The sequence below is a fragment of the Prolixibacter sp. NT017 genome (genome assembly GCF_009617875.1).
In the GTDB taxonomy this organism is placed as follows: domain Bacteria; phylum Bacteroidota; class Bacteroidia; order Bacteroidales; family Prolixibacteraceae; genus Prolixibacter.
The window spans coordinates 4,440,707-4,498,377 of record NZ_BLAV01000001.1 but is presented as its reverse complement, the minus strand read 5'-3'; the positions used below and the strand labels follow the sequence as shown (position 1 = coordinate 4,498,377).

Here is a 57,671-nt window from a genome sequence, read left to right as displayed (position 1 = left end):
GGACGAAAAACACGTCCTTCGACAATATAAAACTGCGAAATATCGGATTGCTTGAACGGATTCACTTTGTCGGGTTGGCGGGGAGCACACAAAGCTCCTTTCTTGTGGAAATGGTTTGGACGAATCTCATCGTCGACCGTGAACGCCGGATCTCCATAGCCAATGCGCTTCCCCGGAGGCGCATTTCGCGAATCAGCAGCTCCTCCCTGAATCAAAAAATTATGAATCACCCTGTAGAACAAGGTTCCGTTGTAATATCCCTTCCTGACCTCCTGCAGAAATTTGTCGCGGTGCTTCGGTGTGTCGTTATACAATTTGCACTTCATATCACCGAAGTTCGTTGAGATAACCACAACATGTTCGGGCTGCTGAGCTTTAGCAGCAATTACTGCAAAAAATAATACCAACAAGAAAACGATCTTCTTCACAATCCGGTCTGTTTTTGAATGTTTTCCGTGAATAAAATGAAAATTGAAGAAACAGGCAAATAGCCTGACTTCTTCGCTAATCCTTCAATATTTTCATGCTCATCTTCACATCTTTCACGGGCCTGTCGTGCTCATCCGTTTTTACGTGAGCAATGGAATCGATTACATTCAGGCCTTCAATCACCTCACCAAATACGGTGTAGTTGCCATCGAGATGCGGAACGCCGCCAATGGTGGTATAAGTTTCCCGTTGCTGTCTCGTAAAGTGGAACGGATGCAAAGCGGCACTATCCTGAGCCTGCTTTTCCAGTCGATCGAGCATGTCCGCATACTCAATCTGCTTCCCTTGCTCCTGCAATATGCGTACCGAATCGGCCTTTTTCATAAACAACTGATGATAAATTGTCTGAGCTTCATGCTGCGTACGCAATGCTTCCAGCGAATCCAGGGCTTTCGGTGTAAATACTTTCCCTTCGACGATGTAAAACTGAGAACCGGACGAGCGTTTTTCGGGATTGGCCTGATCGCCCAGGCGCGCCGCTGCCAGGGCACCTTTCTTATGAATCAAATCGGGCCGGAATTCTGCCGGAAGGGTGTAACCCGGGCCACCGTTTCCCAACATCTGACCGGGCTCCGCATCCCGCGACTTCGGATCGCCGCCCTGAATCATAAACTCAGGAATTACGCGGTGGAAAAGCAGTCCGTTGTAAAATCCCTGCTTGACCAGTTTCAGGAAATTATCGCGGTGTTGTGGTGTTTCGTTGTACAACAACACTTTCATGTTGCCATATTCTGTTTTTATCAGTACGACCGGTCCTTTTTGTTTTCCGGTTTTACCGGAATGAGAACAGGACGCGAGGAACAGGATGGCCAGCGCCAGGAAAAGATGGATTTTTCGTTGCATAATTTTCAGATTTGATGCCTAAGGTATAAAAATCAGCCAGATCAGATGACAGGCAAAACAACAAAGGCCTCCTTTTGAGGAAGCCTCTTATTGTAATAAATATTTTGTGATTACTTTTTCTCTTCCGCCAGATTCACATCTGCAACAAACTGCCTGATTTGCTGCTCATCATCCTTTTTGCAAATCAACAGGGTATTGTCTGTTTCCACGACAATGTATCCTTCCAGCCCCTGGACCACCGCGGTTTTCTCACCTTGCATATTGATGATGCTATCTCTGGTTTCATACAGAAAAACCTTGTCTCCCCAAACGGCATTCTGATTTTCATCGACATGATGATTTTCGTGAAGGGAGCCCCAGGTTCCCAGATCGGACCAGCCAAAATCGGAACATAGAACATAAACGTTATCCGCTTTTTCCATAATCCCGTAATCGATGGAAATATTCGGACATTCAGAATACGCTTTATTGATGAAATGGACTTCATCCTCTGTATGGTAATATTTGTAGCCCTTCTCGAAAATGGTATTTACATCCGGAAGGTACTTCGACAATGCTTCGTGAATGGCTTGCACAGACCAGATAAAGATACCCGAATTCCAAAAGAACTCGCCCGTCTCCATAAACAGTTGAGCCATTTTCCGATCGGGCTTTTCGGTAAATGTTTTTACATGATACAGGTTATCGTAATCAGCGTACTCACAACTGTCTGCTACCTGGATATATCCGTACCCCGTTTCGGGCCTGCTTGGTTTAATACCAAGCGTTAAAAGTGCGTTATTCTTCTCGGTGAAATCCATGCCTTTACGAATCTCCTCCAGGAATGCATCTTCTTTCAAAATCAGATGGTCGGATGGAGCCACAACGATGTTGGCATCTTTACAGCGGCTAAGAATTTTATGGGTCGCATAAGCCATACAAGGCGCTGTATTTCGTCTGAGTGGCTCACACAGCACCTGGTCAGAATCCAGCTGAGGCAGCTGCTCCAACACCATTTCGCGGTAGCGCTCACTGGTTACTATCAGTATATTTTCAGCAGGGAATATCTTGTTGAAGCGTTCAAAAGTGAGTTGAAGTAAAGACTTTCCTACTCCCAGAATATCAATAAATTGTTTCGGTCTGTCTTGTGTACTGAGCGGCCAGAATCGACTTCCGATACCACCAGCCATAATGACGCAGTAATTATTGCAATTGTCCATATGAACGGTTTTGTACCAAATTTATCCAAATTTTTGCAAAGGTAAAGTCAAAATCCTTCAGGATGATCAAATAGCTAAGAAAAGGCAGATATAAGAGCATTCCTTAATAATTTTGTACTTTTAGATCAATGTATCAAAAAGGTTATCCATCCGATTCGGGTGGTTAGGAAAGAAATGTTCGGAGAAAATAACTACTGATATTCAACCTGTTATTTTATCCGTAAAACAAAGACACGCGCATATTTGTACAATAACAGGTTAAAGTGCCGGACTGAAAATCAGACCAGAAATTCAACAGAGCCTGAGCAAAGAATGCACGACAGAAAGCATTACAAAGAATCAGAAAAACCAGATATATGAAATTCTTCTTCCACCTGGGCCAGTATATGTTACTGATGAAGAAAGTATTCAGCAAGCCGGAAAAAGGCCGGATTTACTGGCGTCAGTTACTGGTTGAGATCGAAAAACTTGGAATCGATTCCATTGGTATCGTGGTAATCATATCGGTTTTCATGGGAGGAATTATCACCCTTCAGTTAACCTATAACCTGACCAATCCGTTTATGCCAAGCTACTTGATTGGGCTTGGCAACCGCGATACACTCATACTCGAATTCTCTTCGACGGTTCTTAGCCTGATGTTGGCCGGGAAAGTAGGTGCCAACATTGCTACCGAAATAGGAAGTATGCGAATCACCGAGCAGATAGATTCGATGGAGATTATGGGGGTCAATTCGGCTTCGTTTCTCATTCTTCCCAAAATTATTGCGGTAGTTTTTGTGAGTCCTATGCTTTTCATCCTGAGCATTGCGACGGGACTGGTTGGTGGTTTAATCGCAGGTCCAATGGCCGGAGTTGTCACAACCGCTCAGTATCTAAATGGTGTGACTTATGCATTCGTGCCTTACTATGTCACCTTTTCGGGATTGAAAACGCTGGTATTCGGTTTCCTCATTGCATCGGTGCCGGCATACAAAGGTTATTATGTCGATGGAGGTGCGCTCGAGGTAGGAAAAGTAAGTACGCAGTCGGTGGTAACAACCAGTATTTTAATTCTCTTTTTTGATTTAATTCTGACGCAAATCTTCTTCAAATGATCGAGATAAAAAACCTGTGCAAATCCTTCGAAGAACGCCCGGTTCTGAAAGATATATCCACCAAATTCGAGAAAGGAAAAACCAATCTGATTATCGGACAAAGCGGTTCGGGTAAGACCGTTTTGCTGAAATCCATTGTTGGCTTACTCGAGATTGATGAGGGAGAAATTCTGTACAACGGAGAAGATGTGGCCCACTTCTCAAATAAAGAACGGAAAAGTTTGCGGCAGGATATCGGCATGGTTTTCCAGGGCGGTGCGTTGTTCGATTCCCTTACGGTAGAAGAAAATGTGCGCTTTCCGCTCGACATGTTCAGCAAGCAAACAGAAAAGGAAAAGCTTGAACGGGTTAACTTCTGCCTCGAACGGGTTGACATCAAAGGTGCCAACGAATTATATCCGGCGGAGATTTCGGGAGGGATGCGCAAACGTGTAGCAATTGCCCGGGCTATCGTGCTCAATCCGAAATACCTGTTTTGTGACGAGCCCAACTCGGGTCTCGACCCGATGACCTCCATTCTGATTGACAACCTGATCAATCAGATTACGCGCGACCTGGACATCACGACCATTATCAACACACACGATATGAACTCGGTAATGGAAATTGGTGACAACATTCTGTTCATTTCGCATGGAGAAAAATGGTGGGAAGGGAATAAAAACGAAATTCTTTACACGTCGAATGAGAAGCTGAACGACTTTGTTTTTGCTTCACCGCTTTACCGCGAGATGCGGACGCTGAAAAAGCAGGAATTAAAAGACGAACAATCATAGAATAAAAAAAACGGTAGCCGCCAGACTACCGTTTTCCAGCTATTCCACACGTATTTACAGACCTTCAACGGACAACCGGAAATTCGAACCATCCGCTGTCGGTCGCTCACACTCTCTCGTATTCTGCCGGCCGGCATTTCATCGACTATTATGTCGTCGACGAATCCTACTCGTAATTTACCCGGCCAACTCTTACCTCACTATTTTAATTGAACTTCTTCGAAACCAATGTCAAAAATATATTTTTCGCTGCCCCTAAAGACTGACGTTTGTTACCCTTTTGCGATAATATGACATAAAACAGCAATTGCGAGGATAAAAATCGCCCCGTCATAACCCAAAACAGACTCTTTAATACGGTGGTCCCCCAATTTTCAGCAACTTTAACATTTGTCTTTCATGCAATGGGTAAGTATCTTTGGTCACATTAAAACAGAATCATGCGGACAAAAATTTTCATACTCATATCGACGCTATGGCTGCTGGCTTCGTGCTCCGACAGTAATAAAATTCCGAAAGGAATTCTCCCTCAAAAACAGATGGTGGATCTGCTGGTCGATATGCACCTCTCGGAGGCCATCAACGGTCAACGATTCCGACTCGATCAAACCACCAAAAATTTTTCCAACGACCTTTATTTTTCCATTTGCAAGAAACACGACGTCGACCCGGATGTATTTGCCAAATCGGTGCTCTACTATGGCAAACATCCCGAAAAATATGATGCCATTTACGACCAGGTTCTGAACCGGCTTAACGAGATGGAAGAACAGGCAAAGAAAGAAGAACCCAAACTCAAGCCCGACGATGGCAAAAAATAAGTTCGCAGCTCATTACATATTCACCGGTAACGGAAAAGTTTACAAAAACGGGATCGTTGTAACCGAAAAGGATGGCACCATTAAAGAAATCATCGACACCGGTGGTCAACTGCCGGAAAAAGCCAACGTAAAATTTTACAGCGGAGTTATCGTTCCGGGATTCGTGAATGCGCACTGCCACCTCGAGTTATCGCATCTGAGAAATACGTTTCCGGAAAAAACCGGCATGGCCGAATTTCTTTCGCGCATTGTCAAACAACGCGAAATACAGGAAGACCTCATCAAAGAAGCGGCCCGGATTGCCGACGCTGAAATGCAGCGAAACGGAATTGTGGCGGTGGGAGATATTGCCAACAATCCACTGGCTTTCGACACGAAAAAATCGTCGCCTATTCAGTATCACACCTTCATCGAAGCATTAGGATTTTCTCCCGCAAGAGCCGATGCAGCTTTTGAATACACCTCACTCTTGCAGAAGAAAGCGTTCGCCCTTGGAATAAATGCTTCGGTTGTTCCCCACGCACCTTATTCCATTTCGGAGCAACTTTTCCATAAAATAGGTGAACTGGCGTTAGAACAGAACGCGATTCTCACCATGCATAACCAGGAGAGCAAAGAGGAAAACGAACTCTACCAAACGGGAAAAGGCAAGATCGCCAAGCACATCAGGAAAAATCTCGGCATCGATCTAAAATCGTTTCATCCTACCGGGAAGAATTCGCTGGAAAGCGTATTGCCGTTTTTGCCGGCCTCGAGCCAGTTACTCCTCGTACACAATACGTTTACCGGAAAAGAAGAACTCGATTGGCTCCATGCTAACCGCGACGAGGGGAAAACATCGCTGGTGTTGTGCCCCAATTCCAATTTATTTATCGAAGATCGTCTCCCGGATGTGGAACTACTCCGCTCCAACGGACTGAGTATCTGCCTTGGCACCGATAGTCTGTCGTCCAATCATTCGCTGTCGGTACTCGACGAAATGATTACCCTTCACCAGTATTTCCCCGACATACCATTCGGTGAACTGGTGCAATGGGCTACCGGAAACGGCGCGAAAGCCCTTCGGATGGACGAGCAACTCGGTACGATTGCACCCGGGAAAAAACCCGGTCTGAATCTCATCACCGGCATGGATTTGCAACAACTGAAATTACTGTCGGGATCGCGGGTAAAACGGCTAATCTAAATTGACGAAGAATTTCCCATCTTTGTAGCAAATTATTGCCATGTCCACATTTCTTTTCGACCAAACTATTTTCGGCCCCGTCAAAAGTCGCCGACTAGGGGTTTCGCTAGGCATCAACCTGCTCCCCAACGACACCAAAGTCTGCTCGTTCGACTGCATCTATTGCGAGTGTGGCTGGACTCCACACAAACGGGAAAAGAAAGCCGAACTACCTTCACGGGAAACCGTTGCCCGACTGCTGCGCGAAAAACTGGCGGAGATGAAAAACGCGGGGGAAGCTCCCGATGTGTTGACCTTTGCAGGAAACGGAGAGCCGACACTTCATCCCGATTTTGCTGATATTATCGATGACACCATCTCCATCCGGAACGAATACTTTCCTGATGCCCGAATAGCAGTCCTTTCTAATTCGACCATGTTGCACAAACCGAAGGTGGTAGAAGCACTGAAAAAAGTGGATGACAACATCCTGAAACTCGACTCGGCTATCCCCGAAACCATCCAGTTGCTCGATTGCCCGCTGGGGCGTTTTCACTTAGTGGAAGTGGTAAATAACATGAAGAAATTCGAAGGGAAGCTGACCGTTCAAACCATGTTTATCCGGGGAGAGTTTTCGGGCCACCAGATTGACAATACTACCGAAGAAGAGCTTTCGGCCTGGTTGAAACTGTTGGCAGAAATTAGCCCTGAACGAGTGATGATATACACCATTGCCCGTGATACGCCCACACAGAATCTTTCGAAAGTGACGACTGACGATCTGGAAAAAATTGCCACCCGCGTGAAGGATAAATTGGGTATTGATGTGCAGGTAAGCGGGTAAAAAGTCTCCCGCATCCATTCGAGCTGTTCCCTTTGAACCTCTATACAGTATTTTTTCATCCCGATTGGGCAATTTATCGTTTCCATTCCCAAAATCACGGAAGTACATCGTTAGTGTACCCCTTGTATCCTGAAAAATAGAGCATCACTTCGTTGATCCGGAGGATCGATGCGATAGATTAGCGTTTCGAAGCTCAATATTTAAACATCCACGTGATAAATTAGTACATCGACGCTCAATTTTACCCTCTCGATTACGCAATTTAGCTCTTCGATTGGGCCGATTACTCAAATTTTTGGCAAAAAGACCGAAATGAATAGGTTCATCAGCCAATCGTTTGGCAAGCAGACCTAAAAATTTGGCAAAAAGACCGAATCGTTTAGGTCCCGAACCCAATCGAAAAGGTAAAAGACCTAATGGATTACGTTAAACAGAACGGTGATAGCACAAAAAAACCTGCCGGGAATCGACAGGTTAGGTTCTTTTATCTTTCCGGGAAATCAATCCCTTTTCATGATACCATAGTTGATGATACGGACAATCGCATCCACACTTTTCTCCAGATCGGTTGATTTGTAAGGACCGGCCGAAAGCGGCATTTCCAGTCCGCGAATCGCGGTCGTAATCCCGATGGCCACCAGCGTAAAATCACGTACGGAAAATTTCCCACGACGGGCGCCTTCCAGCAAAATACGCTTCATCATCCGAATTTCTTCCTGGTCGTATTGCGACTTGATTTTATCCACAAACTCCACCGCAGCCAAATCGTTTTCAATGGCGTTGTAGAAATTCGCCAGCTGACGGTAGGTGGTAATTTTCGTCATAATATAGTCCTTCAGCTTCTCTTCAGGACTAATATTCTTCAAGAGCACCTTCGATAATTCAGCCCGGAGTATGTCGGCTTCCTTCTGCACCACTTCCTGGAACAAATCCTCTTTACTGCTGAAATAATAATACAGCGAGCTTTTACCTTTCCTGACGGCATTGGCTATGTCGTCAAGCGTGGTTTTTTTGTAACCATATTTACTAAAAATCTCCTGTGCAATGGTCAGAATGTTTTCCCGAACGGCATCGCGCTTTGAACTTCCGTTTTCAGTACTCATTTCTATTTTACTTACTATTTGGCCAAATATAGATGATTTTTTCGAACTTTCGCCCCGACTGTTCAGCACAAGATAACGAAAACACCTGTAAACCAACCCAAACCACTGGGAATTTTATGGAATTATGAAAAAAATATGTTATTCACCATCTTCTACCAACCGAAAATCCATCTGTTTCTTCTGCAGGTTGGTACGAACAATTTCCACATTGACTTCATCACCCAGTTGGTAGCGTTTGTGCGTATGACTTCCGATAATGCAATAGTTTTTCTCGTCAAACTCGTAAAAATCGTCGGTCAGATCGCGTAAAGGAACCATACCCTCGCATTTGTTTTCTTCCAATTCAACGTAAATCCCCCAGTCAGTTACACCGGAAATAACGCCTTTGAATTCCTCTCCGACGTGATCGCTCATAAACTCAACCTGCTTGTATTTCACCGACGACCGCTCGGCATTACTGGCCCGCACTTCCATATCCGACGAATGTTTACACATCTCTTCCCATTTCTGGGCCACTACCGAACGACCACCATCGAGATAACGGGCCAGGAGGCGATGTACCATCATATCGGGGTAACGCCGAATAGGCGAGGTAAAATGCGTGTAGTACTCGAAAGATAAACCGTAGTGACCAATATTCCGGGTTGAATATTCGGCCCGGGCCATGGTACGAATGGCCAATGTTTCGATCACATTCTGCTCTTTCTTCCCTTCGACATTCGTCAGAAGTTTGTTCATCGAATCGGAAACAGCTTTCGGGTTGTTGGTTTGAATACCATAGCCAAAACGTTTGATGAAATGGTTGAACGAATCGAGCTTATCCGGATCAGGCTTATCGTGGATACGGTAGACGAACGTTTTCGCTTTTTTGTTCGGCGTCGGCTTTCCAATGAATTCCGCGACATATTTGTTGGCCAGCAACATGAACTCTTCGATGAGTTTGTTGGCATCTTTTGATACTTTGAAAATAATGCCCAGCGGTTTTCCATCCTCGTCGATATCGAATTTCACCTCGATGCGATCGAACGAAATGGAACCATTCTGGAACCGCTGATTTCGCAACTCTTTCGCCAACCTATCGAGCGTCAGGATTTCCTCCTTCATGTCGCCATCGCCCGTTTCGATCACTTCCTGCGCCTCTTCGTAAGCAAAGCGCCGGTCGGAGTGAATGACCGTGCGACCTAACCACCGGTGATGTACGTTCGCCTTGTCATCCAACTGAAAAACGGCCGAAAAGCAAAGCTTATCCTCGTTGGGCCGCAGTGAACAAACGCCATTCGAGAGCCTTTCCGGCAACATGGGCACCACGCGATCGACCAGGTAGACCGAAGTCGCCCGGTTATACGCTTCTTCCTCGAGAATCGAATTCGGCTGCACATAATGCGTCACATCGGCAATGTGCACCCCGACCTCCCAAAAACCGTTGTCAAGCTTTTGAACAGAGAGCGCATCGTCGAAATCCTTGGCGTCAGCCGGGTCGATGGTAAAAGTTGGAACCTTGCGGAAATCGCGCCGGTTGGCATATTCCTCTTTCGGGATTTCCAATGGAATTTGTTCAGCCGCTTTCTCCACCTTACCGGGAAATTTATAAGGCAAGTCAAACTCCGCAAGGATAGCGTGCATTTCCGTTTCATTTTCGCCCACATCTCCCAGCACCTCAACAATTTCGGCATAAGGATTTTTAGCGCGTTCGGGCCACTCCAAAATTTTCGCGATAGCTTTTTGCCCGTTTTTGGCACCGTTTAGTTTTTCTTTCGGAATAAAAAGATCGAACGGCGTCTTTTGTGTCGGAATCAGGAAAGCATGAAATTTCGAAACTTCGACCGTTCCCACGAAAGTGGTTTTGGCCCGTTCCAAAATCTCGACCACTTCGCCTTCCGGATTGTGTTTCTTTCGTCGGGCATAAAGGTAAACCTTCACCTTGTCGCCATGCATTGCCCTTTTCAGGTTGGCTGCCGAAACGAATACATCCTGATCGATTTCGTCGGAAATTACAAAGCCAAAGCCTTGCTGCGTCAGTTCGACCACGCCGGTAATGTAACCGCCTTTCGAGCGCAGCTTGTACTTTCCGCGGCTGATTTCCTCGAGGTTTTCATTATCTCTCAACTCCTCCAGCACGACATGAATCAACTTTTTGGTTGGCATATCACGAATAAAGAGTTCAGCGGAAAGCTGTTTGTAGTTGAAAGTCTTTTTCGGGTCGGCGTAAAAAATATCGAGCACCGCCTTTTTCAGGCCGGCTTTATTGAATCTTAGTTTCTTCTTTTTTTTCTTCTTAACCATATGGATTGTGATTTTAACGAATGAAGTTAACGGAAATTTCCCAATTCTGTTATCATAAAATGAAAAAGGAAAGGCAAACCTTCATTCTCCATTTTCAACAGTTTTTTTTGAGGTTCGCGGTTTTCCCCGGAAACAGAATCACGGTAATAGAAAAACGCGGTTTTCATGACCTTCCGGATACTTCTCAAACACTAAAGTTCTTCGTTGAGTTTTCAATTGGATATTAACAAAACCATAAATCGCTCAGCAGACGATCATTTTTCAGGCAACAGATACTACCTTCATCACGGTAATTATCCGTAACAATGAATATAACAACATCTATTGATCTTCGTGCCATGACACAGGAAGATTGGCCGGACGTTGCCCGCATTTACGCCGAAGGCCTCGAAACCGGAAACGCCACCTTTCAGCAAACCGTTCCAACCTGGGAAGAATGGAATAGCGGACACATTCAATCCTGTCGGCTTGTTGCCTCTGTTGGAAAAACAGTCGCCGGATGGGCTGCGTTATCGTCTGTTTCGTCGAGGCCGGTTTATGCTGGTGTAGCCGAAGTAAGTGTTTACATCAGGAAAAATTTCCGTGGCCGGGGAATTGGAAACCGACTCATGCAAAACCTCATCGAATCAAGTGAGAAAGCAGGATTCTGGACGCTACAATCGAGCATTTTTCGGGAAAACGAAGCCAGTATCAAACTTCACGAAATGTATGGCTTTCGCACGTTGGGCTACCGCGAGAAAGTGGGCAAGATGAATGGAATTTGGCGCGATACGGTGATTATGGAACGACGCAGCAAAGTAGTTGGAGCAGATTGAAAAATAACCTGCCTCCGAACAAAAGACAGGCTACCTGTTCGACTATTTTTTAGTTATCAGAATACCGCTTTGGCAATTTGCCGTGTATTATCAGAGATTCCGTATGTGTACACATGCAAGCATGGCGCGTTGTGCGCAATCAAATCCTTTGCCTGGTGAATGGCCCATTCGGTTCCCACTTCACGGGCTTCATCATTATTTTTACACTTCCTCACTTCTTTGGCGAACTCTTCCGGAATATCGATACTGAAGATTCCCGGCAACACCGAAACCTGGTTCTTCCTTGAAAGAGGTTTTATGCCCGGAATAATCGGAACCGTAATACCTGCTGCCCGGCACTTATCCACAAAATCGTAATATTTCTGGTTATCGAAAAACATTTGGGTAACAATGTAATCGGCACCGGCCTCTACCTTCCTTTTCAGGTTCAGCAAATCCACATCTGGGTTGGTTGCTTCTGCATGTTTTTCGGGGTAACCCGCCACACCAATACAGAAATCCATGGGAGTGTTATTTTTCAATTCCGGGTCAAGATATTTTCCATGCCGCAAATCGACAATCTGCTTCACCAAGTCGCTGGCATAAGCGTGACCTTTCGGCTCCGGCTTAAATATATTCTCCGATTTCAGTTTATCTCCCCGGAGAGCCAACACATTTTTAACGCCCATGAAATTAAGATCGATGAGCATGTTCTCTGTCTCTTCCTTCGTGAACCCCCCACAAACCACATGAGGAACAACCGGCACACCATATTTGTACTGAATGGAAGCTGCAATAGCTACCGTTCCCGGTCTTTTCCGAATGGTCCGCCTTTCATGCAATCCGTTGGGCAATGTGCGGTATTCCATCTCATCACGATGGGTGGTGATGTTGATATATTTGGGATCAAACTCCAGCAAATCTTCGATAGTTCGATAAAGTTTATCGGCATTCTGTCCTTTCAGCGGCGGCAAAAGTTCAAAAGAAAAAACCGTTTTATCAGACTGGGTGATAATGTCGCTTACTTTCATTCAAAAATTATTTTTTCGTCCACACAAAAACCATCTTAATCTGATGATCTCCTTCTTTCAGTTCTTCATTAGTATCTCCTTACAAAATTACAAATTGCAATGAAGCGAAGCGACTTAACAGGATAACAAATGCATAAGTTAGTATTATAATAACATTTTGTTTGACTGGAATTTTCTATATTTAAACGTTCTATGATGTAACTGACATTTTGTATATGAGGTACCTTTTTTCCCTTGCCTTTACCATGCTTTTTACCTCATATTCTTACTCACAATCCCTGACGATGTCCGTATCAGGCGGAGAAAAGCATCAGGGGAGCACTGTTATGCATTGGAGAATCGGTGGTTTTTCCGGAAGCAATGCAAACGGTTTTCAGCTGTTGGGATATCCAATCCCGGCAATGAAAACACAAGCAAATTTCGTTGACGAACAAGCAAAATCAGAAAACCGGTTCTACCCCAATCCGTTTAGCGAAGCGCTGAACATCAAGCTCGTCAACAACCTAGCCCCCGTCGACATTACCATTTACGACATAACCGGCATGGCCATTTCAACTATTTCCAACGTAACCAATAGCCGGGAATTAAATCTCTCGGGGTTAGCCAACGGAATATACCTTCTTCGATGCGTCGACAGACAAACACATCAGGTTGTTGATACGCGAAAACTCATAAAGAAACATTAATCCCTATCCTTTTCCTCATGTTGAAATCAAAGCTCACATTATTGCTTTTCTTGTTAGTGATAGCACTATCGCAGGCACAGGAAAATCCCGGATTTCTTTACCAGACGCAGCTAACCGATGAGAACAATCAACCGGTGACCGATCAAGTTATTGATTGCCAAATTGAATTAACGCAAGGCGAAAATTCTTCCACTCCAATTTATTCCGAATCTCAAGGTGTAACGACGTCGCCAACCGGGATGCTTGAACTGGTTGTCGGAAATGATACAGATGCGAGTGGCCGTCTTGATGACATTGACTGGACACAGGGGACAGTATTCATACAAATCTCCATCGATATGAAAGATGGTAACGGATTCCGTGTTTTTAAGAAAGAACCCATCCATGCGGTTCCTTTTGCACTTGCTGCGGGCAGCTCCAATCCCGGCTGGAAGTTGCAAAACAACCAGCTTTCCTATACCGCCGGAAATGTAGGAATCGGTATAGACAAACCAGAAGAGGCTCTCGATTTTGGTGTAAACAAAGCGGTTCGTTTTAAAACAACCCTAACTCGTTTGAATGAGAGCGCCATGATAAAACTCAAATGGAAATCCGACTCGGCCAAACCCGCCATTATGTGGGTGGATAAGAACGACAATCCACAGGCAGCGCTTTATACTTACCGTTTGGGCATCAATAGAGAACCCGACAGCGTATTTTGTATCGCAACCTCTGATTCGAAAGGAAACCTGGTTCCCCGTTTTAACATTCCATGGGGGCGCGATAAAGTACAACTCTCCACCACTAACAGTGAATTCAAGGTCAGCGGCAGTAAAAAGTTCATCGTCGGAACGAGTGGTAGTCCCGGCCAAACCGCATTTTACGGCGACGTATACATTGGTGCGGGGAAAAAGCTGGGAATTGGCGACAAGGATTGGGAGAATACGGGAATAGAGCAATATGCAGAAATGGAAATATACCAGGAATCGAAAAATGCGCAACTGCTCCTCAACCAGGCAACCGGAAATGCACCAGCTGCTATTCTACTGAAGAAAGGAGACAATACATGGACAATTGAGAATAACGATGACCTGCATATTTCCTACAATAACCAGGATGTAATAACCATGGCACAAAATGGCAACCTGGGAATTGGCACCGCCACGCCGGGTGAAAAAGTAGATGTAGCAGGAAACGTTAAAGTATCTGTTGGAAACAGTTTTATTTCGGGCACCAGAGGTACTGCCTCCTATATGACATTGTCTGGAAGTTGTCCGGCCGGAGACCTGGTTGGACTAAATCCAGCCACCGGAGAACTGAGAGACTACCAGGCAGGAGATGAGTTCATCGGTGTGGCTACCGAAAATGCCGCCTTTGTTGCCAACCGTCAAAACTCCACCGGAGACATTCTGGTAGGCACGCATGGTCAATTTACAGTCAACTCAGGCGCCATTCAAACGGACGGACACAAGGCGCTCACCCCCGACGGGAAACTCATTGGCTATATTCTCAGTAACGGAAACCTATTCATCCGCTAAGCTATGCAGAAGACAATCGTTATTTTCACCATGTTCCTGCTACCATTCTTTGCAATGGCACAGTCACCCTACTATCTGCCGTTTGAGGGAATAATACAAAATGATGATGGTACAGTTCCTGCCAATCAATCACTGGAAATGGATTTCCAACTTGTTTCCGCCGTTGACCATTCGCTAGTTGTGTACGAAGAACAACAAACCATAACGACTAATCAAGCAGGATATTTCTACGCATCTATCGGAGCAGGCACACCCGTTACCGGGAGTTTCGAAAATATCGACTGGAGTCATTCCCCAAATTATGTTTTCCACATAACAGCCCATTCGGTGAGCGACGGAAATACTTTTGACCTGGGTTATGCAAATCTCCATCCGGTTCCAATTGCTCTACATGCGAAAACCGTTATTGATAGTTCCAACTGGCAGGTTTCAGGAAACAATCTTTATACACAAAGAAAAGTATCGATTGGCTCGGCAGATTCGACCTTTGCATTGGAGATGAGAGATAATGGAAGAATGCGTTTACAGACCGACCAAGCGCATTTGCCGGAATCGGCGCTTATTAAAATGAAATGGCCGGCCGATACAGCAAAAACAGCGGTGGTGTGGTACAACAAACATGATGATGGCAAAATAGCCATGGTCGCACACTATTATCTACATTACCCAACCCGTTTGCATCAACATTTTTCCATTGAAAGTGAAGATTATTCAGGCTTCATTCAAACCCGTTTTGAATTTCCGTGGGGGAACGATACTGCCCGCATCGAAACGCACAGTGCTGACCTGCTTATCAACGGCAAATTCTCTACAGGCTCTCCTTCTGCTCCGTCAGAAAATGACATCTATGCCGACACCTGGATCCACGGTAAAACCTCGGAATTGAACATGGGGACAGCTCAGTTGCATACCGGAAATTATCCGGTTACCATTCAGTCTGACAATGGTCCTGCCAACATTCTCATACACTCTGTTGCCTCCGACAAACGTTCTGTTTTAATGTTGAAGAAGGGCGATAATGAATGGGATGTGGATAATAACAACAATCTATTCCGCATCACCAATACGAATTCAGGCGACTTTCTGCATCTGACAACCTCTGGAAAGTTCACATTCGATGCTGAGTCTGACACCTCTGAAATTTTCAATATCAACGGAAATATCACGGTTAACCAACATGCATTTATCAGTGCCGGACCGGATTCTTACGCTGAATACATGCCCGCTGAAGGAACCCTGTCAGTTGGCGATATTGCCGGAATCGATCCATCAACAGGTAAAATCAGAACATATCAGGCAGGAGATTTTCTGGCCGGTGTTGTTAGTTCCACCGCTGCAAGAATTGGGAATGCTAAGCCAGACTATGTTGGAAGCCCCGATTATGCTTTGGTTGTCATAACCGGGACGGCATACTACAACAGCAATCAGGTGACAACTTCGGGAAGAGTAGTGTACACCACCGACAATCAGAAAATCGGTGTTGAAATTACAGTAGGGAAAGTATTGTTGAAATAAGAGGGAACCTTTCTTGATTCCCTCTATTCATCTCAATATTATTTGTAATTCAAATTCACCGGAAGGAACTTCTCGATGAATTCAACCGATTCATTTTTCCGTCGCGCGTAATCTTCCACCTGCTCTTTACCTACTTTATCCACACCAAAATAGATGGAGTCGGGATGTGCAAAATATTGTCCGCTAACCGAGGCTGTCGGGTACATGGCAAAATGCTCGGTGAGCTTAATACCGGTATTTTTCTCGGCATCCAACAGATTGAACAGATTCTCTTTCTCCGAGTGTTCCGGACAGGCCGGATAACCCAATGCCGGACGGATTCCCTGGTACTTGACCCGAATCAATTCTTCTTTTGTTAAATTTTCATCCGGAACATACGCCCAAAACTCTTTACGAACTCTTTCGTGCAGTCTTTCGGCGAAAGCCTCGGCCAGACGATCAGCCAGCGCTTCCAACATGATGGCCTTATAATCGTTGTGATCAGCTTTGTACTCCTCCACCCATTTCTCCAAACCGATTCCGGCAGTCACGGCAAATCCTCCGCAGTAATCTTTCACGCCGCTATCCTTGGGCGCTACAAAATCGCTCAGACAAAAGTTGGGTTTACCCTTTTCCTTTTTGATAGTTTGCTGACGCAGATGATGGAAAGTACCTACTTTTTCGGTCCGCGATTCATCGGTGTACAATTCGATATCTTCGCCTACCGAGTTGGCCGGCCACAAGCCAAAGACGCCGCTCGCCTTCAACATTTTCTTCTCTATAATTTCATCGAGCATAGCATTGGCATCGGCAAATAATTTGCGCGCTTCTTTACCCATTTTCGGATCGTCCAACACATCCGGGAAATGTGCCCGAAGCTCCCAGGCCAGGAAGAAGAAGGTCCAGTCGATATATTCGCGCAATTCTTCCAGCGGATAATCGTCAAAAACTTTCACACCTGTAAAATTGGGCGTGTAAACTGGTTGTGTCTTCCAGTCGGGACGGAAGGCATTTTCCTTCGCTTGGTCAAACGTCAGGTACGATTTCGGCTTCTTATTTCCGTGGAACTCGCGAATTCCTTCGTACTCGGTTTTGATATCGTCGATGTATTTTTGTTCACGGTTGACCAGGTTTTGTACCACCCCAACAGCGCGTGATGCATCTTTCACGTGAACTACGGGTTCACTGTATTCCGGCTCAATTTTTACCGCTGTATGAATTTTTGACGTCGTTGCACCACCAATAATCAGCGGTACATTCATGTTTCGGTTTTCCATTTCACGGGCGACCAGCACCATCTCCTCCAGCGAAGGTGTAATCAAGCCACTTAGACCTATCAAATCGACTTTCTCTTCTTCAGCTTTTGCCAGAATCTTTTCCGTCGGGACCATAACGCCCAGATCAATCACCTCTATGTTATTACAGGCCAACACCACCCCGACTATATTTTTACCAATGTCGTGTACATCACCTTTCACCGTAGCCAGCAAAACTTTGGTTCGGTTCTTCACTTCGCCGCCATTCAGGGCTTTTTCCCGTTCGATGTGTGGTTGTAGCCAGGCAACCGCTTTTTTCATCACACGGGCTGATTTAATCACCTGAGGAAGAAACATTTTTCCATCACCAAACAGGTCGCCTACGATGTTCATTCCGTCCATCAGCGGACCTTCGATGATATTGAGCGCGGCATCGAATTTCGGAAGGATTTCTTCGAGATCCTCTTCCACATGATCCGGAAGTCCTTTCACCAGCGAATGTTCCAATCGTTTCTCCACGGGAAGTTCGCGCCATTCGTCTTTCTTCTCCTCTTTCTGTCCGGTGCCTTTTACCTTCTCGGCAAATTCCAGTAACCGCTCCGTAGCATCGGGACGACGGTTCAGCAATACGTCTTCAACATGTTCCAACAAGTCTTTCGGAACTTCGTCGTATATCTGCAGCATTCCCGGGTTGACGATCCCCATGTCCATTCCAGCCTTAATGGCATGATACAGGAATGCCGAGTGCATCGCTTCCCGGACTACATTGTTTCCGCGGAAAGCGAACGATACATTGGACACACCGCCACTTACCCGAGCTTCCGGCAGATTTTCCTTAATCCATTTCGTTGCGCGGATATAATCGATCGCATAATTGTTATGCTCTTCTATACCGGTTCCAACTGTTAATATGTTTGGATCGAAAATAATATCCGTTGCCGGGAATTGAACATCTTCCGCAAGAATACGATAAGCCCGCTCACATATTTGAATGCGGCGCTCGTACGAGTCGGCCTGACCATCTTCGTCGAAAGCCATCACAACAACTGCTGCTCCGTACTGCTTTATTTTATGGGCATGTGCCTTAAATTCTTCTTCGCCTTCTTTCAGACTGATGGAGTTGACAATCGCTTTCCCTTGCAAACACTGAAGACCAGCTTCGATCACTTCCCACTTGGATGAGTCAATCATGATGGGAAGCCGGGCAATATCCGGTTCCGCCATTAAGAGATTCAGGAAGCGAACCATTTCCTTCTTCGCATCAAGCATGGCATCGTCAAGGTTCACATCGATAACCTGGGCACCACCTTCCACCATCTCGCGGGCAATGGAAAGCGCTTCCTCATACTTTTCTTCCCGAATCAAACGGGCAAATTTTCGCGAACCTGCTACATTACAACGCTCTCCCACGTTGATGAAATTCGCCATTTGGTTCACCGTAAGAGGCTCTAATCCACTCAAGCGCATCGCTACTTCGGGATGCACCTTTTCATGTGGCCGGGCCTTTTCAGCCAGTTTCGCCAGTTCCCGAATGTGGTCCGGCGTGGTACCACAGCAACCGCCTACGATATTTACTGTGCTTTTGTCGAGAAAACCTTTTACCTGTTCGGCCATCATTTCCGGCGTTTCGTCGTACTCACCGAACTGGTTAGGCAATCCGGCGTTCGGGTAAGCACTGATGTAAAACGGCGCTTTCCTCCCCAGCTCTTCCAGGTAGGGACGCATGTCTTTCGCTCCCAGCGAGCAGTTCAGCCCGATGGTCAGCAAATCCATGTGTGAAACGGAGTTAAGGAATGCCTCAACCGTTTGCCCGGAAAGAGTTCGTCCGCTGGCGTCTGTAATTGTTCCGGAAACCATCACGGGTTTCCGAATTCCACGTGCTTCCAATGCTTCATCGATGGCCATCAGGGCAGCTTTGGCATTCAGGGTATCGAAAATCGTTTCGACCAACAGCAGATCAACACCGCCATCCAGCAAACCTTCCACCTGCTCCCGGTAGGTTTCTTTCAAATCGTTATAGCTAACGGCACGAAAACCCGGGTCATTCACATCGGGTGACATGGATGCCGTTTTGTTTGTTGGCCCGAGTGATCCAGCAACAAAACGGGGTTTATCAGGAGTTGAATACTTTTCAGCCGCTTCGCGGGCTACTTTCACCGAAGCGACATTCAGTTCGTAAACCAACTCTTCCATGCCGTAATCGGACTGGGAAATGCGGTTGGCATTGAACGTATTGGTCTCCAGAATATCGGCACCGGCTTCCAAAAATTCTTCATGAATATCACGGATAATATCGGGACGGACGATGGAAAGAAGATCGTTATTTCCTCTCAACGACTGTTTCCAGTCGGCAAAACGGGTCCCCCGGAAGTCTTCCTCTTCCAGCTTGTATTTTTGAATCATCGTCCCCATGGCTCCATCGAGCACCAGGACACGCTTTTTTATTTCTTCCTGTATATTGTATTTGTTTGTCATATCAGTTGTATCTATTCAGCTAAAATCAAGTCTTTTCTTTGCTTTCACAAAACTATGAGTTTCAAAAAAACATCTCACAACTATGAGATTAAAACCTCCCGAAATCACTTCAACCACTTCCTTAACAGTGAACCCACTGTCCGGTTCATTTTCCTGTATAACAGGTAAAATCAGATCAATCAGCTCATTGCTTCAATTGACAACAATGCTTGAAAATCAAAAAGTACATGGTTGCGGCTTTCTATTGGCTGTTTCCGTGCTGTAAGCGAACAGTTGTCCGAAAAATCCGGGAGATGGGTAAATAGATTAGTAAACAGCGCTAATCAGCGCATGCACCGATTGGAGAAATGCATGTGACTAACCATGAAAAGCCCATTCCCATGAGACCTCCGGGTGACCAGTTCCTGGTTTTCGATGCTTATTCTTTCAATCATTTGGAAGACAGAAAAAGATTTATTTCAGATTATCAGTTTTTATACTGAATAAAAAATAATTTCGCGCAAATATAGCACATTGCGCAGTAGTTTACAACAATCACACTGCGACGAAGAAATCGTCTACTTAAACCCGAAAACCGTTTTGCAAAGTTTCATAAAAAATGCCGCATCCTCCCGAACGCGGCATTTTCATTTTTTGCAGTCTTACTTCTGAAGTAAGTAGCCTTCAAAAACCAACGATGAAGGTACTACTGCGTATCCTTGCTTTTTTACCTGTCGACAATTAAGACATTCCTGAACAAACTGAAAAATTTTTTTGACGAACGGCCGATTTTATGTGGTGAACGGCACGATCTGTTCATTAAACGGAAAAATCAATTGCAAATTCCGGGCAAAAAATCATACAATTTTTATTCAACTCTGATCAATATTTCATCACTTTCCGGGTTTCCACATTGCCGGAAGTGGTAATTACTTTTACAATATAAGTTCCCTGTGGCCAACCATCGGATTGAATCGCTATGGATGTTTTGCCGTACCCCGGAAAGCTTTTATCGAGCAATACCCGTCCGGTAATGGAATATACGGTTACACGATTCATATCTTCGTCGGCCGATAGATTCAGGCTATTTTGAACCGGATTGGGCCACACCTGTAATGGGTTATCATTAGCCGACACAGTCGGTACATCGGTTACAATATGGTCTTTCGTAAAATTCTCTGTTGAATACAACCGGTACTCTCCGGGCGCCAGATGAGCCATGTACGAATTGCTCGTCAGGTTAATGGAATCGCCGGTAAAATATTCATACCACTTTCCGGTAACCGGAAAATCAACAGACAGATCGGCAGCGGTCAAACCAAAGTTTCCTTCAACCACCACGTGCTGATTGTTTTTATTCAGCTTTATCCACTTCGTAACTCCATTCAATGAATAAGTAAAATCGGTAGTCGAGAAGATGTCGTAATTGCGCTTTAGGTAAAATAATTTGGCATATGTCTGGAAAACATCGGTACGATTGGGATCGTCCACGTAGCTCCACAAAGGCTCTTTCTCACCGGTACGACTCGGGACATTAATATCCTTATCATTGCCCAACTCATCAAACATATAGAACATTTTCGGGCCGGGAATGGTGAAGAATAGTGCTGCATTCAATTCGATTCGTTTTAACGCAGTCGGAACATCTTTTATATTGTAATTGTCATTTGCCAAACCGGAGGTTTCGGCAACATAGGCCACCCGCTGCTCATCATGGCTTTCCATATAACCAACCAGTCGTGATTTGTTCCAGCTTCTATCAGTGTATGAAGCCCCTGAGAAATCTGCATTATTATTGGTCACATTTCCTTTTGCAGCATTTTGGGCAGCCCCTGACATATTCCCCCAAAGAAGAATCCCTTTGTTGTAGTCTGCTAAAACGGTCTCTTCACTATTGTCAGCCAAATGCTCGAAAATAACCAGCGCATCCGACTTCCGTTTCCATATCCGATCGGCCATTCTTTCCAATATGCGAATCCGATCAGCATCGTATTTACTTCCCCACGGATCGGTTGCCAACGGCTTGAAATTATTCGAAAAACCTTTCGTAAAGTCGAAACGGAAACCGTCTACTTTGTACTGACTCATCCAAAAGGAATTGATGCTGTCAACCAGCTGTTGTGTCGCAGGACTCTCATGGTTGAAATCGTATCCCCACTGAGCATCCGGATTTTCGAAGTTACTTTGCTGATTATACCAGGGATTTTGGGCTGTTGGTTTTCCGTCTTTGAAATAAAGCTGAACGAACGGACTCTGACCATACGAATGGTTCAACACCAAATCAATAACAACAGCCATTCCTCTCTTGTGGCATTCGTCAACCAGCTTTTTCAAGTCGTTTTTAGGACCGTAGTACTTATCCGGAGCAAAATAGAAATCGGGATTATACCCCCAACTGCTGTTTCCTTCAAATTCATTTACCGGCATCAATTCCACAACATTCACGTTCAAATCCTGTAAATAGTCGAGGTGGTCGATCACTCCCTGAAAAGAATGTGATGCATCGAAATCCCTAACTAATAACTCGTAAATAACTAAAGAATCAGCTGCTGGCGGTGTAAAATTAGTCACCTGCCAGTTATAAGGTGTCTGTGCCGTTTGAAAACTGGAGGTAATTCCGGTCGTTTTCCCGGTAGGATATGCAATTAGATTGGGATAAGTTGTACTCGAGATGTACTGGTCATTCCACGGATCGCTTACCTTTTCGGTATAGGGGTCAGCAATTTTGATGGAATCATCAACCAGATATTGGTACAGGTACTCTTTCCCTTTTTCCACATTCAGGGTAATCCAGTAATAGTCTCCGTCCTTGTGCATTTGATAAGCCGCCTTCGGCTGCCAGTTATCAAACTCTCCCAACACATACACATTATTTTTGTAAGGAGCCCAAAGGACCAGTCCTACCGTAGTATCGTCAACGTAATTAATTCCTTTACGATAACCAGCCGGCATCGTTCCGGTCAAATCCTGCTTTATGGTGACAAACACCGAATCGTAACTGATTTTTGTTCCTGCCTGAGCCTTGGTAATCAGCCAGTGATCGCCCGACTGTGGCAACGTAACATTGTCATCCAGAGTTGTTCCTGTTACAGTTTTCAACACTGTGTTATCCAAAGAAAGAGTAATATCGGCCGATTCACTGGTAACGATAGAGACCGGTAGGGATTCGCCTGCCGTTCCAATGTAAGGTGAGGTCACTGAATTTTGAATATCCAGTACTCCTTCTGCAGTCACATTCAGCATGTAATCCGGCGTTGTTTTCCTTTCCCCGGATCCGGTATCAGAGCCATCTTTCGCTTTAGCAATTACTCCAATTTTCTTGATCGTCGTTGGATCAATATTGGGCCAAAGTGCCGAAGGAGTGAAGGTGAAAGAATACTTATTGTTTCCGTCATCGGTCATTTTGTAGGCATCGGCCGTATTTGACCAGGTTCCCTGATCGGAGGGATTTCCCACATTCGGATCAGAAAGCCAAATCCACAAATAAACATCGCCCCATTGGTTTGGGGTATCGAATCCCTTCAGATCGAAGGTTACTTTTACCTGCTGATTGGCCGTGAAAAACGTTGGATCAGTAGAAACAGAATAGTCTGTCACCGTTTGTGCTCCTGCTGTCAGACTAACAAACAGCGTTGCTATCAGGAATAGTGTCTTTTTCATCAGTGTCATCTGGTTCTCGGTATTATGATTGGTAATGATTTATTTTTGCATATGAGGTCTATCGACGAGTACATATAGGGATATACCTCTTGGAGGTGCTTTTAGTTCCACAAATCCGTGTTTGGATACATTCACATCAGCGTCGGGATGAAGCAGATTCATCAGCTTTTTACCAGCCCAATCAGAGTAACCTTCTGCTTTCGTGTCTGCCATGCAGCTTAGCTCCTGTGAATCATTATTATTTAGAACTAAAATGGCCCCGGAATCCTTCGCTCCACCTTCACGTCTTGCTACAAACAGATTATCAGCGGCAGCACATTGACTAAAATGCAAGGGCATCATTGAGCCTCCGAGGTAGTCTGCCCGGATTTTAATCATTCTATCGATAAAGGTTTGCAGTGTATCGGGTGCCTGTACCGAAAACTCCTTATGGTTGAAATCGTGTTGTTTCACACCGTAATAATGCGGATAGAAGATGCAAGGCCTTTCAGGCGCAAACAAAATGTAGGCATAGGCCATTCGCCAGTCTTTCACGATCCATTTATCGTGTTCTTTTCCGGTATCGTGATTCTCCGCAAAGCTGACCACCGATGATGCCGGAAGTTCGTATTTTCCGTTGTCGCTCATCGAAGCCGTTGCCAGGCGTTCCATCGAAAAAGACGTTCCATCTCCGTTGCACATGTCAGTCAATGCTTTCTTCAACGGAAAATCGAAAGCCGTTACGTTCGGGTGTTTCCCCTGAAAACGGTAGTCGTCGACACGTTTTACCCAGTCGTATATCCTATCGGCATAGTTGGTGAAATATTCGCTGACAATAAACGGCTGTTGCCCGGTTCTATCCGGCGGCAGGTTGGTCACCCATTTAGCCACCATTTCCGGCTGGTATCCCTGAACAAAATCGAGCCGGTAACCATCGAAACCAATAGAATCGGCCAGCCATTTACCCCAATCCATCAGTCGATTCTGCACTTCGGAATTCAAGGTATTCAAATCGTTCCCAAACCATTTCACATTCGTCATCAGTGTATCCCGGCTTCCCGGAAAACCAAGCGAATCAGTTGCATCGGAGGGATGAAAATCGAAGTAGTGCCATTTCAGGTTCGGAAGGTTTCCGTGATCGACATAATGAATACCGGTATGTGTTAATGCAAACAGTGAGTCGTTCACCGATTTTCCTGCCAAAGTTACATCGGAAACATAATAAGCATTCGTTTGATCGGTCCATTGAAAATTCTTACCATCAGAATTCTTTTGCGCGGTCAAACGAATTTCAACTGGTTGGTTTGTTTTATCTGCAGGCACATGCACCTGAAATTCCTGTTCACTTTCAGGTGATTGAATCGTCCTGTAATATTTTTTTTGAGGTGTTTCCTCAGAGCTATTTCCGGCATGAGCCGGAAGATTGCATTCGAATTGAAAAAAACGTTCCGATGCAGGCGCATCAAAGTTCAGATGGAATCCACGGATGTGGAAGATATAATTGCCGGGCCGGGAAGGAATGAATTGCCAAACAATTTCATTGGTCGGGTAAGGAGCGTGGGCTTTTTCGCTTATCACAGCGTGATCCTGCATGTACTTTTTCACGACAGGGTTTCGCTCCAGATCTTTTTTCTGTGTAGAATACATATGGTTCATGACAATGTCAGCATAAATGTCCATTCGCTGACCTTTCGAGGTATCATGCGCCACATTCAAAAGGTTCATCAATTCGGCCATTGAACCGAAACGGGTTTCTACCGTACCACATTGGTTAAAATTACCAAGGTCGTAATGATCATAAATCCCATAGCCCATATCGTAAATTCCCCAGTTCCCTTTGCAGGGAGAAGGAATCCACAGCGCTTTTATTCCGGCAGCTTCCAACTCCGGTATTTCACCGGCCAGTTTGTTCCACCAAATGCCATTCAGATGTGCAGCATCGACTGGCGGATCCCAGTAGAATGCCTGCATCATAACATCGGACTGAGCCTGGCAGCCCCACTTAAGAAAAAGCAACCACAAAATAGTGAGAAGCGTATTTTTCATGCGAAACCGGAAAATGGTATTCATCCAGAAAGTTAAAGATTGAAAAGGGGATCCCTGAAAAGACATCCTGATAGTATCGAGCCTTTCGATGAAAATTGGCCTTTACCACCCGAACAGAAGCTCTTTTTCAGGCATCCCCTGTTTATTTATGGAAGAAAATCTAAACTGGCTTCTTTCTACAAGAAATGACTTGTCTTTATTGTGCCCTTTGCGGTGAAAGCGCTAATTCAGATTCTTCTATACCCATTTACTGAGCAGTCATAGTAACCGTCAAATCATTAAGATTCAAGGTTATCTCATATGTACCGCTAGTTCCGGTAAATTTGAAGTTATTGTCGCCATCCTGTGCATCTTCCAACATCGGATCCACGGTACCATCAGCAAAATATGGATAGTTGTAACTTGTAGGGCCCCAATCAGCTTGTGCGAAGAAGCGGAACGCCTCACCGCTGATAAAGTCAGCCGTTCCTTTCCAAACGTTTTCTTTCACGAATGTCATTTTCACACTGGCACCTGTTCCTGGTTGATCCCAACCTCCAATGGCGGCTCCCGTCATGTACATAACCGGCTCCGGTACAGAAGTCATATCCACAGTCAGCGTTTTCAGGTTAACAGTAATGCGGTAGTATCCAGTTGCTCCCAAGAATTGGAAGTTACTATCGCCGTCCTGTGCATTCTCCAGCAAACTGCTAATGGTTCCTGATTCGAAATAAGGATAATTGTAGCTTGTCGGCCCCCAGTCGGGTTGAGCGAAGAAACGGAACGCCTGATCCTGCGTAAATTTAGCAATGGTTGAATAAACGTTTGGCTCAGTGCTTGGCATTTCCACAGCCAGAGAAGTATCCCATCCGCCCGTAGCCGCTCCAATCATGTAAATGGGCGGGAAAACAGTTTTGTAAGGAGTCAAATCGATAGACTGTGAAGCGCTGTTCAGATCAGCTACATTATCACTAATATTGGAAACAACGCGAAACTCTACGGAAGCACTTTGCTCTGCAGGTAGTTCCAGCTGCCCCATCAAAGCTGAGTTTAAGTCTCCAACCGTAATGGAAAAATGATCATCTGCTCCACTGTAAAGAGTGTACGCATTTGCAAAATTATCACCGACAGTATCCATTTGCAACGAATAGGTTACCGCTACTTGAAGGTTGTAGTCTGAGGGCGTCCAGCTAAATTCTACCGAATCCGCCTTATTGTCCATCGACATAGTAACAGAAGACGGCATGGTCAATGTTGGTCCGGTGGCATTGTCCGGATTATATATTGTTAAATCCTTTTGGGTACATGAACTTACAATCCCCAGGACAAACAAGAACAATATTGAATTTAAGATATACTTCATCTTTCTTCATTTAAAAATTAATAACCTGGATTTTGTTTCAAATTCGGATTGGCTCCCAGTTCGGCTGCCGGAATAGGATACAAAGTACGATAAGATTCAACAGCCTTACCATCCTTCACTTTTCCTTTCCAGGGCCACAAGTAGGCATCAGATGTAAATTCTCCGAAACGGATCAGGTCAGTTCTTCTATGACCTTCCCAATACAGTTCGCGCGCACGTTCATTCAAAATAAAGTCAAGCGTTAACTGACTTTGGTTGATATCACCAGAAGCATCACCGTAGGCACGTTCTCTCAAAGCATTTACATATCCCAGAGCAGTTGCAGCATCACCGCCTCCGCCACGTAAAAAAGACTCTGCATACATCAGGTAAACATCAGCCAGACGGAACACAGGGAAGTCGGTACATACAAAATCAGGATGCGGGTGAACAGCCGGACTACCGTCGGCATTCACGTTTTTGAATTTGGTAATGCCATAACCATCGGTGAATGTAGCGATATCATTGATTTCCAAAGACTGTCCGTCTGTCCAGAACATAGCGCGCTGGTCGGTTGAACCACTCGGATCGCTGAACTTATTAACCAATGCTTTGGTCGTGCGGATACCCCCCCAACCACCGCCGACACCAAAGTCAGCGGATGGCATGGAACCACCAATAGCCGCGTGAATCAGGTAAGTCATACCACCGTACGAACGAGTATGATCACCATCACTTCCGATTGAGAAAATCATTTCTGGGCTTTTGTTGTTGTCAGCAACGAAGTTATTGGCATACTTCGGTGCCAGCGAGTAAGCTCCTGAACTGATGACCTTATTACAGTAAGTAATACAGTCGGCGTAACGATCCTGTCCGGTATAAACACCGGCATTCAGATAAAGAGTTGCCAGCAGTGTCCAATCGGCCCCCTGGTCTGCACGACCATATTCGAAACCGGGAGCTCCAAGCTTATCCTGGATATCCAAAAGTTCAGTTTCGATATATTTAAACAAGTCTGCCCTGGAAATCTGCTGCGGGAAGAAAGCTCCCGGAAGATCTTTCTCAGTCACAAACGTTACATTTCCAAACAGGTCAAGAGCGTGATAATAAGCCAATGCCCTAATGAAACGAGCTTCTGCATTATATCGTTGAATATCGGGGTCCTGACTACCTGCCGTCGCACGGATGTACTCATTGCTAATCGCCACGGTGTAAAAAATTCGTGAATACATAGCACCAATGAAAACGTCGTTGGGTGTCCAGGTCATCCAGTGAAAATCCTTAATTGTAGCATCATTCCATGCCATTACGGCTTCATCAGTGGGCAATTCCTGAACATTCCAGTACTGCCGTAGGTAGTTACTAAACCCTTCATCAATTCCGGAAATATCGGGCAAGCCTGAAGGCCCTCTCTGTCCACTTACAGCAAAAGAAGCGTACAGTTTGGCAAGTCCTTCTTTATATGCTTCCGGACTATCATAAACGTTTGCAGAAGTGATTAGCGTTTTATCCAACGGAACGACATCCAAATCGTTCACACACGAAGTCATCAAAGAAAGCAGGATGACCAGTGTTGGAAATAATATTTTATTGAAATATTTCATGTTCGAATCTTTTTTTGCGTTAGAAAGACAAATTCACACCGAGCAGGAAGGTCCGGGGACGCGGATAGATATTGTTGTCAATACCTCCATCAACTTCCGGATCTAAGCCAGAGTAATCAGTAATTGTAAAGGCATTTTGAACAGTAAAACTCAAGCGACCTTTCAATTTGTCAGTCAGGAAATGGTCAAAGTTGTATCCAACGCTCATATTATCCATTTTGAAGTATGAAGCGTTCTCAACATAGTAATCTGACCAATACTGCGGATCGGAGAAGTTGGTTTTGTAGATAGCCGTTGGTACGTTGTTAAAAAAGCCTGATTGATTGTAAATAGACGAATACAATGCTCTGTCAGACGCAACGTTATTGTATACATAGTTACCAAGACTAATCCTGCCGGAGAAAGAGAAGTCAAACTGTTTGTATGACAAACGTGAAGAAATCCCCATCATTACATCGGGTGCAGGTGTCTTATAGTGATATTTGTTCAGGTTGTTGCTGCTAACATTACCACCCTGACCACTCCGATCGACATACAAACCTTCGATTGGTTTTCCATTCTTATCGTAAACCTGTTGGAATACATAGAACGAGTTTACCGGGAAACCAACCTGGTTATTCTGGATAAAGTTACCAACACCACCGGCGATACCGCCAACGTTCACACCAGCATAGTTCGGGTCATCTGTCATGGTCAACTTGGTAATCTTGTTTTTATTATATGAAAGATTAAATCCAAGGTCCCACATCCAGTCTTTTGTTGACACCGGCTTTGCATCCAGTGAGAATTCAATACCCTTGTTCTCCAAATCACCTACGTTCGTTGTCAGGAAGTTCGAAAAGTTGGTACCGGCAGCAATCGGAATGTTGTTCAACAAATCAGAGGTCTTTCTCAAATAAGCATCAATGCTACCGGAAATCCGGTTATTCAGGAATCCGAAATCCAATCCAACATTATAGGTTGTTGTTGATTCCCACTTGATGTTAGCATCGTAAGGATTTGGGCGCAGCGTACTGTAGAATTGATTTCCAAACTGATACTGAGCTGTCGACTCACCTAGTCGGTACAACGCCAGGTAAGGATAATAATTGTCAGAAATATCTTGCTGACCAGTAATACCATAACCTAATCTCAGTTTTAGATCTGAAACTACTTTCGAATCTGCCAGGAATCCTTCCTTGTTGATCTTCCAGGCAAACGCTGCAGCCGGGAACAGTCCCCAACGGTTATTCGGCCCAAAACGAGAAGAACCATCATCACGCAAAGTAAATGTAAACAAATACTTGTCATTCAGCGTATAATTCAAACGACCAAAGAATGAAACAAGGTAGTTTTCATTAATATATTTTGAATCTTCAGCTACCTGAGTTCCATCACCATTACGGTTGAAATTAGAGCCTTTTCTCCAAAAATGCTGCCATGAATATCCTGCTGTTACATCGAATTTGTGAACACCAAGTGATTTAACGTAGTTCAGGTATAAATCGAGCAACTCATTCTTTACCTGTGCGGTATAATCGATTTTCTGACCGATACCAGAACGATAAGTCCACGGAGCACTATCAGGTGCATTATTGTGTCCTTTACTATCAGTATAGTCATAACCAGTATTCAGGTTTGCTTTTAACCCCTCCAGAAATTTGAAGGCATAATTCACCTGAGCATTTCCAATGAAACGCTGAACAGTTGAACGGTTATCCGTCTGGTTAATCAGGGCAACCGGGTTGCTGACACCAATTGGGTTCGGATAACCATCAGGATTCATCGAGCCGTCGGGTAGGTTGTCTTCCAGGTTAGTCCAGGTAAAATAACCTCCGTACTTCGTGTTACCGTTCATAACAGGTTGAGTCGGGTCAAATGCAACGGCGGAACCAACGGCACCTGTGTTACCAAAATTGTTATTGTTGTGCATTCCCTTCAAACTCACGTTAATCTGAAGTCTGTTATCCAACAGCGAGGGGTTCAAATTAACAGCCAGTGTATTCCTTTTCATATCAGTTGATTTCAAAATACCTTTCTGATCGGTATAACCATATGAAACGCGATAAGGAATGTCTTTAAACGAGCCTGTAAAACTAATGTTATGATCGTGAGAAATAGCTGTTCGGTAGATTTCACTCTGCCAGTCAGTATTCGCATTGCCCAAACGATTTTCGGCACTGGAGCTTAATCCCGGGTAACCTTGCTGAACCAAATCACTCACCATCGTGCGAAGCTGATCGCCGGTTAGTACGTCAACAAACTTAGGAGCGTAGCTAACCGATACATTTCCGTTGTATTCAACGTGGAATGGTGTACCAGCTTTACTTTTTTTGGTAGTAATAATGATTACACCATTCGATGCTCGCGAACCATAAATAGCAGTAGCCGAAGCATCTTTCAGAACAGTGAACGATTTGATGTCATTCGGGTTGATGGAGTTCAACGGGTTACTGCTACCACTGATTCCACCGCCAGCTACAGGCATTCCGTCAATCACAATCAACGGATCATTGCTGGCACTCATGGATGAGCCTCCACGAATACGAATAGTAGCTCCACTACCCGGTGCACCACTGTTGGAAGTAATCACCACACCGGCACTTTTACCAACCAACAAGTCCTGTGGCGAGGTAATAGCTCCTTTGTTAAAATCGTCAGTTCCAACAACAGCGACCGAGCCAGTCGCGTCATCTTTTTTAACCTGACCATAACCAATCACTACGACCTGATCAAGCCCTTTTGTTTCAACCTGCATCGCAACGTTGATCGTTGACTGAGCGCCCACAGTGAGTGTTTGTGATTTATAGCCGATAAACGAATATACCAGCTTCTGGCCCTTGGTCACATTCAACCGGTAGTTACCATCAAAGTCGGTTGTTGTACCATTTGTAGTACCGGCAATCACAACTGTTGCCCCCACCAACGGTTCCTTGGTAGTTACATCTGTGACCTTACCGGTAATTGTCATTTCTTGCGCAAATGACACGTTTGCCATGAGTAGTGCTGAGAACAGCAACAAAACATGCAATTTTCCAAAGACAAACTTCATAAGGATCAAATTATAGGTTCATAAAAACAGAATTAATACGATTGAAATAGTTCCTTTTTAGAAAGGAATTAAACAGTTGAAAATCATCCATTATTCTTTCCGGAAACAGGGCTGATCACACTAATTTCCGATTCAAATAAACATTTTTTAACCTTAAATAAATGTATTGTTATGTTCATTAGGTCATGATTTCTTAACGCAAACGATTGCGATGACGTTTGCACTCAACATGTTTTATAACATATTCATTGAAAAATGCCCCTCTTCGTTAAAAAACCGAAAGGATATATTACAGCTCAGATGTTTTGGATTACTTTAAATTTTCTTTACTTTGACACAAGTAGTGCTTTTCATAATATTTGACCAGCGGAATAAAAAAAATGAAGGGTAGTCAGGTAACCATTAAAGACATAGCAAAAGAATTAGGTATTTCTGCATCGACAGTTTCCAGGGCACTGAAGGACCATCCCGATATCAGTGTGGAAACCAAGCGTATGGTAAACGATCTGGCTAAAAAGCTAAGGTACAAGCCGAACGCTGTTGCCCTGTCGTTGAAGAGTAGCCGCACCAACACCATTGGTGTTATCATTCCCGAAATCGTCCATTATTTCTTCTCTTCGGTCATTAGCGGGGTCGAAGATGTAGCCTACGAAGCCGGCTATAACGTAATGATATTCCAGTCGAACGAAAAGTACGAGCGGGAAGTAACCAATGCGCAGGCACTCCTGTCCAACCGCACTGAGGGCGTTATGGTTTCCGTATCGAAAGAGACCCACAATTTCGAACATCTTCACATGCTGGAAGACAGTGGCATACCACTGGTTTTTTTCGATCGGATAGCAACCGGTTTTACTTCCGATAAGGTTATTATTGATGATCACAAAGCCGCTTACACTGCAACACAACATCTGGTTAAAACAGGCTGCAAACGGATTGCTCACCTGGCAGCTCCGCAAAATCTGGCTATCGGTGAAAAACGCTTGGAAGGATACAAGGATGCATTGCGGGATGGAGGCCTTCCTTATAAAGAGGAGTATGTTTACCCTGCCGATTCGGTCGAACTGGCCGAAAATGCCATCGAGTACCTGATGCATTTACCGGAGCCACCTGACGGAATATTCGCGAACAACGATTTAACGGCCATTGGAGCCATGAAGGCTCTCCAGCGCCGGGAATACCGGGTTCCGGAAGATGTAAGTATCATGGGATTTTCCGCAGGGCGGTTCTCGGATTTTACAACACCCAAATTAAGCTCGGTAGACCAGCATGGCTATGAGATGGGTGCCGAAGCCACTCGTATTTTATTGAAACGCATTGCTAATCCGAATTATAGCTACGGCGATACTAAAGTAGTCGATACCAACCTTGTGATTCGGGAGTCGACCCGCAGTATATAAAATCGCTATAAAACATGTTATGCATCGCAAACGATTGCAATAAGGTATCCTGAATAAGAAGACTATATTTTTTTGATATAAAAGCGGTTACCACTTGCAAAAAACGAGTGGCTTAACTATTTTTGAACCGAAAATCATTCCATTCTATTCTTTCCACTTAGCACGGAATTGCTTCCGGCGCAGAATTGATCTATCTACTTTTCAGGAACGAAACAACAGGTATTCTATGCTTTAGTGCATTGATATGCTTCTCTGTTTCAATTATTAATTCAGACGATAATTATTAACGTATGGCAAAAAAACCACGCCTAAACTTTTGGCAGATCTGGAACGTAAGTTTCGGCTTTCTGGGAGTCCAAATCGGATTTTCTCTGCAAAATGCCAATGTCAGCCGTATTCTTTCAAATCTGGGTGCCGACTTGCATTCGCTTTCATTTTTCTGGCTGGCCGCTCCCTTAATGGGATTAATTGTCCAACCGATTGTTGGCGCTGCAAGCGATCGCACATGGAACCGGCTGGGACGGCGCGGTCCATACATCTTTGGAGGTGCCCTGGTAGCCACCATTGCCATGTGGCTTATGCCAAATGCATCGGCCCTGGTGGCCATCATACCTCCCATTATTTTCGGAGCCATGATGTTTGCATTGATGGACGGTTCCTTTAATATTACCATGCAACCTTTCCGTGCACTGGTTGCCGATATGGTCCCCGAGGGACAACGAACCCTGGGTTATTCTATCCAAAGCTTTCTCATCAATGCCGGAGCAGTTGTCGGTTCCGTATTACCGTATTTCCTGACGAATATTTTACATGTCCGGAATACAGCTCCCAGCGGCGAGGTTCCACCTTCAGTAATCTGGTCCTTTTACATTGGAGGTAGTATTCTTCTGTTATCAGTCCTCTGGACCGTTTTCAGAACGAAAGAGTACCCGCCGGAAGTTTACTGCGAACAGAACGATCTCGATTATGAGACGTGGAGCAACGATAAAACCGAAAAGAAATCGTTGGCGACCAGGCTGAAAGCATTCTTTGAACTGTTTACCAAGATGCCCAAAACGATGGCGCAACTGGCTATCGTACAATTCTTCTCCTGGTTTGCGCTCTACCTGATGTGGGTATATACCACGCCGGCAGTCGCGCAGCACATATACGGAACGCCCATCGGGGATGCTTCCTCTGCTGCTTACCAGGAAGCCGGAAACTGGGTCGGAATTTTATTTGGGGCATACAGCCTCTTCGCCGCACTGTTCTCCATTGTAATGACCAAGATTGCCAGTGTCATCGGAAGAAAATCGACCTATTCACTGGCGTTGGCATTGGGTGGAATAGGCTACATTTCCATGTATTTCCTCAACACTCCCAATTCATTGCTAATATCGATGGTTGGTATTGGTATTGCCTGGGCAGCGATTCTGGCCATGCCCTACTCGCTTCTGTCCGATGCACTTCCGGCAGATAAGATGGGCGTTTACATGGGAATCTTCAACTTCACGATTGCCGGCCCCCAAATCATTTCAGGAATTGTGGGAGGTACTATCGTGCGCGACATTTTTGGCAACCAAGCCATTTATATGATGATCATCTGCGGTGTATCCATGTTGTTGGGTGCAGCCACCGTATTCTTTGTAAAAGTGAAGAAACACGAAGTTATAACCATCGAATAATTTTCATGACACAGATAAAAGCTTGTTTGTTCGACCTCGACGGGGTAGTTGTTGATACAGCCAAATACCATTTCATTGCCTGGAAAGAACTGGCAAACGAACTAGGATTCGATTTTACTGAGGCCGATAATGAGCGGCTGAAAGGAGTGAGCCGGGTACGTTCGCTGGAAATTCTGCTGGAAATTGGCGGTATTGAATTAGATGATGAGCGAAAAGAACAACTCGCAGCTCAAAAAAATGAAAACTATGTCAGCTACATCCGGAAAATGAAACCGGATGAGATACTTCCTGGTGTAGAAGATTTTCTGGGTGAGTTAAAGAAAAACGGAATTTTGATTGCACTCGGATCGGCCAGTAAAAACGCGCCGCTAATCCTTAAACAGATTGGTTTGACACATCTGTTCGATGCCATCATTGACGGTAACAGCGTGTCGAAAGCGAAACCGGACCCGGAAGTATTTCTAAAGGGTGCCGAAGCGCTTAACGTAGAGCCAACCGACTGTGTCGTTTTTGAGGATGCACAGGCAGGAATCGAAGCCGCACGCAATGCCGGTATGCATGTTATTGGTATCGGACATCCCGACAATCTGAAAAATGCGGATTTCGTTATGCCCGGATTTGAAGACATGAACATTGATAAATTGAAATTCAATTAAATATACTGGCTGCGACCGAACAAAGTAGCCATCCATATATAAAAGTGAATTGGGAGTTCGTCTGAGAATAGAGAAGACGAAACCTGATAAAACCAGACGGAAGATGAAGAATTACCTGATCAATGACGAGTGGAAGATTGTAGAGGACAAATTTCACCCGGAATACAATAAAATATCAGAAAGTGTAATGAGCCTCGGTAACGGCCGGATGGGCCACCGGGCCAATTTCGAAGAGCAATATTCTGGTGAAACCCTCCAGGGTAATTACGTTGCGGGTATTTATTATCCCGACAAAACCCGCGTTGGATGGTGGAAAAACGGTTATCCCGAATATTTTGCCAAAGTATTGAACGCAGCCAACTGGCTGGGAATCGACGTACGCATTAACGACAGTGTGCTCGACTTGGCCCAGGCCGACGTAAAAGCATTCCGGCGCGAGCTCAACATGAAGGAAGGTCACCTCACCCGAACAGTAACCGCCGGTCTTTCTTCCGGTGAAGAGGTTTCCATTCATTCTCAGCGACTGCTCAGTATTGTCGATTCAGCCACCGGAGCCATCCGCTACACGCTGAAGGCAAATAACTTCGCAGGCGAAATTACGCTTCGGCCTTACGTCGACTTCGATGTGATGAACGAAGACGCCAACTACGACGAGAAATTCTGGGATGAGGTAGGCAAAGAAGTAAAGGGCGGAGAGGGATATGTGACTGCCGAAGTTCGCAAGACTTTCTTCCACGTTACTTCAGGAATGAAATTCAGGGTACTGAAGAATGGTGAAGAGATCAAAGTTGAAGCAGCCACCGAAGAGCGGAACAAATACATCGCCAACACATTTACGGTAAACGTATCAGAAGGAGACGAGATTACCATCGAAAAATTCGGTGTCAATCTCTCATCTGAATATCACCCGAAGCAAGGTCTTCAGGCGAAAGCCAAAGAGCTGCTGAACGGTGTTTATGCCAAAGGTTTCGACCAGATGATGAAAGAGCAGGCCGACGCCTGGGCTGTTAAATGGGAAACCAGCGATATCATCATCGAAGGTGACGTGTCGGCACAGCAGGGAATCCGCTTCAATATTTTCCAGCTGAATCAAACATACACTGGTGAAGATGAGCGTCTGAACATTGGACCGAAAGGATTCACCGGCGAAAAATACGGAGGTTCTACTTACTGGGATACCGAAGCGTACTGTGTGCCGTTTTACCTGGCCACCGCACCACAGGATGTATCGCGCAACCTGTTGCTCTACCGTCACAAACATCTGCAGAAAGCCATTGAAAACGCTGAAAAACTCGGATTCAAAAACGGTGCAGCCCTTTACCCGATGGTTACGATGAATGGTGAAGAGTGCCACAACGAATGGGAAATCACCTTCGAAGAAATTCACAGGAACGGCGCCATCGCTTTTGCTATTTACGATTACATCCGGTATACCGGCGACGAGGATTATCTGGCCCCTTACGGATTTGAAGTACTGCTGGGAATCTCCCGTTTCTGGGCGCAGCGCGTAAATTGGTCTGAAGCCAAACAGCAATACGTGATGCTGGGCGTTACCGGTCCGAACGAATACGAAAACAATGTGAACAATAACTTCCACACCAACCGAATGGCTCAATGGACGCTACGTTATACGCTGGAAGTAATTGAATTCCTGAAGAAAAATCACGCAGATACATATGCCGATTTAGTCAAGAAATGGAATCTTGACGAAAAGACAGAACTAAGCAAGTGGGCCGACATCATCGAGAAGATGTACTTCGCATTTGACGAAGAACGCGGAATATTCCTCCAACAGGATGGTTTCCTCGATAAAGATTTGACACCGGCTGCACAGCTTCCCGCAGAGGAACGCCCGCTGAACAAAAACTGGTCGTGGGATCGGATTTTGCGTTCATGCTACATCAAGCAGGCGGACACGTTGCAAAGCATTTTCCTTTATGAAAATGAGTTCGATAAAGAGACCATCAAGCGTCACTTCGATTTCTACGAGCCTATTACGGTTCACGAATCGTCGCTTTCTCCTTGTATCCATACCATTTTGGCTTCTACGTTAGGTAAGGAAGAAAAGGCCTACGAAATGTATTTGCGGACTGCCCGTCTCGATATCGACGATTACAACAGCGATACCGATGAAGGTTGTCACATCACCTCGATGGGCGGAACCTGGATGGCCTTTGTGATGGGCTTTGGCGGAATGCGTGTACGCAATGGCCGCGTAGTGCTCAATCCGTTCATCACGAAATCCTGGAAATCGTATGCATTCCGCATTAACTTCCGGGGTGCATGGCTGCAAATCAAAGCGAGCCAGGGCAAAGTATACATCGAGAATCACTCGGCTACTGCTTGTCCGCTGACCATCTACGGAAAAGATTACACTCTTGAGGGCAACCAAAACCTCGAAGTTGAACACCAAAGCCTAACCATAAATTCTTGAAACAATGTCAAGGTATAGAAATTTATTAGCGTTAATCGCCCTGATGTTGCTGACGTCGTTAGCAACGCAGGCGGCAGTCAAACCCAAACTCGACCGGGTTGAACCACCGAACTGGTGGGTCGGAATGAAAGATCCGCACCTGCAATTAATGGTGCACGGACAAAACATCTCGGATACGAAAGTAAAAATCGATTATCCGGGTGTCCGGGTAGAAGGGGTCACTTCCGTGGAAAATCCCAACTACCTTTTCATCGACCTGGTGCTGGCCGATACCGTGAAAGCAGGCTCGTTTGACATCCTCTTCACGCAGAAAGGAAAGACGATTCAGAAGTACACCTATCAACTGGAAGCCCGAAAAAAGGGTTCCGCACAGCGAAAAGGTTTTTCTGACAGCGACGTAATCTACCTGATTATGCCCGACCGTTTTGCCAATGGTAATCCGTCGAATGACTCGATGGATGGAATGCTGGAAAAGGCAGACCGGAGCGATCCGAATGGCCGTCACGGAGGCGACATCCAGGGGGTAATCGATCACCTTAATTACATTTCCAAACAGGGATACACGCAAATCTGGTTAAACCCCGTACTGGAAAATAATCAGCCCAAATATTCCTACCATGGTTACTCAACCACCGATTTTTACAAGGTCGACCCGCGCATGGGAACCAATAAGGAATATGCAGAGCTTTCGGCGGAAGCAAAAGCTAAAGGGATTGGTCTTATCATGGATATGGTGTTCAACCACATTGGTTCGGCCCACTGGTGGATGAAAGATATGCCGATGAAAGACTGGCTCAACGGTTATCCGGATTTTGAACTGTGCAACTTCCAGAAAACCGTGGCTCAGGACCCGCACGTATCGAAGGAAGATTACAACCAGATGTACGACGGCTGGTTCGTACCTTCGATGCCCGATTTGAATCAGAAAAACCCTTATGTGGCCAATTACCTGATTGAAAATTCCATCTGGTGGATTGAATATGCCGGACTAAGCGGCATCCGCATGGATACCTATTCTTTTCCCGATATGCACATGATGGCACGATGGACTTGCCGCATCCTGAAAGAATATCCAAATTTCAATATCGTCGGAGAAGAATGGGACACTTCACCCGCTATCGTTTCCTACTGGCAGCGGGGCAAGAAAAATCCGAACGGTTACAAATCATGCCTTCCCAGCCTGATGGATTTCCCCATCCAGGATGCACTCACCAAGTCGCTTACCGGCAACAGCTGGATGCCGCTTTACGGGACACTGGCCATGGACTTTTTGTACCCGGACCCGGATAACCTCGTGGTTTTTGCCGACAACCACGACACCGAACGTTTCTTCTCGAGCATCGGTGAAAAGCCCGGCAAGTTTAAATTGGGAATGGCTTACATTTTAACCACCCGCGGCATTCCGCAGATTTACTACGGAACAGAAATCCTGAGTACCGGTGGTGCCAACGGTGAAGGTGACGGCTTCAAACGGAAAGATTTCCCGGGCGGATGGGCCGGCGATAAAGTAAATGCCTTTACTGGCGAAGGATTGACCGCACAACAAAAGACCGCACAGGAGTTTGTCAAAAAATTACTCAACTGGCGGAAATCGAATGATATTGTGGAACATGGCAAGCTAATGCACTTCATTCCGCATGACAACATTTATGTCTATTTCCGTTACAACGACAAAGGCACTGTAATGGTCATTCTGAACAAGAATACCGAAGGCAAATCATTGTCGACAGCTCGTTTTGCTGAAATCATGAAAGGATTTACCAGTGGACACGACGTGATTAGTGGTGATAACATTACCGACTTGTCGACCATTACGGTTCCGGCCATGTCGCCTATGATAATTGAACTAAAGAAGTAAACAAGACTAAAACATATCGCAGTGAAGTATGTAAAACAACTTGCGGTTTTATTTTTACAGTTAGCTTTGATTTCTCCCCTCATGGCAGGGGAGAATTCTTTTTTAAATCCTCAATACAGCTCGTCGGTTTACGCTAACGGACAACTACAAATAAAAACGGACGAAGGCCTCCTTACATTAACGCCTTTCGGCCCGGAAATGGTTCGGGTTGCATTGACCGAAAACGGGGAGTTGCCGCCATCGTATGCAGTTGTTGCTCATCCTGACACGACAGGTGTAACGGTCAGGGAAGACAAGAATTCGGTTACCATGAACCTGTCTTCGCTTCAGATTTCGGTCCGGAAAAATCCGCTTCAGATAGCTTTCATCCGCAGAGGAACAACCGATACCATTGCCGTTCAAAAAGCCACTTTTTCGAAACAGGACACGGCTGGTTTTCGCTTCCGTTTACAGCCAAGGGAAATGATTTTCGGTGGCGGAGAGCGGGCCATTTCCATGAATCGACGAGGATATCGCTTACACCTCAACAACGAAGCACACTACGGTTACGGCTGGGGTGAAGAGAATCTGAATTTCTCGGTTCCTTATTTTGTGTCCTCCAACGAATACGGCATTCTGTTCGACAATCCATCCATTGGTTATGCTGACTTAGGTAAGACAAATGCCGGCACCATGGAACTGGGAGCAACAGGTGGACAATTGGTTTATTATTTCCTGGCGGGAAAAACCTTCGAAAACCTTCATCATTCGCTGGCTCATTTAACCGGAACGCAACCGATGCCCCCACGTTGGGCACTCGGCAACCTGCAGTCACGCTTTGGTTACCAAACGGAGAAACAAGCGCGCGATGTTGTTGACAGCATGCAACAAGCTGGTTATCCGCTCGACGGAATCATCCTCGACCTCTATTGGTTTGGGCAGGGCGAAAAAGACTGGCGCATGGGCGACCTTGACTGGTTCAGGAAGAACTGGCCGACACCGAAGAAAATGATCGCCGATTTCAAGAAGAAAGGCGTTCACACCATTTTAATTACCGAGCCGTACATTCTGCAGTCATCGAAAAACTTTCCGGAAGCCGATAGTTTAGGCATCCTGGCCGATGACCAAAATGGCAAAACCGGTATCATTAAGAACTTTTACTTCGGAAAAGCTGGCCTGATTGATATGTTCGACCCGGTAGCACAGGATTGGTTCTGGAAGAAATACAACAAGCAAATCAAGATTGGGGTTTCAGGCTGGTGGGGCGATTTGGGCGAACCCGAAACATTGCCATCCAACCTGGTATTTATTAACGGAAAGGCCAACGATGTAAAGAATGCGTTTGGTCTTGTGTGGAGCAAAATGCTACACGACAAATACGCAGCCAACTATCCGGATGTTCGGTTATTCCATCTCAACCGCGCCGGATTTGCCGGCTCACAGCGTTATTCCAGTTTCCCTTGGTCGGGAGACGTAGGGCACTCATGGGCAGGACTGAAAGCGCAGGTTCCCATCATGCTGGGCATGAGCATGTGCCAGATTCCTTATGCCAGCTCCGATTTGGGTGGTTTCAGCATCGGGAAAAAGGACGAAGCATTGTATCGCCGCTGGCTGCAGTTTGGCGTATTCAACCCCATTTTCCGACCGCACTCGGGAACGGCGCCGCCCGAACCGATTTATTATTCCGATTCGACACAACACATCGTGCGCAACCTCATCAAACTGCGCTACCGGTTGATGCCCTACAATTATACCCTGGCGTGGCAACAGAGCGTAACAGGAGAACCTCTGGCCTCCCCCGTTTTCTATAAATCGGCTTATCCGAAAAAATACTGGTCCAACAACGACCTGTACTATTGGGGTGATGCCTTTCTTGTTTCACCGGTGTTAAATGCAGGAGTAAAATCGAACGACATTTTGTTGCCGCGCGGAACATGGTTCGATTACTTCAGCGGAAAGGAATACGACGGCAATGGCTGGGTTCACTTTAACCTGAACGACTCGACGATTCCCGTATTTGTCAAAGCCGGAAGTTTCATTCCGTCAGTACCGGTATTCTATTCCACCGCCCAGTATTCAAGCCAGAAACTAACGGTTGATTATTACCATTCGCCGGAAGTAAAACAGGCTGAGTACACCATGTACGACGACGACGGTCATACGCGAAATGCCTACAAAAAAGGCGAGTATGAATTGCTGCACTTTACACAACAGTCAAACAAAAATGGCATGACATTTCGCTTCACGCGTGATGGAGGACATTATTCCGGTGCACCGGAAAACCGGGAGATGAAACTGGTTGTTCACCATGCAGAAGGCATACAAACCGTTCAGGTTGACAATGTTCAAATCCCGCTGAACGAAAACGCTGAGGGAACAGCCTATTCTGCCCAAATGAAAGAAAAGAATCTCGTTATTCGCTTCCCGTGGAAGATGAGTGATGAGGTGACCATACAACTGAATTAATCGTTATTCTAAAACAGAAAGTGATGCTTAGATTAAGAAACTTATTGGTATTGGCCCTGATGGCTGGCATGTTTTTTACGGCTTGCAACGGCACGTCGAAAAAGAAGGCCGAGAAAAAAGCTAATGAAAAAGAGGTTGCCGGTCCGGGCAAGGCAGAAGCCATCTTTCCAGATTGGTCCCGCGACGCGACCATTTACGAAGTGAATATTCGTCAGTACACCAAAGAGGGAACCTTCGCCGCCTTTGAAAAAAGTCTTCCCCGTCTGAAAAAACTGGGCGTAGACATTCTCTGGATTATGCCGATTTACCCGATTAGCGAAAAGAACCGAAAAGGTACGCTGGGGTCGTATTATGCTATCGCAGATTACAAGGGAGTTAATCCTGAATTCGGTAACCTGGCAGATTTCAAGCAACTGGTAGACAAAGCGCATGAAATGGGCTTTCACGTGTTACTCGACTGGGTGGCTAATCACACCGGATGGGACAACAAATGGATTACCGAACATCCGGACTGGTACACGCAGGATTCGCTGGGTCACATCATTTCTCCGGTTCCCGACTGGACCGATGTTGCTGATTTAAACTACAACAATCCCAACATGCGCGCGGCCATGATCGACGCTATGAAATACTGGGTAAAAGAAGCCAACATCGATGGTTACCGCTGCGACGTTGCCGGTAGCGTTCCGGTCGATTTCTGGAACCAGGCGCGCGCCGAACTGGATGCCATCAAACCGGTGTACATGCTGGCGGAAGATGCTGACAACATGAACCTATTGAAAAAGGCATTCAATGCCAATTATGGCTGGCCCTTCCTTCACATCATGAATGAGATTTACAAAGGGAAAAAAACCTCGGCTGATATCGTCAACTACTTCGAGAAAACATACGCTGCTTACCCGCAAGGTTCGTACCCGATGATGTTTACCACCAACCACGATGAAAACTCTTGGAACGGTACTGCATACGAGCGTCTGGGCGATGCAGTGAAAACATTCTCGGCACTCACTTTTGTTGTTCCGGGAATACCGTTGATTTACAGTGGCCAGGAAGCCGGTTTGAACAAGCGCCTCTCATTCTTCGAGAAAGACCAAATCGATTGGAGCGATCTGTCGATGAGTAATTTCTTCCATAAGCTGGTTCAGCTGAAGAAAGACAACAATGCGCTGTGGAACGGAAACTCGGGCGGTGACTTTGAGAACCTGCAGAACTCAGCAATGCCGAAAGTATTAACCTTCTCACGTAAGAACAACGGCAACGAGGTAGTATCGGTATTCAACCTATCACCGGAAGCGGTGTCATTCGAAATTACCGGCTCCATTCCGGAAGGAACTTTCAAGGAAGCCTTCACCGGACAGGAACGTACGCTCAACGGCATCTTTAAACTAAAACCGTGGGGCTACCAGATATTTGTAAAATAGTTTAGTTTGGTTTAGTTAGTTTTTATCGTTGAAGCATCTTCCTTCCGGGGAAGGTGCTTTTTTTATTTTTGAAAACTCTACCCAAATTTTTTCCCTTTCTAAATAAGATTCAACAACCAGTAATTTCAACCACTATACTCTCCTGTAAGCAATTTCATTTCATCATTGAATCCTACGCTTCTTTTGTTTCTGGACGCTTCAGATTATCTTGTGAATTAAATAATTAAAGAGGAAGACTCCCTGTGAGGTTATTCCGAACAGTGCAACGGATGATATGGATATTTACAAATTCCTACATTGCTTGCAACCGACTGATTGGTTGCATTTTTAAACATTGAAACTGAAAAACCAACTAAACAATTAACAACATGTCAGAAGCTAAACTTGACCGCCGTCATTTTTTGCGGCTGGGGGCTGCTGCTACGGCTGGATTAACAACTGCCGTTGCTTTCACTCCCGAAAATGCGAGGGCTTCATCGAAAGCCGACAAGAAAATCATTACCCGGAAACTGGGTAATACCGGTATCGAACTTCCCATTGTCAGTATGGGCGTTATGCGCGCTGACAATCCCAACATTCTGAAAGCCGCCTACCAAATAGGAATCAAACATTTCGATACGGCACACGGCTATCAGGGTGGTCGCAATGAAGAGATGGTTGGTGAGTTTTTCAAAGACAAACCACGCGATTCATTTATCGTTTCCACGAAAATCCACCCAGACGGTGGGGGGATTTCCACTGAGAAATTCATGGAAATGCTGGACATTAGTCTAAAAAGGCTGCAAATGGATCATGTCGATATTCTCTATCTGCATGCCGCCAACGACAAAGACTATACACTCGATCCGCGTTACCTGGCAGCACTCAAACAAGCCAAAGCAGAGGGCAAAGCAAAACATCTGGGCGTAACCACACATTCCAACATGGCTGAAGTCATCAATGCAGCCGTAGACAGCAAGATTTACGAAGTTGTTTTGACTTCTTATAACTTCCGCCTGGCGAAAGATGAAGAGCTTCACAAAGCGTTAAGAAAAGCCAATGAAGCAGGCTTAGGTATTATTGGAATGAAAAACATGGCCGGAGGTTTCCTCGACCGGGAAAAACAAAAACCGGTGAACTGCAAAGCGGCGTTAAAATGGGCGCTCACCAATCCGGATGTTCATACCTGTATCCCCGGCTTCACCACCTACGAGATGCTGATGGAAAACTGGTCGGTTGCTTCTGATATCAACCTGGACGCAAAAGAAATGAGCGACCTGCAACTGGCTTCCAACGAAGTAGGATTGTATTGCCAAGGTTGTCAAAGCTGTAACGGGCAGTGTCCGGAAAATCTGCCCATACCCGACCTGATGCGATCGTACATGTACAATTACGGCTACAGTTATCCGGCAAAAGCATACGAAACAGTAGCTGCACTTTCATTACCCGAAAATCCATGCGCCAATTGTGATGAATGCACCGTTACCTGTCCCAACGGTCTGAATGTTGGTGAACGGGTAGCCGATATCGCCCGAATCCGGAATATTCCGGGCGAGTTTCTGATATAATCAATCAATTAATTAACCTTCACTATCCGGGGATGATTTTTGAATTGTTCCCGGAATTTTTAAACCCAAATGTTCATGTTCAAAAAACCATTGATTCTGCTCATTCTGCTGCTGCCGGTTTTTGCTTTCGCTGAAGATGTCAAATTCCCAAAGATTGAGGGATGGCAACAGGACGGTGAAGTGAAAACCTACAACCGCGACAACCTATTCGAACGCATCGACGGTGCTTCGGAGTTTTACTTCAGCTACGCGTTCGAAAAACTGTACGTTGCCGAATACAAAAAGGGAGATGCCGAGCTGACCATCGAAATTTACGACCAGCACGACCCGGTTCATGCGTACGGAATTTACAGCATGGAACGTCCGCCATCTGCCGATACAAAATCCATCGGTCTCGAAGGTTATTACGACGATGCCACGCTGAATTTCACAACCGGAAAATACTACGTGAAGATGAATACATACCATGTAGAAAATGCCGGGGAAACTCTTCTGACAAAAGTGGCTCAGCAACTGGCTCCCACTTTGTGTGAAGCCCCGAAGCTGCCGGCTCAGTATGCTGCTTTTCCGCAAGAAAGCATGGTACCGCATTCACAGCAGTATGTCTCTACCAATTTCATGGGATTAAGCATGATGGGCTCGGCCTTCAGGGCAAAATACACCGGCAGTGAAGGCGATTTCACGCTTTTTATTATGCATAAAAAAGATCGGGATGCTGCAGCCGAAACCATGAAGAAATACCAGGAGTTCAGTCAGGCTGAATCCATCAAAACAGAAGAGGGAGAATACACCATCGACGATCCGTTTAACGGTACTATTTACCTACTGTGGAAAGGGAATTACCTGGTGGGCGCATCGGGCAAAGTAACACCGGAAAAAGCTTTCGCTCTTGCCAAAGAAACCATGAAAAACTTATAGACCTATTTCATGCAAAACAAAAGGCTGCCCGATAAAGGCAGCCTTTCTTATATAATATGAAGTAAACTCTTAGTGAGCTGATTTGAATTGATTCAGGAAGCGCACGTCATTCTCGAAATAGAGGCGCAAGTCGTTGATACCGTATTTCAACATGGCGATGCGCTCGATTCCCATTCCGAAGGCAAAACCGGTGTACTTGTTGCTATCAATGCCCGATGATTCCAATACATTGGGATCGACCATACCGCAACCGAGAATTTCCAGCCAGCCGGTGTGCTTACAAACGTTACATCCTTCGCCGCCACAAATAGAGCACGAAACATCCATCTCAGCCGACGGCTCGGTGAACGGGAAGTACGACGGACGCATCCGGATTTTTGTTTCCTCGCCGAAAAGTTCCTGTGCAAAGTAAAGCAGGGTCTGTTTCAGGTCGGCAAACGAAACATTCTCATCGATATACAATCCCTCAATCTGGTGGAACATACAATGTGCCCGGGCCGAAATGGCTTCGTTCCGGAAAACGCGCCCCGGAGTGACCGTACGAATCGGTGGCTCCATCTCTTCCATGTCGTGCACCTGCACCGAAGAAGTATGCGTACGCAGCAAAATATCCGGATTACGCTGAATAAAGAATGTATCCTGCATATCGCGGGCCGGGTGTTCTTCCGGAAAGTTCAACGCCGAGAAAACATGCCAGTCATCTTCAATTTCCGGTCCTTCCGTTACCACGAAACCCAACCGCTTGAAGATATCGAGAATCTCATTCCGTACGATGGAAAGCGGGTGACGGGTACCCAGTTTCATCGATTCTCCCGGAAGGGTAAAATCGATACCGGCTACACTATCCTTCTGCTCCTGCAAACCGCTGCGCAACACGTCCAAACGCTCCTGGGCAAAATCCCTGAGGGTATTAATGGCCTGTCCAACTTCGCGTTTTTGCTCAGCCGGAACATCCCGGAATTCAGCAAAAAGTTTTGAAACCTCTCCTTTTTTGCTGAGGTATTTAATACGCAATTGTTCTACTTCCTCAGCCGATTGAGCCGCCACGGCTTCAATCTCTTTCTTCAGTTGTTCGATCTTATCTAGCATTCCTTCCGGATTTTTTCTGAAGGGCAAATTTATAAAATAATCAGCATAATCGCCGGACTTTCATGAGGAAGAGGGGAAATACCCCGGGAGTCCATACCAGCTCCTGACACTGATTGTGCATATAAACGTTAGCTTCCTTCATGGGTCAAATCATTTCTGTCGACAGGAACCGGGCCCAGTTCGTACCCGAAAAGTTTAAGCACCTGATTTACTTTGTTCATTTGCAAAGTTGGTTTGCCCTGCTCGATCTCACGGATAAACCGCAGTCCGACGCCGGCTTTAAACGAAAGTTCTTCCTGGGTTAAACCCAAAGCCTTTCGTTTCTCTTTAACAAACTGATGTACCTTCTTACTATCCATAATATACCTGTTCGGGTATAAAAATAACATTATTCTGGTCAATTATACCTGTTCGGGTATAAAATAATGGTTTCGACACAAAAATATACCCGTACGGGTATATAATAACACGAAGCAACGCAAATCATACCCGTTTGGGATGAAATTGACCCAACAGGGAGTTCCCCGGGTTAGAAATTTTGACCACGATCCATGATTATGCTCCCGTTTAACGATATTCCGTCGTACCAGTAGTCCGTTCCGTTGACCTTCCAATTCATTCCTCCAATCGCCGAGTCGTTTCCGCCCACCGTCTTGTTCATTCCGGTGCCGGCCATCATGTTTCCGCCGCTCGTGATCATCATTCCGCTGTGCCCCGGATAGTTTCTGTTACCACCGGAGATGTTTCCGCTGTCCGCGACTGCTATTCCGGCAGCAGAAACTGACTTTCCGGCAGTTAGCAAGTATTTTCCGTTAGGCCCGGAGTACGTTCCGCTTCGTCGGTACATGTTTCCGTTACCCGGCATGTGGTTTCCGCTCGCCTTCCTGTTCGCCCAATGCATGCCGGAGTAGTTCCAACTGACCGCTAGGTTCCTCCAACGCATGCCGGAGTAATTCCAACGACCGGGGAAGTACTTCCAACACCTCTCCGGGTTCGTCCAACCTACCGGAAAGTGGTTCCAACGGCTGCATTAGTAGTTCCAACGACCCGCTGACTTCGTCCAATGCATGACGGAGTAGTTCCAACACCTGTCGCAGTAGTTCCAACGGGTAGCGGAGTAGTTCCAACCAACCGCTGACATCTTCCAACGACGAACGGAGTTGTTCCAACCAGTAAAACCGGTTGTTTCAGCCAATCTGATCTGTCCGGTACGACCACCCGGCTCCGTCGTTAAGCCCTGCCTTCTTTCTGACTCTTTCCACATTTGAAAAGTTTTGCCAGTCATGCCGCAGATGACTATCTTCGGCACCGTACCATGCTTTTCCAGGCATATACCTGACCAATAAATGAAAAACAACCTGTTCCGATTTCAACTGAAGTGGCTGGTTTCGATGCTTCCGCTGATGTTTATCCTTGCTTCGTGCCAAAAGGACGACAGCCCGGTAACACCACCTCAACCCACAACCGTTGAAAGCCCGATCATCATCGCCGGCTATTTGCCCGATTACAGCTTCAGCAGCTTCGATTTCGACGCACTGAATTTACTGTCACGCGTCTATTTCTTCTCGGTAGCACCCGACCAATCAGGCAGCTTCACCATTTCTCCGGAAATGACAGCGCACATCCGTGAGGTCAAATCGGCCATTGGCAGTCAGCATATCGAGCTCTTCCTGGTGCTGGGCGGTTGGTACGAATCAGAAACCATTTTCCCGATGGCGGCTTCCGCCGAAAAAAGAGCGCAGTATGTAGCCGATATCACCAACTTCTGCGTAAGCGAAAAGCTCGCCGGAGTGGACCTCGACTGGGAAGACTACCCTCAATCGATTCCACAGCAGGACTACGAAGCACTCTGCTCGGATCTGTCAGCATCCCTGCACAATCAGAAGCTGATGTTCTCGGTGGCGGCAACTACTTACAATGTACAGCGCTCCGTCGCGATAGCCAATTACGCCGATTTCCTCAACCTGATGATTTACGACTCGTTTGACAACAGCGGCAACCAGGCCACTGCCAATCAATTTGTCGATGCACTCACAACATTCAGCGAAGCAGGTGTTCCCAAATCGAAACTCATAGGCGGTGTGCCGTTTTACGGACGACGGGTGCCCGGAGCCTCCACCGATGAGCCATCGGCACTCACCTACCGCCAAATTGTTGCCCGGTATCAGCCCGGCGTGAACATGAACAAGGCCGGCGACTACTCATACAATGGCCCTGATTTGCTGGCACTGAAGACCCGCTATCTTATCGACAAAAGCTATGCAGGAATTATGGCGTGGGAACTAACGCAGGATGTTGCACCGGGAGCCGCCACATCCCTTCTTCAGGCTATTCATACCGAAGCCACTACCGCCCGGTAGACTTTATCATTTTGTTTAGCCCGAACAATCTCAAATACTATGTTATCCCTGTTTTAAGAGGACATGCAGAAGGTTAAGGATTCCTTATAATCTCATCATCTACATATCCAGACACCTCCATTTTTATATATTTGCGGCCCTAAACCGAAACAATAGAGCCAGCCGTCCAACCTGTAAGAAAAAGCAATATTTCAATTTGAATAGGTATAATACGGTCTGTTCTGCAGACAGTGAGAGGAGTTGATTGAGAAATGAGCATGAAATACATCATTGTAGGAGGAGTAGCCGGTGGTGCCACCACAGCAGCCCGGCTCAGGAGAGTGGACGAAGACGCCGAAATCATCATGTGTGAGAAAGGGCCGCATATTTCGTATGCAAACTGCGGATTGCCTTATTACATCGGAGGCGTGATTAAAGAACGCGACAAACTGTTGGTGCAAACGCCGGAAAGTTTCGGCAACCGCTTCAACATCGATGTGCGTATTCACACCGAAGTGAAAGACATCGATGCAGCCAGCAAAAAAGTAAAAATATACAATTCCCAAACCGGCGAAACATATTACGAGACATACGATAAACTGGTACTGTCGCCCGGTGCATCGCCGGTGAGGCCGCCTATTCCGGGCATCGATTCACCCAATATCTTCACCTTACGGAATGTGCAGGACACCGACCGCATTAAAGCTTTCGTCGATGACAATGAGCCCCATTCTGCTATCGTTATCGGCGCCGGATTCATCGGGTTGGAAATGGCCGAAAACCTGCACCGCCGGGGCGTGAAAGTGACGGTGGTGGAAGCTGCTGAGCAGGTGATGAACATGATGGACCCCGAAATGGCGGCCCAGTTGCATCAGCATTTCAAAGAGATGGAAGTAGCGCTTTACCTGAAAGATGCGGTGCAGGAATTTGCTCCCGATGGCCACCAGCTTAAAGTGAGCCTGAGTAGTGGGAAGAAGCTGAAAGCCGATTTCATCATTCTCTCCATTGGCGTGAAGCCCGATACGCGTCTGGCGCAAAAGGCCGGCATCGAAACCGGTGAACGCGGCGGAATTATCGTTAACGAATATCTCGAAACCTCCGTCAAAGACATTTACGCAGTTGGTGACGGCATTGAGTTCCCGCATCCCGTTACCGGAAAGCCTTCACTGGCATTCCTGGCCGGACCGGCGAACAAACAGGGACGTATTTTGGCCGACAACATGGTGTATGGCAACGTACGAAAGTACCGTGGTTCGATCGGGACAGCCATTGCCAAGGTGTTCGACAAAACCGCCGGCATCACCGGTTTAAGCGACAAGGCGCTGGAAGCAGCCGGTTTGCCTTACCAGTCCACTATCGTGAATGCCGGATCGCACGCTGGTTACTATCCCGGCGCTATGCAAATGGTGTTGAAAATCTCGTTCCATCCCGAAACCGGGAAGTTGTACGGTGGGCAAATTGTCGGCTACAAAGGCGTCGATAAACGCCTCGACATGCTGGCAGCTGTTATCAAAAATGGTGGTGACATTTACGATCTGCAAGAGCTCGAGCACGCCTATGCACCACCTTTCAGCTCAGCGAAAGACCCGGTCAACCAGGCTGGCTTCAATGCCGAGAACATCATTAAGGGATTGTTCAAACCGCTATCGCCGTACAAATTTCACTCACGAGAAAAGGAAAATACATTCGTGTTGGATGTGCGCACTCCCGATGAATTTGAACTGGATCACCTCGATGATGCAACCAACATCGAAGTAGACAGCCTCCGGGATAACCTCGACCGTATTCCGAAAGACAAAAAAATATACATCTATTGCGGCGTTGGATTGCGTGGTTATGTAGCTGCCCGTATTCTTCGTCAAAAAGGATTTAAAGAGGTCTACAACCTTTCGGGTGGATTGAAAGTATGCAAGGATGCCATTGCCGGGCAATCCAATCCCATTAATTACCACGAAGACGTTTACATCCACGAAAGTGAATACACCGAAAGTGCCAAAACGCATTTCAATGTGAAAACCATGGAGGTGGACGCCTGCGGACTGCAGTGCCCGGGCCCGATTCTGAAGTTAAAAGAAGACATCGAAAAAATACAGCCGGGCGAGCGTATGCGTGTGCTGGCTACCGATGCCGGCTTCTACAAAGATGTAGAATCGTGGTGTAATGTCACCGGAAACCGCCTGGTAGCGCGTTCGCGTGAAAATGGCGAAATCAGGGCTATCATTGAAAAAGCCGAACCGGCAGAGGGAGTGAAGGTGATGAATCAGGGCGGAAACAAAACGCTCATTGTTTTCAGCGACGACCTCGACAAAGCGCTGGCTTCTTTCGTTATTGCCAACGGCGCCGCGTCCATGGGCAAAAAAGTAACCATGTTCTTTACCTTCTGGGGATTGAACGTGATTAAGAAACAAGACAAGCCCAGGGTAAAGAAAGATTTCATGGGACAGATGTTTGGTAAGATGATGCCGGGCAATGCGAAAAAACTGAAGCTGTCGAACATGAACATGGGCGGCATCGGCTCGAAAATGATGCGGCAGCGCATGAAAGCCAAGAACGTGGATGCGCTGGAGCGGATGATTGACAAAGCAGCTGAGATGGGGGTGAACATGATTGCCTGCCAGATGAGCATGGACATCATGGGCGTAACGCAAGAGGAACTCCTCAACAACGTAAACATCGGCGGAGTGGCCAACTACCTCGAAGAAGCCGAGCAGTCGAATGTCAATCTGTTTGTCTGACTTTTATAAACCTGCACATAAGTTTATCAATCAGAAAAAAAGGGCATCCCGGTTTAGGATGTCCTTTTCATTTATGGTGCAGAGTGCTTACTCTTTCAATCCACTTCTTTCCAGCAATGCATCAACCGTTGGCTCCTGTCCGCGGAAAGCTTTGTACAGTTCCATTGGGTGCTGCGTTCCTCCTTTTTCCAAAATATTCTTGCGGAACGACTCAGCAGTAGCTTTATCGAAAATACCGTTCTTTTTGAACATCGAGAAAGCATCGGCATCGAGTACTTCGGCCCACTTGTAACCGTAGTAACCGGCCGCGTAACCTCCTGCAAAAATGTGCGAGAAAGCAGTGTTAAAGCAACTACCGTCCACATGAGGGAACAATTCTGTTTTGTCCATCACCCGACGCTCGAACGAAATCACGTCTTCGGTGACCGGTTTGGTAATCGAGTGCCAGGCCATGTCGTCCATTCCAAAACTCAACTGGCGCTCGCTCAGGTATCCCGACTGGAAATTGCGGGCTTTGATGAGTTTATCAACCAGTTCGGCCGGAATCTTCTCACCGGTTTTGTAATGAACGGCAAACAAGTCGAGCCACTCCTTCTCGGTCGCCCAGTTCTCCATGATCTGCGAAGGCAGTTCCACGAAATCGCGGTACACGCCGGTTCCTGACATGCTTGGATAAACCGTATTAGCCAGCATGCCGTGCAGCGAGTGACCAAATTCGTGCAGGAAGGTCTCCACTTCGTCAAATGTCAGCAACGACGGCTTGGTTTCCGTTGGCTTGGTAAAGTTGGTCACGACCGTGATGATCGGGCGTTCCATTTTACCATTGATATTGCTTTGCGCACGGAAGTCGTTCATCCAGGCACCGCCGCGCTTCCCTTCCCGCGGGAAGAAATCGAGGTACAACACCGACAGGAATGAACCGTCCGCGTTGAACACATCATAAGCTGTCACATCCGGATGGTAAACCTGGATGTCTTTATTCTCTTTAAAGTTTAATCCGTACAGACGGTGCGCCAGTTCGAAAACTCCTTCACGCACTTTTTCCAACTGGAAGTAGGGCTTCACTTCCTCTTCGTCGAAGCCATATTTTTCGGCCTTCAATTTTTCGGAATAATAAGCCCAGTCCCAACGTTGCAAGTCGCCTTTCAGTCCATTCGCTTTCGCGAAGTCGGTCACTTCCTTAAATTCCTTCTCGGCATAAGGTTTCGATGCTTCGTGCAACTCTTCCAGGAAACTATTCACCTTCTCGGGAGTCTCAGCCATTCGCTCTGAAAGCACATAGTCGGCATGGCTTTTAAAGCCGAGCAAATTGGCTTTCTCCAGACGGAGATTCACAATCTTGTGAATGATCTCTTCATTGTTGTACTCGTTGTCTTTAAAGGCACGCGAAGTATAGGCCCGGTACATTTTCTCCCGCAGTTCGCGGTTGTCGGCATACTTCATAAACGGCAGGTAACTTGGATATTGAAGGTTGAACATCCAGCCTTCCTTGCCTTTCGACTTCGCCAGCTGTTGCGCCGCCTCACGAACCGCTTCCGGAAGACCGGAAAGGTCCTTTTCGTCAGTAATCAGCAGCTCAAATGCGTTGGTTTCCTCCAGCACGTTTTCACCAAATTTCAGCGAAAGCTGAGCCAGCTCCGTAGTGATTTCCGCATACCGCTTTTTGGCTTCCCCCTGAAGGTTGGCTCCGCGGCGAACAAAACCTTTGTAGGAATTCTCCAGCAACTTGGCTTGCTCAGGCGTCAAATCAAGCGATTCGCGTTTATCGTAAACCGCCTTTACGCGCTTGAACAAATCTTCGTTCAGCGAAACATAGTTGCCAAACTCCGACAGTTTTGGTGAAACTTCGCGGGCTACTGCCTGCAACTCTTTGTTGGTTTCAGCCGAATTCAGATTGAAGAGCACACCAGTTACCCGGTCGAGTTGCTCGCCGGAAACCTCGAGTGCTTCAATGGTATTCTGAAAAGTTGCCGGCTCCGGATTATTGATAATCGCATCAACGTCTTTGCGCGCTTCAGCGAGTGCGACATCGATAGCCGGGACAAAATCTTCGGTTTTGATTAAATTGAAAGGTGCCGTTTCGTGCGGTGTATTCCACTTCATTAACAGCGGATTGCTTTCCGTTCCTTCGGAAGCTCCCTGCGAAGAAGCTATGCTAAATAGGATCATCATCGACAATACAATTGTTTTCTTCATGATTAAAAATGGTTAGTTACTCTGGTTATTATTATTTTTCCTTTTAAGTCTTCATAACGTCTTTTTTATTACATGAACAACCAAACATCCTGATTAAAAATCATTAACCGGATGCAATTTCATAGTAACAGAAGGACTAGGGAATAGTTTAAATGAAAGATTTTTCTGAGAATTACTTCTTCCCGCCGCCTGATTTTCCCTTCTGCCGGGCCAGGCGTTTTTTCGTTTTCGGCTTCATCACGCTGTAGCCAAACCGTCCTACTTCTTTCCCTAGTGAGTAATAATGACCATGCGAGTAAGCAATCGGTTTGGAGCGAATCAGGCTGAACGCATTAGTTTCCGGGTCGATATACCGATCGTCAGCAATCACGTTCACCACTTCTGCCATAAACATGTCGTGGCTGCCAAGTGGTTTGATTTCGGTCACCCGGCACTCGATGCTCACCGGCGCTTCCTCAACAATCGGACATTTGACCACCGATGCCTCGGCAGGCGTTAATCCGGTCTCTTTGAACTTGTCGTAATCACGGCCCGAGCGCACACCGCACCAGTCAGTCACATTGGCCATTTCTTCCGTCGTCAGGTTAATAACAAATTCGCCGGTACGTTTGATGATATCGTAGGAATGTCTTCCCGGGCGAACCGAGATGTAACACATGGGCGGATCGGAACAGATGGTTCCGGTCCAGGCAATCGTAATCAGGTTGTATTCTTCCGGGGTATGTCCGCAGCTGACCAAGGCAGCCGGCAACGGATAAACCATGTTTCCCGGTTTCCAGTTTTGTTTTCCCATATCTTCGAAAATTTAGGCTAAAATACGAAAATCAAAGGGAGTTACCGGAACAGTTAAAACCATTCAATCCGGGCTTTCCTCATCTTTTGCATCCAACCAAAAGCCACAACGAAATCCATAACATGCTCTGGTTTACTGTCCACTTGACGTCTTGCAATTTTAGCGCAGTTCTTTATACCTTTAACCAACTAATCGCAAAACAAAAATGAAATGAACTATTTACCGGCATCCGATCGATACGACAGCAAAATTCCGTACAACCGTTGCGGACGAAGTGGACTGAAACTTCCTGCTATATCGCTGGGACTTTGGCACAACTTCGGCGGAGTAGACGTGATGGAAAACGGCCGCGCCATGTTGCGCTACGCTTTCGACCACGGTGTAACACACTTCGATTTGGCCAACAATTATGGCCCTCCTCCCGGCTCAGCCGAAGAGAACTTCGGAGTCATCATGAAAAAAGATTTCATGCCCTATCGGGATGAACTGATTATTTCAACCAAAGCCGGTTACCTGATGTGGGATGGCCCTTACGGGGAATGGGGATCGCGCAAATATGTTCTCTCCAGTTTGGATCAAAGCCTGAAACGGATGGATTTGGACTACGTCGATATTTTCTATTCGCACCGCTTCGACCCGGAAACACCGCTGGAAGAAACTATGGGCGCACTCGATTATGCCGTTCGTTCAGGAAAAGCATTGTATGCCGGCATCTCCAATTACCCAAAAGAAGCCACCAAAGAAGCATCCCGGATTCTGGAGGAACTGGGAACGCCCTGCCTGATTCACCAGGCAAAGTATTCCATGTTCGAACGTTGGGTTGAAGATGGGCTCACTGATACACTGGAAGAAGAAGGAATCGGTTTGATCGCCTTTTCTCCATTAGCCCAGGGACTTTTAACCGATCGCTATCTTCACGGTATACCGGAAGATTCCCGTGCAGCTAAATCGTGGGGATTCTTGCAAAAAGATGCGGTAGAACCGGCATTGGAAAAAGTGAGAAAACTAAACCAACTGGCAGAGCAACGCGGCCAGTCGTTGGCACAGATGGCTATAGCCTGGTTACTGCGTGACCCAAGAACAACTTCCGTACTGATTGGTTCCAGTTCGGTAAAACAGCTGCAGAACAATCTATCGGCGTTGAAGAATCTGTCATTTAGTGAATCTGAACTGAATGAAATTGAGAAGATTCTGAAATAGATAATGAATTAGATAGCTGACGGTATGATTTCGATTTTTTCTTTTGGAGTTGCTGTTGGCCTTTTGGTAAAAGTAACAAGCGGGGAAGCAACCACTCTTCCCCGCTTTGGCTTTACGACTACCTAATCAATACAATCATCTATGATGATAATATCTTAGATAGCTCACACACTTTTCTCTCAATTCTCTTTCCGCTGGTATTCCGGCATCAGCTCAATTCTGACCTGATTCCTTGTCGATTTATACCAATACGTGCTTTCGGAAAAAGAATAAAGTTAACTGCCCCGGGAAACAGGGCAGATAACCACCTAAACTCAAAAGAAAAAATTTAATACTTACTATCACACAAACCGGGTATCCGGCCATCGCAAATATAGGTCAGTACACTGCAAGTCAGTTGCAGTAATCTGGATTTTATAAACTTTAACGATTTTTAACAAACGAAAAAAGCCCGTTATTCGGGCTCAAACTTGATCATCATTTTTCCGGGATATTTATAATAATAGGTTTCCCGGACACGGCTATATTCTATTGGTGCTCCTCTGTCACGAAGAAAATGCAAATAATTATAAAGCGTGCGGGTGGAAATCCCCAAACGTCTTGCAAATTCATCGGGCGCTCCTGTACTAGCTTGGTGAATGGATTCTTCCATCCGCTCAAGCACATCAACCATTTTCATTAGCTCATCCAGTTACTCAGGTTACAGACTAACAATTTTACAAAATGGTAAAGGATAATGCAAGTATGATGCCATACCAATTGGGGTATTATGCCTTTTTGCCTTCGGAAAAAATAAACTTATTAACCGCCATTTCGTTTGATAAAAACGGCGATGTAAAAAAACTTAGTGGAGGAGGAAAATGAAAACCGATTCAAGCCAACCTGAATTCAGCAACGAACTCATCAATGAAACCAGTCCATATCTGCTACAACATGCTCACAATCCGGTTGACTGGTATCCGTGGGGTGATAAAGCGTTGGAAAAAGCCAAATCGGAAAACAAGCTGCTCCTGATTAGCATTGGTTATTCAGCTTGCCACTGGTGCCATGTGATGGAGCACGAAAGTTTCGAAGACACCGAAGTCGCGGAATTGATGAACCGTAACTATGTATGCATCAAGGTAGACAGGGAAGAACGTCCTGACATTGATAAGATCTACATGACAGCTGTTCAGTTGCTAACGCGGCAAGGAGGTTGGCCGTTAAACTGTATCGCTCTTCCCGATGGACGTCCCATTTGGGGAGGCACCTACTTCCCGAAAGAACAATGGACGCACTACCTCAATACTATTGCTGGATTTTATCGCGATAACCGGCAGAAAACAGTTGAATACGCCGAGCAACTCAATCAGGGCATTATTCAGACGTCGCTGGCTTCAGAACCGTCAGACAAAGAAACGTTCACGAAAAAAGAATGGAGTGCGGTCCTGAAAAACGTTGTCGACGATATTGACCACGAATACGGAGGGAGCAAAGGAGCACCCAA

Annotated in this window: 43 protein-coding genes (2 of these 43 running past the window's edge); 23 read left to right on the top strand and 20 right to left on the bottom strand. The window is 46.0% G+C overall.

What is annotated here, in order from left to right; translation table 11 throughout:
* The 3 genes from GJU87_RS18700 to GJU87_RS18690 form a co-directional block, all read right to left on the bottom strand.
* Window positions 1-428: the 5' portion of a peptidylprolyl isomerase gene (locus tag GJU87_RS18700; protein ID WP_153640865.1), read on the bottom strand. Its footprint begins 388 nt before the window's first position; the window shows 428 of its 816 coding nt (coding positions 1-428); it begins with the start codon at window positions 426-428; the stop codon falls past the left edge of the window.
* A gap of 76 nt (window positions 429-504) precedes the next feature.
* Entirely contained in the window at window positions 505-1,332 is an 828-nt protein-coding gene (locus GJU87_RS18695; protein WP_153640864.1) for a peptidylprolyl isomerase, read from the bottom strand.
* Window positions 1,333-1,442: 110 nt separating this feature from the next.
* Entirely contained in the window at window positions 1,443-2,531 is a 1,089-nt protein-coding gene (locus GJU87_RS18690) for a mannose-1-phosphate guanylyltransferase (RefSeq protein ID WP_153640863.1), read from the bottom strand.
* 356 nt (window positions 2,532-2,887) lie between these two features.
* Here GJU87_RS18690 and GJU87_RS18685 point away from each other — a divergent pair, with 356 nt between their 5' ends.
* The 5 genes from GJU87_RS18685 (at window position 2,888) to GJU87_RS18665 (ending at window position 7,234) form a co-directional block, all read left to right on the top strand.
* Window positions 2,888-3,628 (top strand): ABC transporter permease, encoded by a 741-nt coding sequence (locus GJU87_RS18685; RefSeq protein WP_153640862.1) that lies wholly within the window; start codon window positions 2,888-2,890, stop codon window positions 3,626-3,628.
* The gene (locus GJU87_RS18680) at window positions 3,625-4,404 is read left to right on the top strand and encodes an ABC transporter ATP-binding protein (RefSeq protein WP_153640861.1); all 780 of its coding nucleotides are present in this window, start codon (window positions 3,625-3,627) and stop codon (window positions 4,402-4,404) included. The genes GJU87_RS18685 and GJU87_RS18680 overlap by 4 nt, the downstream gene beginning before the upstream one ends.
* A 440-nt stretch (window positions 4,405-4,844) precedes the next feature.
* Window positions 4,845-5,225 carry a DUF4296 domain-containing protein gene (locus tag GJU87_RS18675; protein WP_153640860.1) on the top strand — a complete coding sequence of 127 codons (381 nt, stop codon included), beginning with the start codon at window positions 4,845-4,847 and terminating at the stop codon, window positions 5,223-5,225.
* 16 nt (window positions 5,226-5,241) lie between these two features.
* A complete protein-coding gene (locus GJU87_RS18670; RefSeq protein ID WP_373921492.1) occupies window positions 5,242-6,411 on the top strand; it encodes an amidohydrolase family protein in 1,170 nt (389 codons plus the stop codon).
* Window positions 6,412-6,451: 40 nt separating this feature from the next.
* Complete coding sequence (locus GJU87_RS18665; protein WP_153640858.1) at window positions 6,452-7,234, top strand: radical SAM protein; 783 nt, start codon at window positions 6,452-6,454, stop codon at window positions 7,232-7,234.
* A gap of 500 nt (window positions 7,235-7,734) precedes the next feature.
* On the opposite strand, the gene GJU87_RS18660 is transcribed toward GJU87_RS18665, so the two are convergent.
* Together GJU87_RS18660 and rnr are read right to left on the bottom strand one after the other, a co-directional pair.
* A complete protein-coding gene (locus GJU87_RS18660) occupies window positions 7,735-8,337 on the bottom strand; it encodes a TetR/AcrR family transcriptional regulator (RefSeq protein ID WP_153640857.1) in 603 nt (200 codons plus the stop codon).
* Window positions 8,338-8,475: 138 nt separating this feature from the next.
* Complete coding sequence (rnr, locus tag GJU87_RS18655; protein ID WP_153640856.1) at window positions 8,476-10,620, bottom strand: ribonuclease R; 2,145 nt, start codon at window positions 10,618-10,620, stop codon at window positions 8,476-8,478.
* 305 nt (window positions 10,621-10,925) lie between these two features.
* Here rnr and GJU87_RS18650 point away from each other — a divergent pair, with 305 nt between their 5' ends.
* Entirely contained in the window at window positions 10,926-11,435 is a 510-nt protein-coding gene (locus GJU87_RS18650; RefSeq protein WP_194831579.1) for a GNAT family N-acetyltransferase, read from the top strand.
* Window positions 11,436-11,491: 56 nt separating this feature from the next.
* Here the strand turns inward: GJU87_RS18650 and metF are convergent, their stop codons facing one another.
* Window positions 11,492-12,445 (bottom strand): methylenetetrahydrofolate reductase [NAD(P)H], encoded by a 954-nt coding sequence (gene metF / locus GJU87_RS18645; protein ID WP_153640855.1) that lies wholly within the window; start codon window positions 12,443-12,445, stop codon window positions 11,492-11,494.
* A gap of 401 nt (window positions 12,446-12,846) precedes the next feature.
* Between metF and GJU87_RS21365 the strand changes: the two genes are divergently transcribed.
* From GJU87_RS21365 to GJU87_RS18630, 3 genes are read left to right on the top strand one after another with little or no spacing between them, the layout of a single operon-like run.
* Window positions 12,847-13,131 (top strand): T9SS type A sorting domain-containing protein, encoded by a 285-nt coding sequence (locus tag GJU87_RS21365; RefSeq protein WP_194831578.1) that lies wholly within the window; start codon window positions 12,847-12,849, stop codon window positions 13,129-13,131.
* A gap of 17 nt (window positions 13,132-13,148) precedes the next feature.
* The gene (locus GJU87_RS18635; protein WP_153640853.1) at window positions 13,149-14,648 is read left to right on the top strand and encodes a hypothetical protein; all 1,500 of its coding nucleotides are present in this window, start codon (window positions 13,149-13,151) and stop codon (window positions 14,646-14,648) included.
* A 3-nt stretch (window positions 14,649-14,651) separates the two neighbouring features.
* Entirely contained in the window at window positions 14,652-16,163 is a 1,512-nt protein-coding gene (locus tag GJU87_RS18630) for a hypothetical protein (RefSeq protein ID WP_153640852.1), read from the top strand.
* Window positions 16,164-16,201: 38 nt separating this feature from the next.
* Here the strand turns inward: GJU87_RS18630 and metH are convergent, their stop codons facing one another.
* The 6 genes from metH to GJU87_RS18600 form a co-directional block, all read right to left on the bottom strand.
* A complete protein-coding gene (gene metH, locus GJU87_RS18625; RefSeq protein WP_153640851.1) occupies window positions 16,202-19,873 on the bottom strand; it encodes a methionine synthase in 3,672 nt (1,223 codons plus the stop codon).
* A gap of 861 nt (window positions 19,874-20,734) precedes the next feature.
* Entirely contained in the window at window positions 20,735-23,512 is a 2,778-nt protein-coding gene (locus GJU87_RS18620; protein ID WP_194831577.1) for an alpha-amylase family glycosyl hydrolase, read from the bottom strand.
* A gap of 39 nt (window positions 23,513-23,551) precedes the next feature.
* Window positions 23,552-25,561, bottom strand: a complete 2,010-nt coding sequence (locus GJU87_RS18615) for an alpha-amylase family glycosyl hydrolase (RefSeq protein WP_194831576.1) — start codon at window positions 25,559-25,561, stop codon at window positions 23,552-23,554.
* Between the two features lie 223 nt (window positions 25,562-25,784).
* Window positions 25,785-26,879 carry a SusE domain-containing protein gene (locus tag GJU87_RS18610; protein WP_153640848.1) on the bottom strand — a complete coding sequence of 365 codons (1,095 nt, stop codon included), beginning with the start codon at window positions 26,877-26,879 and terminating at the stop codon, window positions 25,785-25,787.
* A 17-nt stretch (window positions 26,880-26,896) separates the two neighbouring features.
* On the bottom strand, window positions 26,897-28,462 hold the full coding sequence (locus GJU87_RS18605) for a RagB/SusD family nutrient uptake outer membrane protein (RefSeq protein ID WP_153640847.1): 1,566 nt from the start codon (window positions 28,460-28,462) through the stop codon (window positions 26,897-26,899).
* Between the two features lie 19 nt (window positions 28,463-28,481).
* Window positions 28,482-31,493 carry a TonB-dependent receptor gene (locus GJU87_RS18600; RefSeq protein WP_153640846.1) on the bottom strand — a complete coding sequence of 1,004 codons (3,012 nt, stop codon included), beginning with the start codon at window positions 31,491-31,493 and terminating at the stop codon, window positions 28,482-28,484.
* A gap of 380 nt (window positions 31,494-31,873) precedes the next feature.
* Here GJU87_RS18600 and GJU87_RS18595 point away from each other — a divergent pair, with 380 nt between their 5' ends.
* The 9 genes from GJU87_RS18595 to GJU87_RS18555 all read left to right on the top strand — a co-directional run bounded on the left by GJU87_RS18595 (window position 31,874) and on the right by GJU87_RS18555 (window position 45,833).
* Window positions 31,874-32,890, top strand: a complete 1,017-nt coding sequence (locus GJU87_RS18595; protein ID WP_153640845.1) for a LacI family DNA-binding transcriptional regulator — start codon at window positions 31,874-31,876, stop codon at window positions 32,888-32,890.
* Between the two features lie 290 nt (window positions 32,891-33,180).
* Window positions 33,181-34,554, top strand: a complete 1,374-nt coding sequence (locus GJU87_RS18590; RefSeq protein ID WP_153640844.1) for an MFS transporter — start codon at window positions 33,181-33,183, stop codon at window positions 34,552-34,554.
* A gap of 5 nt (window positions 34,555-34,559) precedes the next feature.
* The gene (pgmB, locus tag GJU87_RS18585; RefSeq protein WP_153640843.1) at window positions 34,560-35,210 is read left to right on the top strand and encodes a beta-phosphoglucomutase; all 651 of its coding nucleotides are present in this window, start codon (window positions 34,560-34,562) and stop codon (window positions 35,208-35,210) included.
* A 103-nt stretch (window positions 35,211-35,313) separates the two neighbouring features.
* On the top strand, window positions 35,314-37,644 hold the full coding sequence (locus tag GJU87_RS18580) for a family 65 glycosyl hydrolase domain-containing protein (protein ID WP_153640842.1): 2,331 nt from the start codon (window positions 35,314-35,316) through the stop codon (window positions 37,642-37,644).
* A 4-nt stretch (window positions 37,645-37,648) separates the two neighbouring features.
* The gene (locus tag GJU87_RS18575) at window positions 37,649-39,502 is read left to right on the top strand and encodes a glycoside hydrolase family 13 protein (protein WP_153640841.1); all 1,854 of its coding nucleotides are present in this window, start codon (window positions 37,649-37,651) and stop codon (window positions 39,500-39,502) included.
* Between the two features lie 81 nt (window positions 39,503-39,583).
* Window positions 39,584-41,947, top strand: coding sequence for a TIM-barrel domain-containing protein (locus GJU87_RS18570; RefSeq protein WP_153640840.1), 2,364 nt, complete (start codon window positions 39,584-39,586; stop codon window positions 41,945-41,947).
* Between the two features lie 23 nt (window positions 41,948-41,970).
* On the top strand, window positions 41,971-43,368 hold the full coding sequence (locus tag GJU87_RS18565; protein WP_228492053.1) for an alpha-amylase family glycosyl hydrolase: 1,398 nt from the start codon (window positions 41,971-41,973) through the stop codon (window positions 43,366-43,368).
* A 368-nt stretch (window positions 43,369-43,736) separates the two neighbouring features.
* Window positions 43,737-44,915: an aldo/keto reductase gene (locus GJU87_RS18560; RefSeq protein ID WP_153640839.1), complete on the top strand. Its 1,179-nt coding sequence runs from the start codon at window positions 43,737-43,739 to the stop codon at window positions 44,913-44,915.
* A gap of 75 nt (window positions 44,916-44,990) precedes the next feature.
* On the top strand, window positions 44,991-45,833 hold the full coding sequence (locus tag GJU87_RS18555; protein WP_153640838.1) for a DUF6599 family protein: 843 nt from the start codon (window positions 44,991-44,993) through the stop codon (window positions 45,831-45,833).
* A 69-nt stretch (window positions 45,834-45,902) separates the two neighbouring features.
* Here GJU87_RS18555 and pheS read toward each other — a convergent pair whose 3' ends face one another.
* The 5 genes from pheS to GJU87_RS18530 all read right to left on the bottom strand — a co-directional run bounded on the left by pheS (window position 45,903) and on the right by GJU87_RS18530 (window position 48,253).
* Window positions 45,903-46,922: a phenylalanine--tRNA ligase subunit alpha gene (pheS, locus tag GJU87_RS18550; protein WP_153640837.1), complete on the bottom strand. Its 1,020-nt coding sequence runs from the start codon at window positions 46,920-46,922 to the stop codon at window positions 45,903-45,905.
* A 128-nt stretch (window positions 46,923-47,050) separates the two neighbouring features.
* Window positions 47,051-47,281, bottom strand: a complete 231-nt coding sequence (locus GJU87_RS18545; protein ID WP_153632596.1) for a helix-turn-helix transcriptional regulator — start codon at window positions 47,279-47,281, stop codon at window positions 47,051-47,053.
* A gap of 170 nt (window positions 47,282-47,451) precedes the next feature.
* On the bottom strand, window positions 47,452-47,769 hold the full coding sequence (locus GJU87_RS18540; protein ID WP_153640836.1) for a hypothetical protein: 318 nt from the start codon (window positions 47,767-47,769) through the stop codon (window positions 47,452-47,454).
* A gap of 7 nt (window positions 47,770-47,776) precedes the next feature.
* Window positions 47,777-48,091 (bottom strand): hypothetical protein, encoded by a 315-nt coding sequence (locus GJU87_RS18535; RefSeq protein ID WP_153640835.1) that lies wholly within the window; start codon window positions 48,089-48,091, stop codon window positions 47,777-47,779.
* 18 nt (window positions 48,092-48,109) lie between these two features.
* On the bottom strand, window positions 48,110-48,253 hold the full coding sequence (locus GJU87_RS18530; RefSeq protein ID WP_153640834.1) for a hypothetical protein: 144 nt from the start codon (window positions 48,251-48,253) through the stop codon (window positions 48,110-48,112).
* Between the two features lie 15 nt (window positions 48,254-48,268).
* Between GJU87_RS18530 and GJU87_RS18525 the strand changes: the two genes are divergently transcribed.
* Both GJU87_RS18525 and GJU87_RS18520 read left to right on the top strand, forming a co-directional pair.
* Window positions 48,269-49,282, top strand: a complete 1,014-nt coding sequence (locus GJU87_RS18525) for a glycoside hydrolase family 18 protein (RefSeq protein ID WP_153640833.1) — start codon at window positions 48,269-48,271, stop codon at window positions 49,280-49,282.
* A 257-nt stretch (window positions 49,283-49,539) separates the two neighbouring features.
* Window positions 49,540-51,996, top strand: a complete 2,457-nt coding sequence (locus tag GJU87_RS18520; protein WP_153640832.1) for an FAD-dependent oxidoreductase — start codon at window positions 49,540-49,542, stop codon at window positions 51,994-51,996.
* A gap of 87 nt (window positions 51,997-52,083) precedes the next feature.
* On the opposite strand, the gene GJU87_RS18515 is transcribed toward GJU87_RS18520, so the two are convergent.
* A complete protein-coding gene (locus GJU87_RS18515; RefSeq protein WP_153640831.1) occupies window positions 52,084-54,192 on the bottom strand; it encodes a M3 family metallopeptidase in 2,109 nt (702 codons plus the stop codon).
* A 172-nt stretch (window positions 54,193-54,364) separates the two neighbouring features.
* Window positions 54,365-54,985, bottom strand: a complete 621-nt coding sequence (locus GJU87_RS18510) for a flavin reductase family protein (RefSeq protein WP_153640830.1) — start codon at window positions 54,983-54,985, stop codon at window positions 54,365-54,367.
* Window positions 54,986-55,195: 210 nt separating this feature from the next.
* Here GJU87_RS18510 and mgrA point away from each other — a divergent pair, with 210 nt between their 5' ends.
* Window positions 55,196-56,185 (top strand): L-glyceraldehyde 3-phosphate reductase, encoded by a 990-nt coding sequence (gene mgrA / locus GJU87_RS18505; RefSeq protein WP_153640829.1) that lies wholly within the window; start codon window positions 55,196-55,198, stop codon window positions 56,183-56,185.
* Window positions 56,186-56,639: 454 nt separating this feature from the next.
* Here mgrA and GJU87_RS18500 read toward each other — a convergent pair whose 3' ends face one another.
* Window positions 56,640-56,864: an HTH domain-containing protein gene (locus GJU87_RS18500; protein WP_106541015.1), complete on the bottom strand. Its 225-nt coding sequence runs from the start codon at window positions 56,862-56,864 to the stop codon at window positions 56,640-56,642.
* Window positions 56,865-56,908: 44 nt separating this feature from the next.
* Here GJU87_RS18500 and GJU87_RS18495 point away from each other — a divergent pair, with 44 nt between their 5' ends.
* Both GJU87_RS18495 and GJU87_RS18490 read left to right on the top strand, forming a co-directional pair.
* A complete protein-coding gene (locus GJU87_RS18495) occupies window positions 56,909-57,049 on the top strand; it encodes a hypothetical protein (protein ID WP_153640828.1) in 141 nt (46 codons plus the stop codon).
* Window positions 57,046-57,671 carry the 5' portion of a thioredoxin domain-containing protein gene (locus GJU87_RS18490; protein WP_153640827.1) on the top strand. Its footprint extends 1,408 nt past the window's final position, so only the first 626 of its 2,034 coding nucleotides appear in the window; its start codon is at window positions 57,046-57,048; its stop codon lies off the right edge, out of view. Before GJU87_RS18495 ends, GJU87_RS18490 begins: the two co-directional genes overlap by 4 nt.

Excerpts from the sequence above, each read along its gene's own strand:
- GJU87_RS18695 (WP_153640864.1), bottom strand. The coding sequence starts at position 1,332 with ATGCAACGAAAAATCCATCTTTTCCTGGCGCTGGCCATCCTGTTCCTC.
- GJU87_RS18690 (WP_153640863.1), bottom strand. The coding sequence starts at position 2,531 with ATGGACAATTGCAATAATTACTGCGTCATTATGGCTGGTGGTATCGGA.
- GJU87_RS18685 (WP_153640862.1), top strand. The coding sequence starts at position 2,888 with ATGAAATTCTTCTTCCACCTGGGCCAGTATATGTTACTGATGAAGAAA.
- GJU87_RS18680 (WP_153640861.1), top strand. The coding sequence starts at position 3,625 with ATGATCGAGATAAAAAACCTGTGCAAATCCTTCGAAGAACGCCCGGTT.
- GJU87_RS18675 (WP_153640860.1), top strand. The coding sequence starts at position 4,845 with ATGCGGACAAAAATTTTCATACTCATATCGACGCTATGGCTGCTGGCT.
- GJU87_RS18665 (WP_153640858.1), top strand. The coding sequence starts at position 6,452 with ATGTCCACATTTCTTTTCGACCAAACTATTTTCGGCCCCGTCAAAAGT.
- GJU87_RS18660 (WP_153640857.1), bottom strand. The coding sequence starts at position 8,337 with ATGAGTACTGAAAACGGAAGTTCAAAGCGCGATGCCGTTCGGGAAAAC.
- rnr (WP_153640856.1), bottom strand. The coding sequence starts at position 10,620 with ATGGTTAAGAAGAAAAAAAAGAAGAAACTAAGATTCAATAAAGCCGGC.
- GJU87_RS18650 (WP_194831579.1), top strand. The coding sequence starts at position 10,926 with ATGAATATAACAACATCTATTGATCTTCGTGCCATGACACAGGAAGAT.
- metF (WP_153640855.1), bottom strand. The coding sequence starts at position 12,445 with ATGAAAGTAAGCGACATTATCACCCAGTCTGATAAAACGGTTTTTTCT.
- GJU87_RS21365 (WP_194831578.1), top strand. The coding sequence starts at position 12,847 with ATGAAAACACAAGCAAATTTCGTTGACGAACAAGCAAAATCAGAAAAC.
- GJU87_RS18635 (WP_153640853.1), top strand. The coding sequence starts at position 13,149 with ATGTTGAAATCAAAGCTCACATTATTGCTTTTCTTGTTAGTGATAGCA.
- GJU87_RS18630 (WP_153640852.1), top strand. The coding sequence starts at position 14,652 with ATGCAGAAGACAATCGTTATTTTCACCATGTTCCTGCTACCATTCTTT.
- metH (WP_153640851.1), bottom strand. The coding sequence starts at position 19,873 with ATGACAAACAAATACAATATACAGGAAGAAATAAAAAAGCGTGTCCTG.
- GJU87_RS18620 (WP_194831577.1), bottom strand. The coding sequence starts at position 23,512 with ATGAAAAAGACACTATTCCTGATAGCAACGCTGTTTGTTAGTCTGACA.
- GJU87_RS18615 (WP_194831576.1), bottom strand. The coding sequence starts at position 25,561 with ATGAATACCATTTTCCGGTTTCGCATGAAAAATACGCTTCTCACTATT.
- GJU87_RS18610 (WP_153640848.1), bottom strand. The coding sequence starts at position 26,879 with ATGAAGTATATCTTAAATTCAATATTGTTCTTGTTTGTCCTGGGGATT.
- GJU87_RS18605 (WP_153640847.1), bottom strand. The coding sequence starts at position 28,462 with ATGAAATATTTCAATAAAATATTATTTCCAACACTGGTCATCCTGCTT.
- GJU87_RS18600 (WP_153640846.1), bottom strand. The coding sequence starts at position 31,493 with ATGAAGTTTGTCTTTGGAAAATTGCATGTTTTGTTGCTGTTCTCAGCA.
- GJU87_RS18595 (WP_153640845.1), top strand. The coding sequence starts at position 31,874 with ATGAAGGGTAGTCAGGTAACCATTAAAGACATAGCAAAAGAATTAGGT.
- GJU87_RS18590 (WP_153640844.1), top strand. The coding sequence starts at position 33,181 with ATGGCAAAAAAACCACGCCTAAACTTTTGGCAGATCTGGAACGTAAGT.
- pgmB (WP_153640843.1), top strand. The coding sequence starts at position 34,560 with ATGACACAGATAAAAGCTTGTTTGTTCGACCTCGACGGGGTAGTTGTT.
- GJU87_RS18580 (WP_153640842.1), top strand. The coding sequence starts at position 35,314 with ATGAAGAATTACCTGATCAATGACGAGTGGAAGATTGTAGAGGACAAA.
- GJU87_RS18575 (WP_153640841.1), top strand. The coding sequence starts at position 37,649 with ATGTCAAGGTATAGAAATTTATTAGCGTTAATCGCCCTGATGTTGCTG.
- GJU87_RS18570 (WP_153640840.1), top strand. The coding sequence starts at position 39,584 with ATGGCAGGGGAGAATTCTTTTTTAAATCCTCAATACAGCTCGTCGGTT.
- GJU87_RS18565 (WP_228492053.1), top strand. The coding sequence starts at position 41,971 with ATGCTTAGATTAAGAAACTTATTGGTATTGGCCCTGATGGCTGGCATG.
- GJU87_RS18560 (WP_153640839.1), top strand. The coding sequence starts at position 43,737 with ATGTCAGAAGCTAAACTTGACCGCCGTCATTTTTTGCGGCTGGGGGCT.
- GJU87_RS18555 (WP_153640838.1), top strand. The coding sequence starts at position 44,991 with ATGTTCAAAAAACCATTGATTCTGCTCATTCTGCTGCTGCCGGTTTTT.
- pheS (WP_153640837.1), bottom strand. The coding sequence starts at position 46,922 with ATGCTAGATAAGATCGAACAACTGAAGAAAGAGATTGAAGCCGTGGCG.
- GJU87_RS18545 (WP_153632596.1), bottom strand. The coding sequence starts at position 47,281 with ATGGATAGTAAGAAGGTACATCAGTTTGTTAAAGAGAAACGAAAGGCT.
- GJU87_RS18540 (WP_153640836.1), bottom strand. The coding sequence starts at position 47,769 with ATGTACCGACGAAGCGGAACGTACTCCGGGCCTAACGGAAAATACTTG.
- GJU87_RS18530 (WP_153640834.1), bottom strand. The coding sequence starts at position 48,253 with ATGCCTGGAAAAGCATGGTACGGTGCCGAAGATAGTCATCTGCGGCAT.
- GJU87_RS18525 (WP_153640833.1), top strand. The coding sequence starts at position 48,269 with ATGAAAAACAACCTGTTCCGATTTCAACTGAAGTGGCTGGTTTCGATG.
- GJU87_RS18520 (WP_153640832.1), top strand. The coding sequence starts at position 49,540 with ATGAAATACATCATTGTAGGAGGAGTAGCCGGTGGTGCCACCACAGCA.
- GJU87_RS18515 (WP_153640831.1), bottom strand. The coding sequence starts at position 54,192 with ATGAAGAAAACAATTGTATTGTCGATGATGATCCTATTTAGCATAGCT.
- GJU87_RS18510 (WP_153640830.1), bottom strand. The coding sequence starts at position 54,985 with ATGGGAAAACAAAACTGGAAACCGGGAAACATGGTTTATCCGTTGCCG.
- mgrA (WP_153640829.1), top strand. The coding sequence starts at position 55,196 with ATGAACTATTTACCGGCATCCGATCGATACGACAGCAAAATTCCGTAC.
- GJU87_RS18500 (WP_106541015.1), bottom strand. The coding sequence starts at position 56,864 with ATGAAAATGGTTGATGTGCTTGAGCGGATGGAAGAATCCATTCACCAA.
- GJU87_RS18495 (WP_153640828.1), top strand. The coding sequence starts at position 56,909 with ATGGTAAAGGATAATGCAAGTATGATGCCATACCAATTGGGGTATTAT.